The sequence below is a fragment of the Cohnella boryungensis genome, from assembly GCF_042651945.1.
GTDB lineage: Bacteria > Bacillota > Bacilli > Paenibacillales > Paenibacillaceae > Cohnella > Cohnella boryungensis.
In genome coordinates this window covers 1-57,671 of the sequence record NZ_JBHSED010000017.1, presented here as the reverse complement: position 1 = coordinate 57,671, position 57,671 = coordinate 1, and the positions used below count along the sequence as shown (strand labels likewise).

The following is a 57,671-nucleotide window of genomic DNA, read 5'->3' as shown; positions in this document are numbered from 1 at the left end:
GCGCGCCCTTCAGCGACGTCTCCAATTGAGGGTCCTCGATTGCCCGCTGCGGCCATCCTGAAGTGCCTAGTGCGTAAGCTTCGGTCCAGCCTTCGACGAAGAGGATGCTGTTGCCCTCCAGAACGGCTCTTTCAACCATGGTCCATTCGTCTACCGAAGCAATGCGCCCCGAGGACAACGGCAGCTCCCGGCCTTCGCCGGTTCGTTTCGTCTGGAGCGGAAGCAGCACGTCCCGGTTGACGGAATTGTTGTCCGTCAGGCTGTCGAGATAGACCAGCATAGCCGGAGCTTCCGTCTGGCGGATGACGAATTTGCGGATAACCAGATCCGGCGACAAGGAAAACAATTGCCGGATTCTATCTTCGCATCGGCTGAGGTCCGGAGAGATCGGATCGTGCTCGGGACGTTGCGATTCGCGAAGCGGAACGCTCGATTTCCGGTATTTTCGTCCGCCCGACAAGTAACGTCCGAAGAAGTTCATGACGGCTCCTCTTTCCCTAAGCGATGGGTATATTTTTCCTCCGTTTCCGGTTTGTATACCCCTGTTTGCATTAGCAGGCTGATCGGAGAATAGGGGACAAAAATGTATAATTTTACTGAAAAGAGGCATGGGTACTTCAAGATATAGGCGATTCTATGAACTATACTTGAGGGGCTAGCCTCGAACGCGACACGGAAGGGAGATAAGAAATGAAGCTTTCATCTGAAACCTTAATGCATTACGAAGAGCCTGCGAAGGACTGGAACTCCGCGCTGCCTGTCGGGAACGGGCGATTGGGCGGCATGGTCTTCGGAGCGGTCCGGGAGGAGCTGATTCAGTTCAACGAGGATACCGTCTGGTACGGGGGACCGAGAAACCGCAACAACCCGGACGCCTTGACCCATCTTCCCGAAGTGCGAAGATTGGTGTTCGAAGGCAAGCTGAAAGAAGCGCATCGTCTGGCGGAAGCGGCGCTCTCCGCCACTCCGCGAAGCGAGAGGCATTATCTGACCGCCGGCAATCTGCTGATCCGCTTCGATCATCCCGACGGCGATCCGGCGCAATATCGCAGGGAGTTGGATTTAGAGACGGCCATTGCGTCTACGGTCTATGAAATCGGCGAAGTGAAGTATCGGAGGGAAGTATTCTGCAGCTTTCCGGATCAGACGATGGTCATTCGCCTTACGGCGAACCGCCCCGGCGCTATCTCCTTCAATGCGCGCTTCGAACGGAATAAAGGCAGATACATGGATCGTTCCGGCCGACAGGGCGCGGATACGATCATCATGAGCAACGATTGCGGCGGGAGAGATGGACTTGCCTATACGGCCGTCGTCAAAGCCGTCCCCGACGGAGGCTCGGTTAAGGTGATCGGCGAGCATCTGTTCGTGGAGTCCGCAGACGCCGTGACGCTGATCCTGGCCGTCGCCGGCACATTTCGCTGCGCGGAGCCTGAGCGTCAAGTCTTGGAGACAGTGGGACGCGCCGCGGATGAGGCTTACGAACGGTTAAGGGAAAGGCATATCGGGGATTACGCGCCTCTGTTCCGAAGAGTCAAGCTTGAGCTCGGTTCGCGAGCGGGCGCAGGGAACGAACGGTCCGTAGCGGAGCGGCTGGAGAAGGTGATGCAGGGCGAGGAGGATGCCGGGCTGCTTACGCTGTATTTTCACTTCGGGAGATATTTGCTCCTCTCAAGCAGCAGACCGGGATCGCTCCCGGCAAATCTGCAAGGCATCTGGAACGATTCCATGACGCCGCCCTGGGACAGCAAGTATACGATTAATATCAATACGCAAATGAACTACTGGCCTGCGGAGCCGTGCAACCTTGCGGAATGTCATGAGCCCCTCTTCGAGCTGATTGAGCGCATGCGGGCCAACGGAAGGGTGACTGCCCAAGCGATGTACGGCTGCCGCGGCTTTGTCGCGCATCACAATACGGATCTATGGGCGGATACGGCTCCGCAGGATATCTATGCCCCCGCGACGCAATGGGTCATGGGCGCAGCCTGGCTAACCTTGCATATGTGGGAGCATTACCGCTTCAACCCGGATGAACGGTTCCTTAGACGAGCCTACGATACGATGAAGGAAGCCGCGCTCTTTTTTCTGGATTTCCTCGTAGAGAGCCCGGAAGGATATCTGGTCACGAATCCGTCCGTCTCGCCGGAGAATGAATATCGGCTGCCGAACGGCGAGTCCGGCACGCTATGCTACGGACCGGCAATGGACACGCAGATCGTGACCGAGCTGCTGAATGCTTCCATTCAAGCCAGCCTGATTCTGGATACGGATGAAGCGGAGCGCAGAAGGTGGGAGGAAACGATCGCCCGTCTGCCCAAGATGAAGATCGGCAAGCGCGGGCAACTGCAAGAGTGGCTGGAGGATTACGAAGAGAAGGAGCCGGGGCACCGCCATATTTCTCACCTGTTCGGCTTGCACCCGGGGACGACGATCAGCCCGAGCGCGACTCCGGAGCTTGCCGAGGCCGCCCAAGTTACCCTCAAGCTCCGGTTGGCCAACGGAGGAGGACATACGGGGTGGAGCCGAGCCTGGATTATCAACTTCTGGGCGCGCCTGCTTGACGGCGATCAGGCTTACGACCATACAATGGCCCTGCTGAGAAAGTCGACCTTGCCGAATCTGTTCGACAATCATCCGCCCTTCCAGATAGACGGAAATTTCGGGGCTCTGGCCGGCATAGCTGAGATGCTGCTCCAAAGCCATCTTGACCATATCAGCCTGCTCCCGGCTTTGCCGACGGCCTGGCCGAGCGGCCGCATTGCCGGACTTCGCGCGCGCGGAGGCTTCGAATTGGATCTGGAGTGGCATGAAGGCCGTCTGACGAGAGCCCGGGTAACGTCGGGAAGCGGAAGGACGCTTCGCCTGCGTGCGGATGTTCCGGTGCGGGCCTATCGAATTGACGGAAGCCCGATTCCGGCGACTCTGCATAGCGATGGCCTGCTTGAGCTGCCGACGAGCGCGGATGAGGTCGTTGTCATTCAGCCCGTCTAGTCCTGAGAATCGCGAGCCGCGCCTTCCGCAGGCTGGAACGGCGGGGCGCCATCAAGCCAAAAAACGCTCGTTCCGGGGATAGTATCCTCCTGGAGCGAGCGTTTCTTCATGGGAACAGCTTAGGATTTGCTGGCATACCAAGCCGAGAACTGCTTCTGGTATTCGGCGATATATTTGTCGAGCCCGGCTTCCTTCAGCTTGGAGAGGGCTTTAGGGAAGTGCGTCTCATAATCGACGAAGCCGCTGGCGATCGGCGAGACGAATTCCGTGAATACGCCGGACAGCTTCGATTCCTCGTTCTTGACCGCCGTGTTGTCGAAGTTGAAGCCGGCTGTCTTGGACAGAATCGCGTCGTTGTCCCACTGCTTGTACTGCTCGATAAATTCGTCGGGCACGTTTTTCTCGAAGCGCATGAATTTGTCGTTCATCATCATCCAGTCGTCGAAGAACAGGTCCGTGGTCAGCTTCGTCACGCGGCCGTTCTCATCCAGCGTATAGTCCTTGTCCTTGATGCCGTAGGTGAAGAAATCGTAGAGCTCCTGATTTTTTTGCAGCAGGTTAAAGAAAGCGACGTACCGCTCGGGATGCTTGGCGTTGGCCGATACGAAATAAGCGGTGTTATAGGTGCCGCGGCTGATTTTCGGACGTCCGTTCTTGCTCAGGAAGTGGTTTTGCAGCTTGGCGGTCGGAACCGCCTGCGTAATCCCCGCGATGCCTTCGATCGGACGGGTCGCCGTTCCGGGGAAGAACATCGCCTTGCCCGCGTTCCAGTCGGAGAACAGCTGGGGCTGATTGGTAATGGCGTATTTCGGGATGATGCCCTTTTTGTACCATCCGTTCATCAGGTCGGCGTAGGCTTTGAATTCAGGCGTATCGTACCAATTGATCAGCTTGTCGTCGTTGTCGGCTTCGTTCACCGCGATAAAATTGTTGATCCAGTTCAAGTTTTTATCCGTATATTCGTACATTAGCATATACGTGGCGTCCGTAGCCGCGAAGCCGATCATATCCGGGTACTTGGCGTGCACCTTGTCGTAATATTGCTCCAGCTCCGCGAGCGAGTTGATCGATTGCATTCCGACCTCCTCCAGTAGGTCCTGACGAACCATAACGCTGTAGAAAGCGGCCGAGCTTGCCCGGTTGCCGACCGGAATCGCGTATTGCTTGCCGTTTAGCTTGAAGGCGTCGAAGGAAGCGGCCGCGACGTTGATTTTCATATCCGGCGCATAGGCGTCGACATAGGAGGTCAGATCCGCATACAGACCTTTGGAGACCGATTTGGACATATAATTGATGTCCGTATAGGCGGCGAACTCTTCGCCCGAGGAGAGCATCAGGTCCGTCTTGCCGCCGCCGTATTCGGACCAAGGCAGATAGACGAATTCCAGCTCGGCGTTGATTTCTTTCTTGACGAGCTCCTTCAGCTCGTTGCCGGCCAGCTCGGCCATCCGCTTGGATTGTCCGGTATAGAACACGAACTTTAATTTGACGGGCTCGGAGAAATCGGCCTTCGTCGGGTCGCCCCCTGCGGAAGGCGTCTCTCCGGATGGAGTGCCCGCGGGCGAGCTTGAGCTCGCCGAGCCGTTTTCATTCGATTTCGTGCTGCATGCGGACAAGACGAGAATGAGGGCGAGCAACGAGACCCAAGTAATGCGACGTACCATAAAACATGACCTCCTAATATTGTTTTTGCGGTTCCGGTAAGCGATTTCAGAATACGCTTACATTCGGGGCGTCGCTATCTTAAGAATGTTGAAAACGTTAAAAATTGCGCGATTTGAGACCTTAAAAAACATGAAATCGCTTAGGTTTTGCGAATGGCGGCGCTTCTGCCCGGGCGACCCGGCCATGAGGAACGGCCGGTTAGCCTTTGACGGAGCCGACGATGATGCCTCTGACGAAGTAGCGCTGGAGAAATGGATACAGGATCGCAATCGGCAGCACGGTCAGACAGGTCATGGCGAGCTTGGCCGTCTCCAAAGGCGGAGCGATGATCGCGCCGCTGATTCGGGCAGCGTTGCCGGAAGCGAGGAATTGAATGTTGGCCATCATATAGTACATCATGTACTGGATCGTAAACAGCTTTTCGTCCGTAACGAGCATCAGCGGCAGGAAAAAATCGTTCCAGAACTGCAGCGCGTAGAAGAGCGAGATGGTGACCAGACCCACCTGGCCAAGCGGCAGCATAATGCGGAAGAAGATCAGGAAATGTCCTGCGCCGTCCATCTGGGCCGATTCGACAACCTCATGCGGAATGCTCTTGAAATAGTTTGCCTGCAGATACATTAGAAATACGTTGAGCAGATACGGAACGAACAGTCCCGCCAGCGTATCGTCGAGATTGTAATATTTCGTCGTCAGAATGTACCAGGGTAGCGTGCCGCCGCTGAACAGCATCGTAAAGTAGGCGAAGAAGGCAAAGATGTTGCGGTAGCGGAAGCCCTTGGCGGTTATGACGTAAGCATAGGCGGACGTGACGAGCACGGCGGATACGGTGCCTAGAACCGTGACGGTAATCGAGGTCAGATAGCCCCGGAAAATCTCTTCGGATTTGGCGCCGAACATGAATTTATACGTATCCAGCGTAAAGCCCTGCGGCAAGAAGGAGTAGCCGTTGGCCGCGATTTGGGACTCGGTAGAGAGAGAGCCCGATACCGCGAGAACGAACGGGATCAAGCAGATAACGGAGAATAGAGCGATGAAGACGTAGAAAGTGACCAGCAGCGTTTTGTTTTCCCGGATCGCCATGACGCGCCCTCCCTAAAATAATTTGCTGTCTTTGTCGTACCAGCCGGCCAGCTTGTTGGCAAGAAGCACGAGCAGTAATCCGAAGACGGACTGGTAAAGCGTAATCGCCGAAGCGAAGCCGAACTCGCCGGAACGAATCGCCGTCCGGTAGACGAAGACATCGATGATGTCGGTGGTCGGCAGCAGCAGCGGGTTGAGGAAGGTTACGCCCATGATCATGCTGAGATCGCCCTTCAGCATTCCGCCGATGCCGAGCAGCGTCAGCAAAATAATGGACGGAATGAGCATCGGAAGGGTAATCCGGGTAATCAGCTGCCATCTGGAAGCGCCGTCGATTCGGGCCGCCTCATAGTAGGACGTGTCGATGCCCTGAAGCACCGCGTAGTAGATGATGGCGCCATGGCCTGCGCTTTTCCAAATATTCGCCAGCACGAGGACAACGACGAACAGCCAAGGGCGCGCGTACCAGTCGATTGGCTGCATCCCCACGATTTCGAGCATGCGGTTGACGATGCCCTTCTCGAAGTCGAGCAAGGAGAACAGGATGGCGCCGATGACGATCCATGAAATAAAGTAAGGGAAAAACATGACGCTTTGCGTAATTCGGATGAAGCCTCTGCTTCTCAGCTCGTTCAGCGCAATCGCTATGGCGACCGAGAAGAAGGTGCCGGTCAGCATGTACAGCACGTTCAGCATGACCGTGTTGCGCGTCGCCCGAATGGCGCTGTCCATGCTGGAGAAGAAGAAGTCGAAGTTGTCGAAGCCCGCCCAGGGGCTTCCGAAGATACCGCCGTTGTAATTGTAATTCTTGAACACGAGAATGAGACCGCTCATCGGCAAATACGCGAAGAGGATCAGCGCGATCACGCCAGGCAGCGCCAGCAGGAAGAGCGAGCTGTCGTTGCGCAGCGATCTGAGCCATTTCCTGCGGTCGGGCTTGTTGGACAATCGATAGGCTTCTTCCGACATCGAGTTTCACTCCTTTTCCTTCGTTTAGGGATGGCGCTAAAGCAGCTTCGCATCGCAATGCGGGCCGTAAGCGCTTTACTGAGACAAGCTTATTCGCTTCGCTATGAAAGCGCCATCATAAAGAAGTGAAATCGCTTAAAAAAGCAGGTCGAAGCCGACCTTCAAAAAACTGAAATCGCTCAAAAAAGCATCGCATGCCCCGAATCCGCGGACTCGGGGCATGCGATTATTCGTGCTGCTGCACAATATGGTTAAGCCGCCACTTCGTCGGCGTCATCCCGTATCGCTTCTTGAACAAGGTCGTAAAGTAAGTGCTGCTGCCGTAGCCCGATTTCTCCGCGATCGCCCGAATGTCCAATTCCAGCTCTGTCACAAGCAGCGATCGGGCATGCTCCAGCCGGACCAGATTGACGAAGTCGGGAAAGCTGCTTCCGGTCGATTCCGTAATCAACCGGCTCAGATAAGGGGAACTGATCGCAAGCTTGTCCGCCAATGCGTTGAGGGAAAGCGTCGGATCGGAGAAGTGCGCGCGAATGTAGGCAATGGCTTCTCCGGCGATATCCCGGGTCTGCACGGCATTCCGTTCCTTCAGCCGCTCGTAGGCTTTAAAGCAAAGCTGTTCGAGCCATGCTCTCAGCTCCTCGTAGCTGGAGAGGCTCCAGATTCGCTGATAGAGCTCCAGGAAGTCCGCGTGCCTCGCGCCGCCGCCCGCAACGCCGGTCTCCGCGATGCCGGAGAGGTCCGAAGCGAGCCGGGACAGCGCGATCGTAGCCTGCTCCGCCCGGTACACGCCGGCTTCCGCGAGCACGCGCTCCACGGCGCGCGGGATCAGCTCGTGCTTCTGTTCGCGGACCACCTGCAGGACGGACTCCAGCGCGCTGTCCGCCATCGGCGCGTCCGACAGCTGCGCGGCATCCTCCGCGTAGACGACAGGCGTCCGGTATTGAAACTTCATGAACTGCAAGCTGTCGCGAGCTTCCTCGTACAACGTCTTCATCTGGGAAGGATCGGCGGACAGGCGGCTGACGCCGATCGCGCATCGCGTGCCGGGCCAGGCCCGAACATGCTGTTCGAGCCGTTCCCAACGCTCGCGGGAGACGCCTTGATCGCCGAAGCTGCCTTCTCTCGCTTCGCTAACGATGAGAACGGCAGTCCCCGGATGCGGGAAGAAGCCGCGGCAAGCGCATGTCCCTTCGAACAAGGCTTCAATCTCGCGGGGCAGGCTCTTGAGCCGCTCCGCGCCCGATCGCTCTCCGCTATCGGCGTAGCCGGCTTCCAGCTGCAGCGCCGCGACGCAGAAGGCGGCGTTGCCGGAGGAGTCCTTCAGCAGCGGAAGCGCGGACGGCAGCTCCTCGCCGGAACGGTAGGGCGTCGTGAGCCAGGCCAGCAGCGCGCTGTCTTCGTTCTCTCGCTTCAGCTCGCCGAACCGTCCGGCGATCCGCTCCAGCTCCCGGTTCGCCTCCTCGAAGCCGCCCGAGCTTGATACGGCGAGACGTTCGCCGGACAAGCTTCTGATGCTGCCGAACAAGGCGCCGATGGGCTTGTACATGCGATGCGAGACGAACGCCGCCACGGCGGAAGCCGCGATGGAAAGCCCGGCGCACAGCAGGATCAAGAGCAGCAGGGCATTGGAAATATCGCGTATGCTGTCCCGATAGGACGTCTCCGAGAGAAACCAGAGCCCTTGCTTCGGAGCCAGGCGATAGGTGATCAACTGCTTGCGGCCGTCATCCTGCTTCCAGACGAGCGTGCCGGATGGGCTTCTTCCGTCGACGATCCGTCGCAGCAGCGCGTCGTCGTAGGCGGCTCCATGAGGACTGCTCTGCATCAGCACGGCGCCTTCCGAGCTTAGCACGGCGTAACGCGTATCGCCGCCCGCAACGTCCGTGAAGAGGTTCTCCTGCAGCTTGCGCAGATTCGTCATGATCGCGATGGCACCGGTATATTCGCTATTGTCGTACACCTTGTCATTGTAATAAGTCATCATGACGGTTTCTTGGGTGCCGTTATTAAGCTCAGCGGTCCAGACGAACGGCGAATCCTTAATAAGGCCGTTTCGGATCCGCTCGAACAGCTCCTTTTTCGCGGCGTCGCTGAGCGGATTGTTCTCGAACATCATAACGGGCTCGCGCTGGCCCATAATATAAGCGTTTTCAAGATAAGGGTTGACGGTAAGCGTGCCTTTGATTAGGCTCAGCGCGCTGAACAGCTGGTCGCTCCAGCTGCTGTCGCCGCTCTGCATGACCGAATTGATATTCGGATGGCGATAGAAGGACAGCGTATAATTTTGCACCGATTCCATATATTTCGCGAACACCGTTTCCGTATTCAGCAGCACGCTTTCGTTGGCTTTGTTGACATAATCTACGGTTTTGCCGCGAAACCAGAAAAAAAGGGCGGTAGCCAGCACAAGCACCGAACAGATCGAGATTAAAGTCAAGCTCATGAAAAATCGGATTTTCAGCCGTCTTTCCCCATTCATGACCATCGCTCCTTTGTAGCTTAACTATACATGGAGATGCGGAGAAAGTTAACTGGTTATTGCGAGTTTAGGGGCAGTGATAGGACATATAAATATAAAAAAAGTAAAATTGAGCAAGGATGTTCCAGCATTTTAGCGTTTTCATGAACTATACTGAAGCTACTTCTTACACTTCGAGCAAGGGAGGCCGCAGCATGCGCAGGTTTAGCAATCCCATTCTGAACGGATTTTATCCCGACCCGTCGGCCATACGCGTCGGAGAGGATTATTATCTGGTCGCTTCAAGCTTTGAGTACTTCCCCGGCGTGCCGATCTTTCACAGCAAGGATCTGGTCCATTGGCGCCAGATCGGCCATGTGCTGGACCGGGCGTCCCAGCTTGATCTGGACGGCATTCGTCCTTCCAGAGGCATCTGGGCGCCGACGCTGCGTTATCATAACGGAGTGTTCTATATGATTACCACGTTCGTGGACAACGAGACGGAGTGCCGCAATTTCTATGTGACCGCGACCGATCCCGCCGGCAGCTGGTCCGAACCGGTCTGGCTGGACGATGCGCCCGGGATCGATCCGTCGCTGCTCTTCGATGACGACGGCAAGGTCTACTATACGGGCAATCGGGTGCCGCCGGAAGGCCAGCTGTACCTGAAGGAAATGGACATTTGGCTCCAGGAGCTGGATTTGAAGAGCGGGAAGCTGATCGGTCCGAAGACCAGCCTCTGGCGCGGAGCGCTGAAGGTCGCGCATGCCCAGGAAGGGCCGCATCTGTACAAGGTCAACGGCCTATATTATCTGATGATCGCCGAAGGCGGAACGGGCCATACGCATGCGATTACGATCGCGCGCAGCGCTTCGCCCACCGGGCCGTACGAGGGCTACAAAGGCAACCCGATTCTGACTCACCGTCATCTGGGACGCGGCTATCCGATCGTGAACGTCGGTCACGGCGAACTGATCGAAACGCAGAAAGGCGACTGGTGGATGGTGTGCCTGGCTTCCCGGCCTTACGGCGGGTACTATCGCAATCTCGGACGGGAAACCTTTCTCGTGCCGGTTGCTTGGGAGGACGGATGGCCTGTGGTCAATCCGGGCAAAGGCATCGTGGAGCTCGAAGGCGAAGCGCCCGATCTGCCGGAGACGCCTTGGCCGCCTGCGGCTGCGCGAGACGACTTCGACGGACCGGAGCTTGCGGCAGGCTGGAACTTCATTCGTACGCCGCGCGGCGACTTCTGGAGTCTCGCGGACCATCCGGGAGCGCTGCGGCTGCGGCTGAAGCCGGATTCCGTCGCGAAGCACGAGAATCCGGCCTTTGTGGGCCGCAGGCAGCGGCATATGAGCTTCCGGGCCGCAACCGAAATGCGCTTCGCGCCGGAGAAGGACGGAGAGAAGGCGGGTCTCGTGCTGCTGCAAAACGCCGACTTCCACTATCGGCTGGAATACGGCCGCTTCGACGGCGCGTTGGAAATCCGGCTGACGGAACGAAGACGGGGAGAAGAGAAGGTGCTGGCGACGGCCGTGTTCGACGGGAATGCGCTGGAGCTCGGAGTGGAGGCGCATGACCAGCGCTATGCGTTCCTCTGGAGGAAGCAAGGCTCGTCCCGGTGGTCGACCCTCTGCGGGGAAGCCGACGGCACGCTGCTCAGCACCGATACGGCCGGCGGATTTACCGGCGCTTATATCGGCATGTTCGCGGCTTGCGAGGAAGCGGGGAGCAGCGTAAACTACGCGGATTTCGGCTGGTTCGATTACGAGCCGGCCGAAATATAAGGGAGGGGAATGCGAATGACGACCAAGAGCAATGCTTACCCGGTTCCGTCGTTGCCGAACATTCCGCCAAGAACGTTCTCTCTGTCGGATTACATGGAGGAGTCCGATCCGCTGTCGCTTTGCACGGAGGCGCTCCAGCGCGCGATCGATGCCTGCGCGGAAGCCGGCGGGGGGAAGGTAAGCATTCCGCCCGGCATATGGCGCACGGGTCCGCTCCGCCTGCACAGTCGATTGGAGCTGCATGCCGAAGAGGGCGCGATTGTGCGCTTCGAAGCGCAATCCAAGCTGTATCCGCTGATCGCGTCGCACTTCGAAGGCCAATCGGCCGTACGCTGCCAGGCTCCGCTGGACGGAGAAGGGCTTGAGGATATCGCGTTCACGGGAAAAGGAGTGTACGACGGCGGCGGGGAGGGCTGGCGGCCGGTCAAGCGCTTCAAGATGACGGAGGACCAATGGCGCAAGCTAACGCAGTCCGGCGGGGCATTGAGCCGCGAGGGCGATATCTGGTGGCCTTCCGTCGAGGCGATGGAGGGTGAAGCGCTCGTTCACGCTTTACGCGCCGAAGGAGTGATGGAGCCCGAAGCGTACGAGCCGGCGAGAGCGCATCTGCGTCCGGCGCTGCTCAGCCTGCGAGGCTGCAAGCGCGTTCGGCTGGAAGGACCGACGTTCCAGAATTCGCCGGCCTGGTGCCTGCACCTGATGGACTGCGAGCAAGTGACGGTTCGGGACTTGCGCGTGCTGAACCCCTGGCACTCCCAGAACGGCGACGGACTGGATCTGGAATCGTGCCGTCATTCGCTCGTCGAGAGCTGCACGTTCGACGTCGGCGACGATGCGATCTGCCTGAAATCGGGGAAGGACGAAGAAGGAAGGAAGCGCGGCCTGCCCTGCGAGTTCGTCACCATCCGCAACTGCACGGTCTACCACGGGCACGGGGGCGTCGTCGTGGGCAGCGAGATGTCGGGAGGCGTCAGAGCGGTTCGCGTCTCGGACTGCCGGTTTATGAATACGGATATCGGCATACGCTTCAAGAGTGCGCGCGGCCGGGGCGGCGTCGTCGAGGATATTGTGATGGAACGGATTCACATGTCCGGCATTCCGCTTGAAGCGGTATCCTTTCATCTATTCTATGCGGGCAAGGAAGGCTCGGAGGGGTATGACGAGCGGGTGCATGAGGTGTCGGAGGAAACGCCGGTTATTCGGAATGTGACGCTTCGCGACATTACCTGCGTCGGCGCGCAGACCGCGCTGCTGATCAACGGATTGCCGGAGCTGCCGCTTCAAGGCTTGACCGTGGAGGGCTTCACGGCAGAGTCGGTCAACGGCGTTATCGCACGCTACGCCGACAGGCTGACGCTGGGAGGGCTGAGGCTCCGCGTCGCGGCCGAGCCGGAAATCCGGCTTCACGCCTGTACCCTGACAGAGCTTCGCTAGCCTTCGTAAGGACGGTTCGGATCCGCTTTCGCCTGTTTGCGATACTGCATGGGCGTCAAGCCGCAAGCCTGCTTGAACGCTTTGTTGAAGTGGGACAGATGCTCGAAGCCGACATCCAGCGAGACGTCCGATATTCTTTTGCGGGAATGGGCGAGCAGGCGCTGTGCCTCCCGGATGCGCAGATGGAGTATGTACTCGCGAAAATGAAAGCCGGTCAGCCGATGGAAGATTCGGCTCAGGTAAGAGCTGCTTAAGTAAAAATGCTTGGCCGTGTCGGCCAGCGTCAACGATTCGCGATAATGCCGCTGCAGGTAGTCGGCGATCTCCGATACTTTGGCATGCAGGGAATCGCGGGAAGCGCTTGCCGATGCCGCGCGCTCGGAGCGTCCGAGCAGAATGGCAAGCTCCGCGAGCAGCGATACGCAGCAGGCCTCGTAATAGGGCTTTGCCTGAGCGCATTCCTCCAGCATTCGCCGCATCAGCCGCTCGGCCTCCTCGCGTTCGCGCAGGTTGAGCGCGAATACGCGAAACGGCTCGCCCGCTTCGAACAGCTTCAAGCCGCCGAGCGATCCGGGCAGCGCGGACATGTCGCAGTGGATCAGAACGCGTTCGAATTCGGCGATCTCGGAGCTTGCCGTCGAATGAATGATATGCTCGGCGATGGCGATGAGTTCGCCCTTGCGCAGAGCGATTACCTTGCCGTCCACGAAGTACACGCGTTCGCCGTCCAGCAGATAATACAGTTCGACGGCTTCGTGGCTGTGCGGCCGAGGCATCGCCGTCGCCCCGTGGCGCTTGATGCGCTGAAGGCTGACCCTTCCGCCATCTAGATAATATTTGGGCGTTGCGTCCATCGAAGAGGACATTGTCGCGCCTCCCTATCCGCTCAACTGGTCTTGATCCTAGATTATAATGAATACTGTTCGTATTGGAAAGGAGAGCAGCCGTGTTGATAACCGTTTCTGTTCGAGGAGATGCCGATTATACCCGCCTGCAGGACGCCGTCGATTCGCTCGCGAAGGAGGGCGGCGGGCCGGTCACGATCCGAATCAAGCCCGGCGTGTACGAAGAGAAAATCACGATTCCGGAGACGGCGCCGCCGATTTTACTGCTGGGAGAAGACCGGGACCGGACGATCGTGACCTGGTCCGACAATGCTCATACGCTCGGCGAGGACGGCCAGCCGCTCGGAACGTTCCGGTCGGGCACGCTTAATGTGTTGGCCGAATCGTTCACCGCGGAGAACGTGACGATCCGCAATGCGTCGGGAGCGGGTACGGGTCAAGCCGTAGCGGCCTTCGTCGACGCCGGAAGGGCAGTGTTCCGCCGCGTCGCACTGCTGGGCGATCAGGATACGCTCTATACGGGCAAAGGCTTGCAATACTACAACGATTGCTACATCGAAGGAGACGTTGATTATATTTTCGGCGCCGCGACGGCCGTGTTCGACCGGTGCACGCTGCATAACAAACGCTCCCGCGGTTATATTACCGCCGCCTCTACCCTGGAAGGGACGCCGTACGGCTATGTATTCCTCGACTGCGAGATTACAAGCGGCGAAGGCGTGAGGGACGTCTATCTGGGCAGGCCGTGGCGCCCCTATGCCCGCGTGGCGTTTATTCGGACGATTATGGACGGCTCCGTCGCGCCCGAAGGCTGGCACAACTGGGGGCAGCCGGACCGCGAGCGGACAAGCCGCTACGAGGAGCATGCAAGCTCCGGTCCGGGAGGCGACACGGAGAAGCGCGTCGACTGGTCGCGCGAGCTGACCTCGGAGGAAGCGGCGGCCTATCGGATTATTGAAATTTTTGGCGGCTGGCACCCGGAGGGCTATTGAATGCCTCGACGGCATAGGGAGGATCGGAATTCATGACGAAGCTGGAGCATTATTTGGACGAGATCAAGCGGCAGGCGGCGGAAGCCCGGCAAGCTCGGGGGCTGCCCGTATCGGCTGAGGCGAGAAGCGAGCTGGCCGCTGCGTTCGGCCGACTGCTCGGAAGATTCCCGGAGCCCGCGATTCATCCTGAACCGCAGCTGCTGGAACGGAAAGTTTGCGACGGTTATACGCGCGAGCTCGTGGAGATCGATACGGTGGAAGGGCTTCGGATGCGCGTATACGTACTCGTTCCGGACCGCGCGGCCGAGGAGCCTGCGCCGGCCGTCATCGCTCTGCATGGGCACGGCTATGGCGCTCGCGAGATCGTCGGCCTGGAGCCGGACGGCACGGAGCGGTCGGGCCCCGCCGGGCTGCACAAGGATTTTGCCGTTTCGCTGGCGCGCGAAGGTTTCGTCGCCATTGCGCCGGAGTTGATCGGCTTCGGGGACCGCAGGCTGGAGGAGGATATCCTCCAAGGGCCGGGCCAATCCTCGTGCTTCCGGTTGGCGGTTCATCTGCTGTTGTCCGGCAGAACGCTCGCCGGCTTGCGGGTACGCGAAACGTCGATCGCCATCGATTATGCGCAGAGCCGAACCGAGGTGAACCCGGACCGGATCGGCATCATGGGCATTTCCGGCGGCGGGCTCGTGGCGGGATTCACGGCGGCGCTCGATCCGAGAATCGGCTGCGCCGTCGTCAGCGGGTATGCCAGCTTGTTCGAGGAGAGCATTCTGGACCGCAACCACTGTCTCGACAACTACATTCCCGGTATTCTGCCGGAGGCGGAGATGCCGGAGCTGTTAGGACTGATCGCGCCCAGAGGCTTGTTTCTGGAGTCGGGCGATACGGACCGCGTCTTTCCGCGCGAGCCCGCAGTCAAGGCGTACGAGCAGTTGCGACGGTTATATGCCGAAGCGGGAGCGCCGAACTCGGTGCAAGCGGATTTCTTCGAGGGCGGGCACGAAATCAACGGGGGGCCGGCTTACGCTTGGCTGCGCGAGCGTCTGGCGGCGTCCTCGGCAACGACGAGAGGAGAATGAACGATGGCGGCTGAACAAATGCCGAATCTGGCGGCAAAATTATCGACGAGGGTAGCGGAAACGATCATGCGGCAGTGCCGGGAAGACGGCTTTCACCCGTATCCGCTAGAAAGATGGGCATATGTTCCGGGCATGCTGCTGATGTCGATGGCGCGGGCGGGCCTGCAGTTGAATGAGGGGCGTTATTTCGATTTTATGCGTCAGCACATGGACTACTATATTGCCGAGGATGGCACGATCGGCACCTATACGCTGGAGGAATACAATCTCGACCAGATCAATCAAGGAAAAAACCTGTTCATGCTCTTGGCCCGGAACGGGGATGCGCGCTACGCCAAAGCGGCCGATACGCTCGCCGCCCAATTGATCGGCCAGCCGCGCACCTCGGAGGGCGGCTTCTGGCACAAGAAAATATACCCGTTCCAGATGTGGCTGGACGGGCTCTACATGGCTTCTCCGTTCCTCGCGGAGTATGCGAAAACATTCGACCGTCCGGAGCTTATGGACGAGGTGGCCCATCAATTGCTGCTGGTCGAACGCAGAACGCGCGACAAGCGAACGGGCCTTCTCTATCACGGCTGGGACGAATCGCGCGAGCAGGACTGGGCGGATTCGCTCACAGGGCTGTCCGCGAATTTCTGGAGCCGGGCGATGGGGTGGTACGCGATGGCGGTCGTCGATTGCTTGGAGCATTTTCCGGTCGCCCATCCGAAGCGCGGCACGATTGTCGGCATTTTCGAACGGATGTGCCACGCGCTCATCCGCGTGCAGGATTCGGACAGCGGCTTATGGTGCCAGGTGCTCGATCAAGGGAACCGGAAAGGCAATTACTTGGAGGCGTCCGGCTCCATTATGTTCGTCTACGCGATGGCCAAAGGGCTGCGTCTCGGCTACTTGAGCGGCGGTTTCCGCGACGGCATGCTGAAGGGCTGGCAAGGCATTCGGGAGCGGCTGGTCACGGAGGACGCCGACGGCGTGCACCTCCATCGCATTTGCAACGGAGCGGGGCTTAGCAAGGACCGGAACGGCACGTTCGATTACTACATCTCGGAAGCGGTCGTCTCCGACCATTATATGGGCATCGGGCCGCTGCTGCTGTGCTCGCTTGAAGTGGAGCGTTATCTGGAACAGTCCCCTTCGTAAAAAACGGAGCCGGAAAATCGACGAGGAGGTTTCGTATGTCGCAAAGGGAGGAGAAGCGCCGGATGGGTACGCGGAACGGAGGGCTCCATTCTGATCAAGCTTCCGACCAGATGGCAAGCTTGAGCGGGCGCGAGGCTCAGTCAGGCGGGCAGTCTGCTCTTCGCGAGCACCCGTGGATCTCCGATCAGGGAGACGGCACGTATATCAATCCGGTCTTGCACGCGGATTATTCGGACCCGGACGTCATCCGGGCCGGGTCGGACTTCTACATGACGGCTTCCAGCTTCGGACATCTGCCTGGCCTGCCAATTCTGCACTCGCGGGATCTGGTCAATTGGAGGCTGATTCATCACGCCGTTCCCCGCATGCCGCTGGATGGATATGACGTGCCGCAGCACGGGAACGGAGTCTGGGCTCCAAGCCTGCGTTATCATGACGGGAGGTACTGGATATTCTACGGCGATCCCGATGTCGGTATCCTGATGACAACGGCCGTCGATCCTGCCGGCGAATGGACGCCCTTGCATGTCGTGAAGTTCGGGAAAGGATTGATCGACGTATGTCCGTTCTGGGACGAGGATGGCCGTGCTTATCTCATACACGCGTATGCGCACAGCCGGAGCGGCATCAAGCACAAGCTGGCCGTCTGCAGCATGTCCGCCGACGGAAAGCGGCTACTGGACGAAGGGCGGATTGTATACGACGGTACGGAGACTCATCCGACGCTCGAAGGCCCCAAGCTGTACAAGCGCAACGGCTTTTACTATATTTTCGCGCCTGCCGGCGGCGTATCGACGGGCTGGCAGACGGTGTTTCGTTCGACGAGCATTTGGGGGCCATACGAGGACAAAATCGTGCTTCATCAAGGTCAAACCCCGGTGAACGGTCCGCATCAAGGCGGTTGGGTCGAGCTGGAGTCGGGAGAGTCGTGGTTCGTTCATTTTCAAGATAAAGGCCCTTACGGGCGGGTCGTTCATCTTCAGCCGATGAGCTGGGAGAAGGACTGGCCGGTTATGGGGGAAAGGCGGGAAGGCGATCCGATCGGGGAGCCCGTGCTGCGCTATCGCAAGCCGGATGCGGGCTGCGCCTGTCCGGTCGAGGTTCCCGCCGCCTCCGACGAGTTCGACGCTCCGAAGCTCGGGCTGCAATGGCAGTGGCAGGCCAATCCGCAGGAGAACTGGTACAGTCTAGGGGCGCGAGCGGGCAGCATCCGGCTGTATGCCGTCGGGCAGAACAACGGAGGCCTGTATGCGGCGCCTAACCTGCTGCTTCAGAAGTTTCCGGCACCCGAATTTCAGGCGGCGTGCGAGCTCGATCCATCCGGTCTGGGTGCCGGCGACAGCGGCGGATTGATCGTATTCGGCTATCGCTATGGCTGCCTGGCCGTTCGAAGATCGGACGAGGATGCCGCGAACGGGTCGTTGACGTTGTTCCTCGCCGCGGGAGACAAGGCGGGGGAGGAGGAGGCATGGTCTCTGAGCCTGGCCGAGACGGATCGAATCCTCCTGAGGGTCGAGGTGCGGATCGACGCGAGCTGCCATTTCAGCTACAGCCTGGACAGAGTGTCCTATAAGGCAATTCCGGCAGGCGCGTTCCAAGCCTCCGAAGGTCACTGGGTCGGCGCCAAGCTTGGCCTGTTCGCTTCCGGCTCCGGCGGAGGCTGCATGGATGCCGACTGGTTTCGCGTATCGAAACGGGACGGCTCACACGAATAAGGAGGCGTTGCGAGCATGACGGAGCTTGTCCGCAAATTCAATTTTACCGATCGGCCCAAGCCCGGTTACCGATCCGTCGTCCATGACGAGAACAATGGCGCGCCGCTGTACGATCCGGCCGTCGGATACGGATTCGTGGACGAGACGTGCGCGCTTCCGCCCAGAAGCGTTCATGCCGGGGGCATTACGTCGGACGGAACGGGCTTCTATCTCACGGATACGGCGTTCGAGGCCGAACAGGGCTTCGAGGGCGACCACTACAACCGTTACGGCATGGCGTTTCGGATCGACGCGCCGCCCGGCGCGTACCGGATTCGCGTCAATACCGCATCGGAAGCCGAGCATACGACAGTATCGGTATCCGGCATGCATGCCGACCGTTTGGTACAAGACGGCTATTGGGACGCGGCGAAACGGCTGCCTATCCGATTCAAGGCCGACAGGGCAGGCAGGGAGTGGACGTATACGTATGTGAACGGCCTGAATACGATCGATATTGAGATCGAGCCTAGCACAGTCGGCGTTCCCGTCGGGCTGGAGGAAATTGCGCTTGAGCCGGTGCCTCCGCAGGAACGGGCTGCCGGAAGCATTCCGACGATTTTCCTCCTGGGCGATTCGACGGTCAAAACCTACACCTTCGACGAGGCGCCGATGAGCGGCTGGGGACAGATTATCGGAGCTCTGTTCGATCCGGGTCATGTGAACGTCGTGAACTATTCGATGGGCGGTCGCTCGTTCAAAAACTCGTATTGGGAAGGCCGCCTGAACGAGATTCTGCTCGCGGGCCGCGTCGGCGACTACATCCTCATTCAGTTCGGACATAACGATGAAAGCTATGACGAGCATAGACGTTTCGGCAGAGGGTCCAGCGAAGCCATGTACGAGACCTATATGACGGAGATTTATCTTCCGGCCATCCGCTCCAGAGGAATGATTCCGGTCATGGTCACGCCGATGTCGAGAGTCGACGGGGATGCGCCTGCTCAGGTCTTTACGAATTCTTTCGTCGTTCGTAAGTTTCCCGCGCTGATGAAGAGATTGGCCGAGGCGGCCGGGATTACGCTCATCGACTTGAATACCGAAAGCTTGAAGTATTACAACGAAATCGGGACAGACGCGACGACGGCCGTCTTCATGTCGATCGAAGCGGGGGAAACGCCCGGGAAGACGAACGACGGGAGCTATGCCAACGGCCATCCGGCGAACAAGATCGACGGGACGCATTACAAGGAAGCGCTGGCCAAGCAATTCGCCCGCATCGTCGCGACCGGGATAATCGGAGAGGGCCAGGCCGGGGACCGCACGGCGGCAGCCATCGCTTCGTATCTGCATAGCGGCGTAAGACGGGCGGCTTCAACGGGCGATTGGTCGGCGATCTTTCCCGAAATGACGGGGGATACGACAGTCGGCGAAGACGCCTACTACCGCAATCAGATCGAGAAGCTGATTCAATTGGGCGTCATGGGCAAGGATCGAAACGGAAATTTCCGTCCGCGCGAGACAATGACCGCGAAGGCGTTTATCCATGCGTTGTCCCGGCTGTTGGATGTGAGCATGACGATTTTCTCCGGTTATCCGGAGGGGGAGCTGAAGCGGGAGACGATGGGCGCCATTCTGGCCGACGCGTATCGGGCCTCATTCGCCGAGAAGCCGAAATTCATGACGGATTACAACGGAACGGCCGTCGTACCCGGCGATCCCGGCTATGATTCCAATCTGGATTCGGATACGAAGAACGCGATGTATTATCCGCTCGTATCCTTTCGGCAGCTGTCCGACACGGCGGCGATTGACCCCGGGTTGATGGCCAAAGTGAAAGAGGCCTACGAGCTTGGGCTGATCCGTTCGGAGGAAGGGATCGCGAGAGGCAGGATGAAGAACGGTACGGAATTGGAGCCCAAAGCGGTCGTTACCCGGGCCAAGGCGGCCAAAGCGCTTTACTTTATGTGGGTGCTGGCGCAAAATGTCCAGGAAGAGAATCATGCGTCCTCATTGAAATAGCATGGAAGCCCCAACGCCGTTCTAGCGCTCTTGAGCGCCAGGGCGGCGTTTATTCGCATAGCGAATCCCCAAATGAGGGAGGCGGAAAATCGATCGGGATTCGTGACTAATGAACGCCCGGCAAACAAATAGGTGGAACGCCTTTTTTCATATTGACAAATAAATATTTTTGTGTTATAATAATTATTTTATGTATTTACTGAATGATTTTTATCTGTTACGATTCCCTCTATGACAAATAGGGAGGGAATGCAATGAAACCCGATACCGAGATCATCATGTTAACGGTAACTGCGGAATTGATGGGAAAGCAAGAAGGTGTGCACCCCGTATTGATCAGACTTGAAGGGAAATATATGCTGGTCGACACGGCCTATCCCGGCCAATGGCCGCTCTTGAGACAAGCGATGGCCGAAGCATCCGTCACGCCGCAGGAGATCAACCGCGTGCTGATCACGCATCAGGATTTGGACCATATCGGCTGTCTTCCCGCCTTGCTGGAGGAGTTGGCCGTCACGGGGCGTCCGCTTGTCGTCGCTCCCGCACTGGAAAAGCCCTATATCGAGGGGAGTCGGCGACTATTGAAGCTGACGCCGGAGGCGGTCGAGCAGGCCGTAAGTCAGCTGCCCCCCAGCATCCCTTCGGCGTGGCGCGATGCTTTCCGGCGGACGCTGGAGCATCCGCCGACGGCGAACGTAGACTGCAGCATTGACGGCACCGAGGAGCGGCCCTATGAGGGCGGACTTGTGATCGTTCCGACGCCGGGACATACCCCGGGACATATCAGCCTGTACCATTCGGCTAGCCGGACGCTTATTGCGGCAGACGCCTTGCGCATCGAGAATGGAGTGCTGCTGCCGCCGGCTCCCGAGCTTTGCTCCGATTACGAGGAGGCGCTGCGCTCGATTGAGCGATTGCAGTTAATCGACATCGCCCGTATCATCTGCTTCCATGGCGGACTGTACGAGAAGGGTGATATCCGCGAGCGTCTTGAGGAGCTTCCGGCATTGGTTTAGCATGACAAGGCCCCGCCGAGGTCAGGATGCAGCATGATTTCGGCGGCGGTCGCACGCTCTTGATGCGGACTGGGTGCACATCCTATTTTGCCCTCTCATGGGTCTTCTGCCATTCCAGAACATCGTATAGCGCAAGCTTCGGTCCGAGCGTTTTGTTCGTTTTAACAAGATCTATGATATATTATTTTTACTAAAGCAAGCTTTGACAGGCCAGTGCTGTCCCAGTTGAACCAGAGGCGGGTGACTGTAGCAATGACAAATAATAACGAGTTGCTGGATATTTGGCTGTCCGTGTCTCATATTCAATCCCATATCGACGATGAGCTGGAGCAGGCGCTGCAGCAGCAATATAAGCTGTCCTTGAAGGAATTTTATGCTCTCAGCTTCCTATCCCAAACCGAGGAGAAGCAGTTGCGATTGCAGCAGCTTCAGGAGATGGTGGGATTAAGCCAAAGCGCCATTTCCAGGCTCGTGGACCGAATGGAGGCCAAAAGCTGCGGAGCTTTGCAAAGACATGTCTGTGCGGACGATCGCAGAGGCATCTATACGCGTATTACCGAAATAGGCGAGGATAAGCTGCGGAGAGCGCGCGAAACCTTTAATCAAGTGCTGCAGTCGGCTCTTCGCAAGGACGATATGAAATCCGGGCTTCAGGCGCTTGTGGAGAAGCTCTGATTAGGACGGATCACCTCCTACAAGGAATCGAGTTTGACAAAGTCCATAAACATGTTAATATATATGCGTGCGCATGCATTTTAAATTATTCGAATGCACTGAAGAGAGGAGTTTGACTCATGAAAGATATATTCAGCCCTTATCGGATTAAGGGGATGGAATTAAAGAACCGTATTGTGATGTCTCCTATGTGCCAGTATTCGGTCGACAAGAAGGACGGCGTTGCGACCGACTGGCATTATTTGCACTATGTAAGCCGTGCGATTGGCGGCACGGGCTTTATTATAATTGAAATGACGGATGTAGAGCCGGATGGGCGTATTTCCGATTATGATCTTGGCTTGTGGTCGGATGATCAGATTCCGGCTTTGAAGAGAATTGTGGACGCCTGCCATAGCTACGGCGCCAAAGTGGGAATTCAGATTGCGCACGCGGGTCGTAAAGCGGAGGATGCGGAGGTTCCGGTAGCGCCGTCAGCGATTGCCTTCAATGAAAGCTCCAAGCAGCCCAGAGCGCTCTCTACGGAAGAGGTGAAAGGTCTGGTGGAGAAATTCCGCTCGGCCGCAGCCCGTGCGGTCAAGGCCGGCTTCGACGCCATTGAAATTCACGGCGCTCACGGATATCTCATCCATCAATTTCATTCTCCCCTCACCAACAAGAGGGAGGATGAATATGGCCAAGACCTCACCCGATTTGGACGGGAGGTTATCGAGGCGGTCAAGGCAGAGATGCCGGAGCATATGCCGCTCCTGATGCGCATCTCCGCCAAGGAATACGTAGAAGGCGGGTACGGTCTTCAAGAAAGCATCGCCTTCGCTCAGAAGTACCGGAAAGCGGGAGTCGATATGTTTGATGTCTCGTCGGGCGGCGAAGGGCCGATTACGGCATGGGGCAGACCGGGCAGCCATGCGGCGTATCAAGTTCCGTTGGCCCGGGAAATCAAGCAGGCTCTTGATCTTCCGGTCATCGCCGTAGGAAGGCTCGACGATCCGATTCTGGCGAACGCAGTCATCGGCAATGAAGATGCCGATCTGGTCGCAGTGGGCAGAGGGATGCTAAGAAATCCTTACTGGGCGCTGGAAGCAGCAGCAAGCTTAAAAATGGAAACGTCGGTACCCAGACAGTATGCGACAGGCTTTTAAGATCGGAAAATTCGAGTGCTAGCAGAGGCTGACTCAAAGGTAGTTAAGATCACTTACGAATCACCTCACCTTGATTAAAAATAATGCTTAAACAACAAAAATGTTGGTACAGGGATTATTCCTGTACCAACATTTTTTTGTTTTTGGTCAACTGCTGCTTTCTTGAGGAGGTTGTGCGCAAGTGAAAGCCACCCGACCTCTAAGTTTACTTCTTTTTGCATTTCTGTGGGCTTTTTCTTCCCTCAATCGATGAAAAAAGAGGGCATGTATCTCCTGAAGGAGCGGAGCGTTGGCCTTTGCAGTCGTGAAATTTCCTCGTTACGAGTTTACAAATTCAAAATTTCACGAATGCAACAGCCACCGGAAGGGGATACATGCCCGCAAAACCATAATCGATATAAAAAAACCAGTAAGACGCGCTACCCTTCGGATAATCAGGCTCCGTATGGCGAGAGGATTTCCTCCTCATTCCTCCCGGACGGATTTCTCGAAATTGTAGGTATCGCTGAACAGATTGTCGTCATGGAACGCGATGAGGAGGAGATCGAAGCGTTCGCTCGTCAACACCTGCCGCAGGCTGAATTCCGAATAATATCGGCTGTCCATCACGGTGAGCTTATTGAAATGCCGAGCCAAGTACGGCGTAAGGGGGTTCATGAAGGAATCCTTCAGCAGAAGCACATTCAAGGAATTGCCCGCATTTGAATTTTCGTATGTGATCATCCGCCTGTCGCCGCCGTATATTTTGCCGTAGGAGTAGGTGCTTCGGCCCCTTTTGAAGCCGTAAAAATCGTTAAAGCCGGTAAGGAGCCGTTGCCCGTCTTTGTCAATGACTTCAAAACGGTCAAACTCAAACGGCGCTTTGGGCTCGTAAATGACCGTTCTATCGGCTTTCCGGGGATTGACGGCATAATTGATTTGAGAGTTGTAGCTGCCTTCGAAGCTGCCGGTGGACAGCCGGGACACCCGAATATCGCTCAAAGAAAGAGGCTGGCCTTCGAATTTGCTCGACTTTGCGGAGAGCTGAGAGATCATCTCCTGGTAGGCGGCAAAGGCGCCTTTTATATTCCAATGATGATCGGTTTCGAAGTACAGCTCTTCAAGCTGCGCCCTTGTATAGGCATCGAATCGGTCCCCGATATTCACGACGTTCATCTCCTTGTGGAGCTTGGACAGGAAATAAGCTTTGGATCGGGCATACGCATCGGTTTGCATAGAAGTAGGATACAAGTGCATCAGCGCCTTCGTTCTCGACGGGTTAAAGATGAAAAACGTTTCGGTATGCCGCTCGTTGGCAAAGAGGACCGCGTCGTTTAATTTGGCCGCGGCTTCGTCGATTCGATCGGTGTGGACGACCGGGTCGGTTGCCGGCAGAATCCATTTGCGATTGGTGACCACGAGGTTGGATATGAGGCGCGAATCTTTGATCCGGGTGCCGTCCTCGGGCGCATGCGGCTCCTTGGCGCGAAGCAGATTCTCGAACAGCATGGAGTTAAACAGAGCGGAGTTTTGCTGAAGCTGATAGAGCCGCACCATTTGATCGCGTATGACGAGTTGGTCGTTAACATACTGGTTCATGTCCTCGAAGAAGGTGCGATTCGCGATCGCTTCCATGCTGAGGGCGGGCGGCTTGCTCAAGGCTCTGTTTTCGGCGGTGGAGAACTCCTGGTCCGGCGTAAGGACGCTGGCAACGGCAAAGCCGAAAATAATCGCCAGGAAGGCGGCCATGTAGGCGATGGAGGTCGATTTGTTCACTTCGTTAGCAGCTCCTGATGTCGATAGATTAGAACCTGAAATACAAGAACGGGTTATAGGTAGAACTGACCAGATATAAAATCACCTCTGCAAAAAGAAAGAAGGTGAGCAGGAAGGTGGCGGCTGTTCGCGCGAAGTCGTGCGCCTTGCCGAGCCGCAGCTTCTGAAGCTTAGGGTATACCGGCGCGGCAACCACGATAGCTGCGGCAAAGTGGAGCCAGTTCATGGAGAGCAGCGAGAGCGCCTGCGAATCGAAAATTTCGTTGCCGCGGGAGTAGAACATTGCCGCAAGGAAATCCGTTGCATAGCTGAAGCTGTCGGCGCGGAAGAACACCCAGCCAACCATGACAAGCACCAGAACGTAAGCATGGTTTAGCGGGTATATCCTCGCGAGCCTCTTTTCGAGCCCCGCTTTTTCTGCGGCGATCAACGCGCCGTAGTAGATGCCCCAGCAAATAAAGGTCCAGCTGGCCCCATGCCAGAATCCCGTCAGCGTCCATACGATGAGCAAGTTGCGGTACATTTTCCAGGGAGCGGTTCTGTTGCCGCCCAGCGGAATATACACATAATCCCGGAACCAGCTGCCAAGGGAAATATGCCAGCGCCTCCAGAACTCGGTGACGCTCTTGGCGACGTAAGGATAATTAAAGTTTTCCGCGAATTCGAAGCCGAACATTTTCCCCAGACCGATCGCCATATCGCTGTAGCCCGAGAAGTCGAAATAGATTTGCAGAGTATACGCGATAATGCCGATCCACGCGCTGCCGGTCGACAAATCCGCTGCGGAGGCGGCAAACACGGTATCGGCAACGGAGCCGAGCGGGTTGGCCAGAATCACTTTTTTGGACAGGCCCAGAATGAACCGCCGAATGCCTTCGGCGAATTGGACGGAGGAAAATACCCGTTTGCTAAGCTGAGCGGCGACAGCATTGTAGCGAATAATCGGACCGGCGACGAGCTGCGGAAAAAACGTAATGTACAGCGACAGGCTGAACAAATTGCGCTGCGCTTGCTCCTTCCTCCGATAGACGTCGATCAGATAGCTGAGCGCATGAAACGTATAGAAGGAAATTCCGATAGGCAGCGGCACCGGCTTGAGGTACAGATCGGTATGCAGAGCGGAATTCAGGAAGTCTACCAGGAAGTTGGCGTATTTATAGAAACCTAGCAGTCCGAGATTGGCGATTATGGCGAACGTTAAGATTGCGCTGCGTTTTTTTTCGCGATTTTTCGCTTGGTCGATCCAGATCCCGTAGCCATAGTTCATGAGAATAGACACGATCATAAGCGCGACATAACGGGGCTCGCCCCATGCGTAGAAGATCAGGCTGAAAATCAATAGAATCGCATTTTTGCATTTAAACGGGACGGCGAAATAGAGTGCGAGAACAAGCGGCAGAAAGCAAAACAAAAATAGCACCGAGCTGAAAACCAAAACGTGTTTCCTCCTAGAAGAAGATCAGCGAGATTTCTTGTAAACGGTCAGTCTATTATAACGGGATAAGAAACGCAAGTCGGCTTGCACTTTCTTCCAGGAGCTTTCCCGATTCTCTCTTGCCTCTGAAGTTTATTCCAAAAAGAGAAGGGTTTCCCTCAAAGGCTGTCGAAAAAAAACATTACGATTATTTTCGACAGAGGAGAGAGTCAGCTTTGTTCTTACGTAAAACAGCCCTGAGCTCAACCGTGTGCGCCCTGCTGCTGTTGGCCGCATACGCTCCAGCCTATGGGGCTCCTCAAACCGATTCGCTTCAAGAACCCATCAGCATAGAAGAGCAGGCAGCGCCGAGAAGCAAGGCGGTCGAAGGGGCCGCCGTAGTCAATATCGTGGATGTGACCAATCTGCGAAGCGGTCCTGGACTTGAATATGAGATCGTGGCGAAGGCGATGCCGGGGGAGTCGTATCCCGTCGTCGGTCTGGAGGGGGAGTGGCATCAAGTCGCGCTTCCAAGCGGGGATACCGCATATGTCGCCGGCTGGGTCGTGGAATACGACGTACTGGTGTACTACGCGCATATTGTCGAGGTTACGAATCTGCGAAGCGGTCCCGGGCTCGACTATAAGATTGTCGGGAAAGGCAAGGCAGGGGATTCGTTTCAAATTCTAGGGTCCGAGGGGGAATGGTATCAAGTCGCGCTGTCGAACGGCGCTATCGCTTATGTCGCCGCCTGGGTCGTTCAGACCGATACCGATCCGCAGCAGTCGCCCCAAAAAGTGTATATCTACCATACTCATAATCGCGAATCCTGGAAAAACGTCGCACGCAACACGAACGGCACGTCCTTCGACGACCCGGTTACGAACATTACGAAGGTTGGCGAGCATTTGGGAGCGATGCTGCAAAAGAAAGGAATTCCGTCGCTTGTCAGCAAGGACGACATTACCGAGAAGCTGAAGGCGCAGAAGCTCAGTTTCTCTTACTCGTACTCGGAATCTCGTAAAAGCGTCAAGAAGGCGATGGAGGCCCATCCGTCCTTGAGCTATTTCTTCGACATCCATCGCGATTCCGACGTTCCTCGCAAAAATACGACGGTGACCATCAAGGATAAATCCTATGCGCGAATTCTGTTCGTGATCGGGACGGCTCATCCTAACTATGCTGCGAACAAAAAGCTGGCCGAAGAGCTGAACAAGCGGTTGAACAAAATATATCCGGGACTGTCCCGCGGCGTCATTGCCAAAAGCGCGCATCAAGGCAACGGGGAATACAATCAGTCCGTTTCTCCCGGCAGTCTGCTGATGGAAATCGGCGGCGTAAACAATACGCTGGAGGAGAGCCTGCTGACAGCGGAGGCGTTCGCGGATGTATTCGCGGACTATTATAAATCGGTTAAATAATTAAGAGGCTCGCGCCTGATGGACGGCGGCCCCCGTACAGCGAGCTTCAGCTTCGGGATCAGCGGCTTGCCTCTGGACACGTACCTTGTGAAATATTCCTACGGCGGCCCGTTGATGGATCTTACGATTACGAGCGTCGGCTTCTAAGCCGCTCTCATTAGAACTGCGAACCGGGAGAGGGATACTTTGAAAAAAGTGCCCTTTCCCGGTTTTTTTGCGCTTATAATCGGATTTATCAGAGTACGGAGACTGTGCATGCGCGAGCGTAGCGCAATTCCAGCCCTTAACGAAACAGCCCTCAGGCAACCCTGACAACCTTGTTGTCAGGATTCGTGAAGTAGGCTTGATCTAGGATCATCCGCACAAGATTGTCGGCAGAGGAGGCGGCGGCAATAAGACTGGATCGATTGCTTGGAATTACGCTGGAGCTGATGGCTCAACAAAGGGTAAGCGCACCGGAGCTGGCCGCCAAATTCGAAGTATCCGTTCGGACTATCTATCGCGATGTCGACCTGATCAATCAGGCGGGCATTCCGGTTGCTTCGTTCGCCGGAGCGGACGGCGGCTTTGAGCTGATGAACGGATATTTGCTGACGCGGCAATATTTCTCTGTCGAAGACTTGTCGGTGATCTATACGCTGTTGAAGGCGCTGGAGGGAGCGATGGGCAACGCTGCCGCAGCTGCTATGCGGAAGCTGATCAGTCTGCACCCGGCGTTGGCGGGCGAGGGAGCTCGCGAAGCCGTCATTCTCAGCATGGGTACGGCGGAGCGCGAGCGGGACATCGTTCAGCATTTGTTTCAGGCTGTGCGGCAATCCCGCGTGGTCGAGCTGGCGTATGCCAGCTTGTCCGGCACACTAACGGAGCGGAGCGTGGAGCCGGTAAATCTGCTATGGGAGAGAGGCGTCTGGTACCTGGAGGGATATTGTCGCTTGCGCCGGGCGAGACGGTATTTCCGCATATCGCGCATCATTCGTCTCGAATTGACGGAGTCGAGGTTTGCGGATCGACCGGTTCTAAGGGAGACGGAGCAGGAGGAAGCGCAAGGTATACGGGCTCATCTTCGCTTCGCTTTGTCGGCGCGGACGCGCGTGCTTGAGCAATTTCCGGGGGAGTGCGCGTATCTGGGGGATTGGCTCGACGTGCATACGACCTTCTATAAGAAGGAGTATGCGCTGTCGGTCATTGCCAGCTACGGAACGGATGTCCGGATCGTCTCACCGGCCGAGCTGCGGGATGAGGTCATCGCCCATATCGAAGCCATTCGCCAACATTATGCGAACAAAGAAGAAGGAGATTAAAGATGACGATTTTGGTGACAGGAGCAACAGGGACGGTAGGGCGGCATGTAACCGAACTGTTGGTGAAGCGGGGCGCGAATGTGCGAGCGTTAACGCGCAATCCCGAGCGAGCGGAAAGATTGCTTCCGCAAGGCGTATCGATCGCCTCGGGCGATCTGATGAAGCCCGAAACGCTGGAGGCCGCCGTGCAGGGCGCAGAGGCTATGTTCCTGATCGTCTCCAGCGACGAGCCTAACGCCGATCTCAATACGGACCCGGAGGTTGTGCGGCTTGCGGAAGCGGCAGGCGTGAAACGAGTGGTTGTGTTGGTCGGTTACGAGGAGGGCCCGGTGGAGGAAACGCTGCAAGCCGGCCGCATGCAGTGGACGCTGGTGAAGCCGGCCGAATTCATGGCCAATGTGCTGGCGGATTGGGGAGAGATGATCCGTGCGGACGGCGCGGTGCAGGAATTTAACGGAGACGCGCTCAGCGCCCGCGTACACGAAGGAGACATCGCCGCTGTCGCCGTCGAGGCGCTGCTGGAGGACGGGCACCATGGTCGAACGTATGCGCTGACCGGGCCGGAGGCGTTGACGCGCAAGGAGGCGGTGCGCTTGATCGCGGCCGCAATGGACAGGGGCATTCCGTTCGTCGAGCTGTCTGAGGAGGAGGCGCGGCGGAACTGGCGGGATCAAGGCTACGACGAGGAGAGCGTGGATTTTTTCGTTCAGATGGCCGTCAATACGCCTGAGGCGGGCTACACCGTTCTACCGACGGTCGAACAGGTGCTCGGCCGACCGGCTCGCACGTTCGCGCAATGGGCGAAGGAGCATCGTCGCGAATTTGGATGAACGGGGCGGGGAGCGGACATGAGGTATGCAATTGAGACGCACGATTTGAGGAAATCGTTTGGAACCTACGAGGCGGTGCAAGGAGTGGATCTGACCGTCCGGCAAGGAGAAATATTCGCGCTGCTCGGCCCGAATGGCGCCGGCAAGACGACCGTTATCCGCATGCTGACGACACTGCTGAGGCCGGATGGCGGATCGGCGCGCGTCCTCGGCTGCGATGTCGCGACGGACGCCGGACAGGTTAGGAGGCGGATTGGTATCACGGGCCAATCCGCAGCGTTGGACGAGGGGCTGACCGGGCGTCAGAACTTGCTCCTGTTCGCCGGACTTTCCGGGCATTCTCTCAAGGAGGCCCGCGCGATGGCGGCCGAACTGCTCGATTCGTTCGGCTTGGCGGAAGCAGGAGACCGTACGGTCTCAGCTTACTCCGGCGGCATGCGAAGACGATTGGACCTTGCTGCTGGTCTTCTCTCGCAGCCGGAGGTCCTGTTCCTGGACGAGCCGACAACCGGTCTGGATCCACAAAGCCGATATGAGCTATGGGAGACGGTTCGCCGTCTGGCGAAGCAAGGGACGACGGTGCTGCTGACGACGCAATATTTGGAAGAAGCCGATCGATTAGCCGACCGGATCGCTTTTATCTCGCAAGGGAGAATCATCGCCTCTGGCACGCCAGAGCAGCTCAAAGCCTCCACTGGCGGAAAGACGCTGACGATCCGCCTGGGGGCGGGAAGCGATCCGGCCAGCGTCTGCCGCCTGCTCGCGAACGAGCACGGACTGATTGGACAACCGAGCGAGGACGGGACGAGCGTGAAAGCGGCGGTTCAGCATGCTGCGTCGGCGCACGCCGCAATTGGCGCGCTGCTGGTTAGCCCGGCTACGATCGACGATTTTATGCTGAGCGATCCAAGTCTTGACGATGTGTTCTTCGCGTTGACCGCAGCGCGGGGGAAGGGGGAGACTTCACCATGAAGCTCACTTCGTCTTCAGGAGAGAGGGGATTGCGGCGCGGCGCGGGCAGTCTGACTGCGTCTGCGTGGTTCATGCGGAGAACGTTGTATCAGATGACCAACAACGGCTTTGGCCTCGTCGTTGAAGCAGTGCTGTCGCCGATCGTTATGCTGCTCATCTTCGCCTTCTTGCTTGGCGGGGCGATGGCCGGATCCGTCGCAGCCTACGTTCAATACCTGCTGCCGGGTATTCTGGTGCTGACAGTGGTGCCGATGACCGTATACACCGGCACGACGCTGTGCACGGACATCTCGAAGGGCGTCTACCATCGATTTCGCACAATGCCTTTCTGGCAGCCGGCGGCCGTACTTGGCTCGATTGCGGCCGAAAGCTTGCGTTATCTGGTTTCGCTGCTTGTCATTCTGACGATGGGATTTGCGCTCGGCTTTCGGCCCGACGGCGGTGCTGCGGGTACCGCCGCAGCCGCGCTGTACGTGCTTTACTTCGCCTGCGCCGTCAGCTGGGTGTTTGCATGGATCGGCAATACGGTGAAACGGCCGGAGACGGTATCGGGTACAAGCATGATGCTTGTTTATCCTCTTCTTTTCGCCAGCAGCGTCCTCGTCGACACTTCGACCATGCCCGGGTGGCTGAAGACGGCAACCGATCTGAATCCGATCAGCATCGCCGTCAATCTGACCAGGGAGCTGCTGCACGGGACGGCGGACGCAGCCGACCTTGCAGCGGGCATCGGCGTCGGTCTGCTTCTGATCGCGATCTTCGCCCCGTTGACGGTTTACGCTTACTTGAGAAGGCAACTGCGGTAAGCGCGCCTGCACAGATAGAAACAGCGGCAGTCCAGGACTTGGTATTCGGTCCGAGACTGCCGCTGTTTCCATGACCGGGCATAGCTAAGCGTGGAGAACGGCAATTCGGATCGGCGACGGCTTCATGTCAAGGAACGCTGCTCGTCTTGACCGAGCAATCTAAGCTCCTTGGCCTGCTCAATCGCTTTGAAGCGCCGATTGACCTTGAGCTTGGCGAAAATATTTTTGACATGAACCTTCACCGTTCCGACCGCAATGATCAATCGATCGGAAATTTCCTTATTGGTCAAGCCGGCTGCCAGCAGGGAGAGCACCTCCAGCTCGCGTTCCGTAAGCGGCTCCTCCATGCGGCCGGGAGAGGGGGAGGTTTCGTCCTCTAGGCCGGGTCCGGAATAAGTCGTCTCGTTTGCGCTCTGAAGCACGCACATAAGCATGCCCTGAGAAGCTATGGCAAGGAGTACGGCCATTCGATCGGAGACGAACACGCCGTCGGCCAGCCTGTTCTCTAGATAAAGCACGCCAAGCATGGTGCCATGCACCGTTATAGGAACGCACAGGGCCGATTGCGGCCGATGCTTCGCCATATAAGGGTTATGATTCAGCCAGCTCGCTTCTCCTCCATTATAGTGCACATTCTCCTGCGTACGGAACACGTATCGGATAATGCCTTCGGGCAGGAGAGTACTGTCCTGAAGCTCGGAGGGAAACGGAACGGCGCGAGTCTCCACGTCCGCGTAGGCTTGAATGCGCAGCGTGTCCTGGCTCTCCGTCAGCATAGCTCCCTTGCTTGCTCCGGCATGCTGGAGCAGGGTGCTCATGATTTCGGCAAGTACGATGTCCATATCCATCTGCTTCGATATGGCTTGAGTGGTTCTCAGCAGCGCCGTCAGATCGAAGCTGTCCGCAGTTGCCGCCTCGGCCGGGGAGCTTGCCGTATCGACCATTGAAGCGGCAGGCTCCCGGCCTGTCGGCAGCTGCTCCTTCCCGGGTACAGGGACGGCGGACTTCTCCTTCTCCCAGCTCGACAGAAGGGCTTTAAGCTGCTTGGACTTCAATAGAACTCCCCACTGCGCGTAGCCTTCAAGAGCCAGCTCCAAGTAGGCGATCGCGGATTTATACAGTCCGCGTCTTCTGTAGTGGCTGGCCGCCAGTTCCCCGGCCAGGCTGATCACCTGCGGATGGCCCTGCTCGCGCGCTTCGCGGATCGCCCCGTCGTATCGTGCTTCCGCCAATTCGGCCTGACCGGAGGCGCGCGCAAGCTCGGCCTGCAGAAGAAGCATTCTTGACCGATAATTGACGGGACTTATGGAAGCCCAATGCTTAAATCGCCGAAGGTCGCGAGACAGGCTTCTTCGCCCGGCCGCGCTTAACGGCGTCTGGACGCTCAGGGACAACGCGGCAAGCGACTTATAGAACAGGCACTCCGGAAGGTGGGGCAGATGCGTGGCGTAGGTCTCGTAGGCCGCCGCCTGCTGCGCCCAGCGGAAAGCCTCCTCCCACCGTCCCAGAAGGTAGCACAGCTGAGCCTTATAGGTATGGTACTGAAACAAGGTTGTGGAGGAAGTCTCCTCCTGGCTGATTCTAGCCAGAAAGGTCTCTTCCTCGAAGCCCTGTCCGCTGAACGAATCGGGCGCTGCCGTCCGCCCCTCCAGGGCGAGCATCCATTGCTGATACAGATACAGATTTTGCCGCACGAACTCGTCGTGGGTCGTATCGAGAACCGCCATGTAATCGGCTATCGCCCGAGCCAGTTCGCCGAGCGAGGCTCGGGTGTACAGGGAATTGACATGCGCTCCGATCGCATAGCTTGCATACACGTAGTCTCCCGAATCCATGCCGCAACGCAGCGCCTTGGCGAGATAACTCTCTCCCTCGCGGGCGTTGCCGGCGAATTGACACAGAACTCCTCCGTACATGGTATAGGTTTTGCTCTTGATAGAGTCGATATTGTAGCGCTCTGACAGCTCGACGCCTACCTTGCCGATGGCATAGCCATTCTCGAACTTGCCCGAGGAATTCCCCAGAACCATGCCGTATGCGGAATAGATAGCGGCGGACACCGGGGTGTTGCCGTATTTCAGCGACAGCTGAATCGCTCTGCACAGAATCAGGAAATAAACCTTCTTGTCGGTGAAGAAGCTGGAGGCGACGATTGCGAAGATCAGATTCATCGCGGCGATTTTCTCCGGGTCAGACATCTCCTTCAGCTCCGAGAGCCGATCGTATCGTTGCCGCAGCAGAGCCTCAATTCGCAGCCCTTCCAGAAAAAGAACCGCTTTGCCCGGGGTTGGCGCGATAAAGATATGCAGCTCACGAAGGCTGTCCAGGCCCAGGGCGGTGCCTTCCAGGTATCTGCCTTGATTGATGCACTGCATGATCCGAATCAACTGGACTTTACTTCTCTCGACCGGGTTGCGCGCGCGGTCAAGCAGAAGCTCGACGAGCTGCTCGGACGATTTCGAGTGCCCGCACAGATACTCGCATTCCGCTTGCTGGGCATGGAGCTCGAAGATGAGCTCGAAGGCCTCGTTCCAATCATTGGCCGATAAGAGCCGGGTGCCCATCCTGTAATAGCCCAGCGCCACATCGTAAGCCGAGGAGGCCTTCGCCCGATTCCCGGCATCGAGATTCATCGAGGCAAGCTGCCGCCGCTCGCGAGCGTCCATAATTGACCGGGAGCCCCGATTCAACTGGTTCACCGTCTCGAAGGCGGGCTCGCCGAGACGCTCCTCCAGTTCGCTCATCCCTCTGCCTATGCGAAGATGGAAGTCCTCCCGCACGGCCTCTTCCATGCCGCTGTAAATCAGCTTCTGAATCTGGTCATGGGCAAAGCGGTACTCGCCCGCGTCCAGCGGGACAATCATCCCATCCGCTTCGATTGCGGCCCAATCGGCCAGGGTGGCTTCCGTCTCCCGCTTGACGACGGCCGCCATTAAGCGAACGGAGAAGCTGCTGCCCACGCATGCAGCCGCCTGAAGCAGCTCCTGCGCTTCGGCCGACAGACGCTGCAGCCTGTGCGCCATCAGATCGGATATGGCGTAGCTGGATTCCCTCTCGATCATCCGTCCCAAATCCCATTGCCAGCCTCGCTTCTGGTGATTGTACAGCAGCACGCGGTCGTCCTGAAGACGATGCAGGATTTGCTTGAAGTGAAAAGGATTTCCTCCCGAGTTGTGATAGAGCAATTCCGTGAAAGACAGAGACGAATCGGCATGGTTGCTCAGCGTTTCCGCAGCCAGGCGATTCATTTGCTCCAGACTGAACGGGGCCAGATGGATATGGCGGACAACCGCTTGATTCGAGACCGTCCCATCCGCATCGTAGCCCGGCAGCCTGGTACGGTCGATTTCCGTGTGGCGATAGGCGCAGACAAGCAGCAAATATTGGACTTCCGCATCGCATAGCAACGCATGGATCAATTCCAAGGAGGAGGAATTAGCCCATTGAACATCATCGATAAAAAGAACGATCGGGCGCTCCTTCGTGGCGAGCGCCTTCACGAATTTTCGAAAGACATACAGGAAGCGCTTTTTCGATTCGTCGGCGGGAAGCTCTTCAGGGGTCGGAACATCGCCGATCAGCAATCCGATCTCGGGAATCATGCTCGCCATAAGGGGAACGTTCGCGCCCAGCGCCTCGTGGAGCTTCGTCCGCCAAAGCCCGGAGGGAGCGTGCCGCTCTCCCAGTAGGTGGCGGATTAGTCCGCGAAAGGCTTGAATAATAGGATGATAGGGACTTTCATTGGCGAATTGCTCGAATTTGCCGGTAATGTAATAGAAGTCGCGCGAGTGGAGCTGCTTGCGGAACAGCTCGTCGATCAGGCTGGTTTTGCCGATCCCCGCTTCTCCCGATACGTATACCATTTCCGTTGAGCCCAGGCATATCGAATAGAAGGCTTGCGTAAGAGTAGAAAGCTCGGCCTCTCTTCCGTGGAACGCGGCTTCTGCGGCGAACGTATCCGGGGGGCGGCCGATTTTGTCCAGCTCCGCAATCAGAAATGCGGCGCTCGGGTAACGGTTGTCCGGATTTTTCTCCAACAGCTTCATCACGATCGCGGCCAGACCATCGGGCCACGGCATTCCTTGATTCGTCAAGGGAGGGGGGCTCTGGGCGAGGTGCAGGTACACCCATTCGAGGGGATTATCGGCGGCAAAAGGCGGATGCCCGGTCAGCATTTCATAGAAAATAACGCCAAGAGAGTAGAGATCGCTTCGCTCGTCTATCGCTCGCTGCATTCTGCCCGTATTCTCGGGCGAGCAATAGGGCAGCCCCGCCTCGGGCAGGCCCAGCCCTGCCGGACGAACATACCCCTCTGCTCCGCGCTGCACGGCGTAGCCCGAATCCGACAAGCATGCGCCTTCTCCCGCAGCGGGGATCAGAATTCGCTCCGGCCTTAGATCCAGATGCAGAATGCGCCCTCGATGGAGGGCTTCCACGCTGGCGGCGATCGCCCTGGCCAGATCGAGAAACAATTCCGGACTTGGCGACGGATGGCGCTTCATAAATTCTCTAAGGGTTCTGCCGGACTCATAGAGCTGCGCTTGGCTATCGCCTGGTTTGCTTGCTGTCATTTCCAGACCCCTCTGCCGTCAAATTCCTGTGTCGTTATCTCTTTATTGTAATGAAATTAATCAAAGCTAACCAGTACTCCCGTGCATACGAGCAGGATAGCCAGAGGGATGGAATTCACGAAATAAGTAAGCTTGTACAAGCCCAAGCGATAGAAAATCCAGCCTAGCACGATTGCTGCGACGGCAACATACGGAAAGCTGTTCAAACCATAATATAAAGCCCATGAAGGCCAATGCTTCTCGGAGCCGGGGGCGTCGAAGAGCATAACGGAGAACAAGGAAAGGAACAAAGCGACGGGCAGCGCCAGAATATAGAGACTGTGACTGATTATGTTGATCAGGAATGCCCTCCGCTTGCTGGGCGAAGGAATACCGCTTGACCTCTCCGACATGACGGTTCCTCTTTTCTATCTGAAGGAATCTATTAACGCGCTGAAGCTATCGCTATCATAAATTCGGTTCGGGGAAAACGCCATACCTCTATAGAGGTAGATATGCCTTGCGGCCTTGATCCGTGTGCGGGAGAGCTAAAATATTCCTTAAGGGGTATGGAGATTCCACGACGGCTTGCACTAGGATAGGAAAGAAATGAATTAAGGATACCGGAGAGGCTGGGTGTGTGAGGGTGACTAATGCGGCTATTGTTTTTGTCTGCGTCCTGCTGATAGGCATTGGGATTTACATTCGGATATGGTGGGATGGCCATGGCGTGAGCTTCAAGTTTACAAAATGGTATTTTGCTATCTTTCTAGCTGCATCTCTGATTCTCGGATTGTTGACGTACGTCAAGGTTATTGATCTGGATGCCTGGATTTCATAGCAGATTCATTAACGAACGAGAATTGCCGATATAAGGATAAACGACAACCTAATCAGACGGCGAGGCGCATAATTTTGACTAAATTACGATTGCGAATGCGAATGACCCTGATGCTGGCCCTGTTCGCTTTGGCGTTCAGCCTGGTCAGCGGAGTATCGAGTCCTTCCGCGGAAGCGGCCTCGGGCAAACCGATAGCCGCATACACCTCTCCGGAGCGAATTCAGTTTGTCAGCTACAGCAAGCATTGGAATCAGGCGAAGCTGAAGGCTTTGTACGCGGAGCTGCTGAAGAATATGCACGGCGAGGAGCTTGACTACCTAAGCAAGGTTGTTCTGTCCGCTGAGGATAGCGAGAACGAGCTGGGCGTTGCGAATATGAGCTATTCCTGGACGGAGGACGATCAGTCCGACATCATGATGGACGAGCCGACGGAAATTATTCTTTATGGCGCGAATGAAAATAGAACCGTCGAGAGCATGTCCACAACGCTAAGCCACGAATACGGGCATCATTTTACTTATTACTGGATGATCCATAAAGAGCATAAGCTGCCGACCGACCCGACGACAAGATGGGCGGCCATCCGGGGAATCAAAGGCTATCCGGTATTGTTCACGGACGACGGTTCCGATCCCGATTATACCCACTACTGGGACCCGGGGGAGATTATGGCCGATGATTACATGGCTTTGTTCGGTTCTCCGACCGCCAAGCTGAGCATGGTGAATTCCCTTCAAACGAAAGACGGCATAGGCTTCTATGGAGAAATCGAGAACGAGGAAATTCCTTCGGTCATGACGCTGGGGGCGGTACGACGCTACTGGTTGAACCTTAGCGGTCTTAAGGATCCGAAGCCGCTGGTCTTTAAGGAGCCTAAGCTGACGAAAATTCAGGCTTTGGAGTCTGAAGACGGAGAGATCGACCACAGGCTGACTTTCGAAGCGGGCTCCGCCACTCGGGAGGTGGCCGCAAGGCTGAAGTACAGCGTCTATTGGACGACGGAAGAGGATGAGGAAGAAATATTCGATTTCACGGATATGACGACGGGCAAGCTGTCCATTGTCATACCGGGCGGATTGCCCGAGGCCGAGCTAAGCTTCAAGGTGTATGCCTACGATCCCGTAACCAAGCAATACGTGTATGCCAGACCGATAACCTATGATCTGACCGACCCTGAGCTCCCTGTAAGAGTCGGCCGATAGATTCAACCCGGTTGGCAAGATACGAAGCATATATGGTCCGATCCCGCGAAAGCAACAAGCCGCGCTCCGATCCCCTGAAGTCAGGGCGAACGGAGCGCGGCTTTGTCGTATCGGGCGCGAAGCTGGGCTTATAGCGTAAACTTCGAAATCTGGTTGCGCAGACGTTCGGACCTGTTGGCCAGCTCCACGGAAGAGGAGGCGATCTCCTCCAGAGAAGCCATCTGCTCTTGTGCGGCAGCCGAGACGTTCTCCGACTCTGCCGACGTCTCCGTGGCGGAATCGGCTATTAGACGTATCGATTCAACCAGCTTGTTCGTTCCAGTCGCAATCTCGTCCGCAGCAGCGGATACGCCCGTGATGCTTTGGGCGACCTGTTGAATCGAGGAGCGAATGCGGGCGAACATTTCTTTCGCTTCCTCGCCCGCCTGCTTGCCGCCGGCAGCCTGATCTACGGTTTTCTCCGAGGCTTTCCGCGTTCGTTCAATCTCATATTGAACGTTCTCTATAAATCCCGTAATCTGCTCGGTGGATTCCATGGACTGCATGGCCAGCTTGCGAATCTCCGCAGCTACGACGGCAAAGCCTCGGCCCGATTCTCCGGAACGAGAAGCCTCTATCGAGGCGTTCAACGACAAGATGTTGGTTTGTCTCGCAATTTCGCTAATCCCGGTGACGATGTCGCCGATTCTCACCGATAAGCCGCTGAGCGTGTGAATGGTATTGGACAATTCTCCAATGCCTTGCTCCATCTCGCCCATTTTCCCGGACAGCTGCTCCATCGAAGCGGCACCCTCGTCAGACAAGCGGGAAGCCTCCGAAGCAATCAACGCCGCATCGGCGCTGTGAGCGGCTACGCCGTCCACCTGTGCGGCGATGCTCTCGGCCGCGCCGTTGCCGTCCTGGACGCTGGACGTTTGACGCTCCGTGCTCTCGGCGACTACTTGAATCGCCCCGGAGATGTTTTGCGCCGCTTGCGCGCCTTGCTCGGCTCCGTCCGCCAAATGCTTGGCCGATTCCGTCAGCTCCTCCGACAAGCTCCGAACATCCTTCATCATCAGATGCATTTGCTCTCCGGCGGCGTTATAGGAGCGCAAGGCTTTGCTGATATCGCTGTTGCCCTTGACGGGAATGCGATAGGTGAGATCTCCCTTCGCAAGCAGATCGATGCCTTCGTTAAGCTGGCGAATCGGTTTGACGATCCGCTGGACAATCAGCAGGTTCAAGACAATAGAGAAGACGAAAATACATGCGCCCACAGTGAGAATCAAGCTGAGCAGCTCGTTCACCGACTGCAGAATCTCGCTTTCGTCCGCGTACAGCGTGATGAACCACCCGGAATCGGCCGCGCTCATATAACCGATTTTGTCCGAGCCGTCTTCCGTGAAGGTAAAGGCTTGGAGATTGCCTTGCTTCGCGCTTGCCAGCGCTTCATCCAGCTTGGGGTTTCCCAGGTCTGATATTTTTTTGGCCAATATATAAGACTCGTCCTTGTAAGAGAGGAAGGTTCCGTCGCCAAGGGTCATGAAGGCTCCCCCGGTTTCGCCGAACCGGGCCGTGCTGACGCTTTCGACAGCGGGGCCGATCGGATAGGAAGCGCCGTAGAAGCCGTGTGTCTTGCCATTTTTCTTCAGCGGCGCGCCGATAATGACCACCATGGTGTTATTGGTTTTGGAGATGACGGGGTCCGACACGAAAGTCTTGCCTTCCTGGGCCAAGCGGATGTAATCCCGGTCCGACAAGTCTACGTCGATACCCTTGATGTTGACCGCGTGAGCCCCCGTCAGATCGAGGGAGAAGAAGATGGATTCGAATTCGGGATGCTGCTTCTGGGCGCCGACAATGAAGTCGAGCTGCTGCTGTCGATTCGCCGCAATCTCCGATCCGTGCTCGGCGATGAGCTGCATCGCGACTTTTTTCTCATTCAGATTGGCATCCATATCTGAGGCGATCAGTTGGGCGGTTAGCTGCATCTGCTGCTCGGACTTGCTCCGAACCTCCGAGGCGGCGGGGGTGTAGAACGTGTAGGAGAGAACGGCGACACAGACAACGACAATCAGCAATGTGGATAGAACGATTCGGCCGGCGGTTTGACGTAGGGAGCCGTACGCGAGCCAAGAACGAAAACCATTGGGACTTTTTGAGGGCATATTTACTTCTCCTTATGACTGAAGTAGGTGTATGATTTTAATATCGGACGGGCAGCCCCCCTTTCTGAATGCCTGGTTTGTAAATTTTCAAGATTGTTTTCATTATGGGCAAGGGGGATGGCGATCGGCTGTTTGTGCTGGATTTCGCTTACTGCGATAATGAGAACAAGACGGTGTGGGCGATTGTGGCGGGTGACCGTCAAAGCGTCTTGACGACGAGCTGATCCCCCGAATTGTGTGAAAATGTTAATCCTGCAAGCGCTCCCGGTTGTGGTATATTTTTACTTAACGATTATCGGGAGGTTGCTATGCGAGTTCAAGCCAGGTGGATTAGAGGTAAAATGCTCGGACCGATTGTTGCGTTTATTCTTCTGTGCGGGCTGCTCCCGGCGGCGACCGTCTCCGCAGAGCAAGCGGACGGCGAAGCGGCAGAGGTTACCCTTAAGATCGACGGAGCGAAGGTGAAGCTGGCCGATCCGCTGCGGATTTCCAACGGAAGACTGTTTCTGCCCGTCGCCAGTCTGGCCAATCGCCTGGGCGCGAAGACCGTCTGGGATTCGGACAATGAGGCTGTAACGATCCATACCGCACATGGGGACGAAATCGTGCTGAGCAACGGAGTTCCCGTCGTATACTTCAACGACGATCGCTATCGGATGGATGTCGCTCCTTTTGTGGCCGAGGGCCGCATCTATATTCCGCTTCGCAATGTCGCCGAGCTGCTGCATGCCGACGTCAAATGGGATGCGGAGGCCCAATTGGCCGAGCTCGACTCGGTGAAGCCGGCCGTCGTAACGGAGGAATACGGCTTGACGGAGATCAGCGAGCAGTACGGCGTAAGCAAGTCTGCGCTTCTGGAGCGCAACAAGCTGAAGAGCTCCGCCGAGTTGAAGCCGGGAGCGAAGTTACAGGTCGTTATTCCTTCAATCTTCGATAACAAGGCAGAGCCGTATACGGAGAAGGACTATCTGCTGTTGGCAAAGCTGACGCAAGTCGAATCGGGCTATGAGAGCTATGAGGGACAGCTTGCCGTAGCGAACGTCGTGCTGAATAGGGTGAAGGACTCCCGGTTCCCGAATACAATCAGGGACGTCATCTATTCGGGCAAGCAATTCCCGGTCGCCCACAATGGGCTGCTGGACAAGAGCGTGCCCAATGCAAGCGTGCTTCGGGCCGCCAAGGATGCCTTGAACGGAAAGAACAACATCAAGGATGCCGTCTATTTCTATAATCCGAGAGTGACCAAGGGAGCGTTCTGGTCCGGCCTGGATACGGTAGCGACCTTCGGGACGCATCGGTTTGCGAAGTAGATCTTCGCGACCAAGCGGTTGAACTAAATAGAGCGGAAACAGTCAGCCCGCCCGTTCGCCATCAGGCATGAACGGGCGGGCTTGAATTTTGCCGAGGGCGTATTTGGGCGCTAGAGATCGAGGCTGTCCAGGTCCAGGACGATTACGCCGTAGGGCTCCAGCGAATAATCTCCTTCGAGCACGGCGCCGCTGAGCCAATCCTTGACTGGGCTCTTGAAGCGAAGCTCGGCTGCGCTGCTTCCGTAATTCAGCAGAAAAGCCGCCGCTTGCCGTTCGTCTTCCCGGATGGCGAGCTCTACCTGCTCGGGCAGCTCGCACAGGGGAGCCAGCGGCGATTGCAAGCCGCTGCGCCGGATAATCTCCGCGGCCACCGGCTCGGAGAAGGCCGCGCCGAAGTACCAGGCGGCTCCTTCTCCGTAAGCGTTGCGGGTCAATGCCGGCTCGCCCTCGTAGTAGTCGGACGCGTAGGCGGCGACAACCTCTACGGAGGAGGACTGCACGGTGAGAATGTCGTTGAACAGCTCCGCATGAATGTCGCCAAGGTCCGTTCCTCCTTCCGTCCAGCGAAGGGAAGGAGCGGGGATAATGCCGCTGATCTTGGTGAAATCCTCGACGGTAATGCCGACGAGATCCGCCACAGGCCCCGGCAGAGGCTGACCGAGACGGCAATGGCCGTTCGAGTCTTTGTATCCCGTGCGGCATCCGAATACGACTGTGCCGCCTGCGTGCGTATACCGCTTCAGCAGCTCGGCGTGCTCGTCGGTCAGAACGGCCGGGTGGGGGTACACGAGTAGCTTATACCTTTGCAGCTCCGCGAGCGTTGTATAACCCGACAGGTTCAGCATGTCGACCGGGATATGCCGGTATTGAAAAGCCTTGAACCACTCGATAACGCTTCGGCCCGTGAGAGGCCCGTGCCAGATGTCCAGCTCTCCGTCCCAGGCGTTGTCATAGCTTTGCAGAATGGCCGCTTCCGCCCGGTTTTTTTTACCGACCAGAGAGGAGCCGATGCGAGCCAGCTCCTCGCCGATGCGAGCCGCTTCCCGGGTTCTGCGGTTGGGTCTGTTGGAATAATCGTTTAGGCCATGCCAGTAAATCTCCGTGCCGACCGTTGCCGTGCGCCAACGGAAGTAGACGACGCTGTCGGCGCCATGCGCAATGGATTGATAGGTCCATAAGCGCATCTGTCCGGGGCGCGGCATCGCAAGCTCCATGCGGTTGACCCAGCCGCCGGCGCCAGACTGCTGCTCCATAATGCAGAAGTTCCGGGAGATCGATCTGACGTTGCTCAGATTCAGGCTCCACTTGCGGTCGAGAAGAGGCCGCGTCCCGCCGTCGGGATAGATTGTGCCGAATGTCGGATAGGAATCGTACGAGATAAAGTCGAGCAATTGTTCTGTCATGCGGTGGTTGTCGATATGTCCGAACAAGCCGTTGGTCGTAATCCATTGGCGAGGGGCGGCTTCGCGCAAAATGTCGGCCTGCACCTTGGCGAACGAGATCGTGATGTCGGAAATGAATCGCTTCTCGTCCAGCGCCTGATGCGGATTGGGAGTATCGTCCGCCGGGTTCGGGCGCGGCAGATAGACCTGCTCCCAATCGGTATAGGTTTGGCTCCAGAAGACGGTGCCCCAGGCATGGTTGAGCCGCTCCAGCGTACCATACTTCCGTTGGGCCCATTCCCGGAAGGCCGTATGATCGGCATCGGAATAGAACACATTGCTTTCGCAGTTCAGCTCGTTATCGATCTGCCAGCCGACAACGGCCGGGTGAGCATGGTAGTGCTCGGCCATTCGGCGCGTAATCCGGGCGCACAGTTCGCGATAGACCGGGCTGCTGTAGTTGTTATGACGGCGCAGGCCGTGCCGGTAGACGACGCCGTGCTTGGATACGTTAAGCACCTCCGGGTAGCGATGCGTGAGCCAAGCCGGCGGGGTAGCCGTCGGTGTGCCCAGAATGACCTGCAGCCCGTGTCGATGGGCGGCGTCAACCGCGCGGTCGAACAGCTCGAAGGAAAAGCGCCCCTCCTCCGGCTCGAAGATCGACCAGGCGAATTCTCCCATGCGGACAATCGAGAAGCCCATTTCCTTCATCCGGCGATAATCGTCGTCCCACAGCTCTTCCGGCCAGTGCTCCGGGTAGTAGCATACGCCTAACGTAATCTGCTTGTCCGATATTTGTTTCTTCACAGGCTCACATCCCGAATGCAGTATTTTGCTTCCTGCTATTGTAGTTTAACCTTATTTTAATCGTGTAAAATAAATCCCGATAGGCTTCTATCTTGCGAATCGTTTCATAATCTTGCGCTTCTGAGCGAGGGGGATAACCCGTTGAAAATTCATCTGTGGATTCCGACGCCGAGCTTTGGGCACCACGCCTATTATCCGGAGTCCGTAGGCCGTTATCGCGAGTTTCCCAGCCATGCCGAATCCCGGGCTGCCGGACATTTCGCCTATTATAATCTTCATCTCGTGTGCGCAGGCAGAGGTCAGGTCAAGATCGGTTCGGAATGGCTGGAGCTGCAGCGAGGCGCGGGATTTCTGTTTCCGCCCCACAGCGAGCAGCATTATCGCGCCGATCCCGAAGATCCGTGGGATGTGCGTTGGGTTCATTTCAGTGCGGGGCAGGGCGGCGAGTGGATCAAGCAGCGCGCGGGCAGATCGGGGTGGGTGTTCGCGATAGGGGAGCTGAGCTCGGCGGAGGCGCTGACCGAGGAAATGTATCGTATCGGCGAGGCCTTCGCCACCAAGGAAGAGTCGCGCATATCGGCGCTGCTGTACGAGCTGCTCGTTCGGGTGGGGGCGGAGGCGCGCAATCTGCGGGAGAGCTCTTCATCGGTTCGTCGAGAGGCGATCAGGGACTCGGCGGACCTCATCCGGGAACGGTGCGCAGAGAACTGGAGGCTGACGGAGATGGCCGAGCTGGCGGGGTATAGTCCGTATCATTATAATCGGTTATTTCACGAGACGATGGGCCGGACGCCCATGGCGTATTTGAACGAGGCGCGAATTATGCAAGCCAAGCGATTGCTCGTCTCTACGCGAAGCTCTGTGAAGGAAATCGCCTTCGCTTGCGGATTTAAGCAATCTGGCTATTTCGTGACACGCTTTCGCAAGCAGGAGGGCATGACGCCTACCCGCTATAGGGAAGCGTTCGGGTCGGCCCATGCCGACAACTGACAAGCGAGAGCGTCGGCGAAGCCAATCGATGAAGGAGCGGAGGCCGGATCGGGGAAGCTTTCCCTGCGATCCAGCCGCTGCTCCTTATTCAGGTTAGCTATCGTTCTTGACCAGCAAGCTCTTCAAGCTCTCGGCCGTTATCTCCAGCCTCTCACCCGGAGCGAGCGCCCGTCCGAGCTGATTCTGCGCTTCGAGACGACGCACGAAGGCTTCGGAGTCCTGGCGGATGGCCGGGAACGAATTGTAGTGAACCGGAATGACAAGCTTGGCGCCGAACCACTGAGCCGCTTGCAGCGCGTCGTCCGGTCCCATGGTGTAGTGGTCGCCGATCGGCAGGAAAGCGATATCGATCGGATGACGTTCTCCAATCATCCGCATATCCGAGAACAGCGCCGTATCTCCGGCATGAAGCAGCGTTAATCCTTCCGTCTGCACAATGAAGCCGGCCGGCATTCCGCCATAGATGATCTCGCCTTCCTCCAGAAAAATGCCCGAGCTATGGAAGGCTTGAATCATCTTGGCTCTGGCAAAGCCGAGATCGACCGTGCCGCCGATGTTCATGTCAATCGTTCTAAGCTGCTTGCGCGTCGACAGGTACATAGCCAGCTCGAAGGTGGCGACGACCGTTGCATCGTTGGCCCGCGCGATCGGCTCCGCATCCAGAATATGATCGGTGTGGGCGTGGGTGAGCAGGATATAGTCCGCGCGAATGTCCTCCGGCTTCGCGGTTGCCAGAGGATTGCCCCGCAAGAAAGGATCGAAGAGCAGCGATTTGCCTTCTGTAATCAGTTGCACGCAAGAATGTCCGTGGTAGACGATTTCCATCAGCGATACCTCCTTTTTTTTTCATTTTAGCCGATTCGCGTTCCGAATGCTTGCCAGCTTCGCAACGGCGGATAAAAAACGACCCCTCGCAGAGCGGGGGTCGTTGACGCTAGAAGCTTGATATGTGACGTTTCAGGGCCAACTGATTGAGCTGAAGATCCTCGATATACGATTCCACGCTTTGGTGCAGATGCTCCAGAATCGCTTGCCGCAAGTCCTCGATGCGATCCTCCGTACAGAAGGCCGAGCAGGAAAGCGTGCCGTTGCAATATTGCTTGGTTTCAATCACGGTCGTGTTCAGCTTTTCCTTGTAGATTCTTTTTACGGATCCGTTCTCCGGCTTAATTTCGTAGTAGCGTTGCGTTTCATGAAGTAATCTCCAGGGGACCGCCTTGAAATCATACTTATCCTTGCAGAGCTCTCCAGTAACTTTGAAGAATCGTAAGGGGTTACCTATCGTATTCATGATGCAGTACCTCTCCATTTGTCGTTATCCTGCCCGGGCATGACAACTTCACCAACAAGAACCCATTGCATTTTAACATAATATGACTAGTGATCCAACGACAATAACCGATTTTGGACAAGTTGCTACGGAATCTTCACATTTTCCCTTGTTTCCGCCGATGCGCTCCGCTTCTTAATGTAATGAAGAGTGCCATTAACGCAAAGCCGGTAATCGCGCCGCCGATATGGGCCCAGATATTCACTCTCGGCATAAGCAGCGAATAAATCAGGCCGAATCCCAATGTGATGTAGATCGTCTTGAGCGTAGCTTCATCCAGAACGCTTCGACGGAACAAGGCCACGTACAGATAAGCGCCGAATAAGCCGTAGATCGCGCCTGAGGCGCCCACGGAAGCGTGCTCCGATCCCGCGTACACGAAGGCGCTTAAGAAATTGCCGCCAATGCCAGCCATGACGTAGTAGCTGAAGTAGCGGAAATGGCCCAGCGCCCGTTCCAGCGGCGGAGCGAACACCAGGATAGAGAAGCAGTTGAAGAGCAGATGCTCCCAACCGGCGTGCAGCGCAATGGAGGTTACGTATCTCCAGGGCTCCATGAAGCCGTAGCGGTCGAATACCGGCTCTTGATAGAACATGCCTTCATAGGTCCATCTCTGGTCCAGGAACACATAGTCGATCAGAAAAACGATCAGGTTGATCGCCAGAATAGCGGTCGTGACCGGATATAGCCGCACGTAGTCCCGGAACGTCTCCTTGCGCTGAAAGATCATCAAGTTTCCCCCCATTCCTTCTTTTATTTCCCTTACTATATCATTTAGACACTTGAAACTTCAAAAAAGAAACAGTTGTCTCCCAATTAGGCTGCTAGGCGCAGGGAACCGCAGGCTCTGGCATCCCGGGGGCGCCCCTGTTAAGATCATGTAGAGATGTTTTATACGCGAACGGATGCCGGAGGTGCGCAGCATGAATGTAATTTCCCCGTTTCTTAGCCTTGTTCTGATCTTGAATATCGTACTTGCAACGGTCGTTATTTTTCGGGAGCGAAGGGACGCAGGCTCCACATGGGCGTGGCTGCTCGTGCTTTATTTTATTCCTTTGCTAGGCTTTATCCTCTACTTGCTATTCGCCCAGAATTACCGGGGAACCCGTCTCTTTCAGTGGGAGGATATCGACCGGATCGGGACTATGGAAGCGGCGCGGGATCAATTGGCCCGGTTAAGATCGGATTCGGAGCAGATAGGCAATCCGGCGGCTGCGGCGCACAGGGAGCTGCTCGTGATGCATCTGAACGCGAAGCAGGCTGTCTATACGGAGAATAACGAGGTCGAGCTGCTGATGGACGGGGAGCGGAAGTTTGAACGTCTCTTTCGGGACATCGAGCAGGCGCGAGACCATATTCACATCCAGTATTACATTATTCAGAACGACGATTTGGGCGGCAGACTGCTCCGGGCTCTGGCGGAGAAGGCGCGCAGCGGAGTCAGCGTGCGCTTGCTGTATGACGAGCTGGGCTCCAGAAGGCTGAGCAAGCGAGCCTTGAAGGAGCTGCGCGAAGCGGGCGGCGAGGCTGCGGCGTTCTTCCCCTCGCGGTTCCGGCTGGTGAATCTGCGGTTGAATTACCGGAATCACCGCAAGCTGGTCATCATCGACGGCGAGGTCGGATATGTGGGCGGATTTAATGTCGGAGACGAGTATCTGGGTCTGGACCCCAAATTCGGCTACTGGCGAGACACTCATATGAGGGTGAGAGGGGACGCCGTCCGGGCGATGCAGACGCGCTTCATTCTGGACTGGAATCAAGCCTCGCGGCTGCATATTCGCTATCATCCCAGCCTCTTTCCGGCATCCGATGCGGCAGGAGGAGCCGGAATCCAGATCGTGGCCAGCGGTCCTGAATCCAAGCTGGAATATATTAAGAACGGATATGTGAAAATGATCTCGTCGGCCAAGAGATCCATCGTTATTCAAACCCCTTATTTCGTGCCGGATGTCGGATTCATGGACGCGCTGAGAATTGCCGCTTTGTCTGGCGTGCAGGTGAACCTGATGATTCCGGACAAGCCCGATCATCCGTTTATTTACTGGGCGACGCTGTCCCATATCGGGGAGCTGCTCAAGTCGGGAGTGACGGTCTATCTCTACCGAAACGGCTTCATTCATGCCAAGACGATCGTTATAGACGACGAGATCGCCTCCATCGGCACGGCTAATATGGATGTGAGAAGCTTTAAGCTGAATTTCGAGGTCAATGCGTTCGTCTATGATTCGGACATTGCGCGGCAACTGACGGAGGCCTTCGAAGAGGATGTCAGGGTGTCGGACCTCCTGACGCTGGAGCGTTACCGACAGCGTTCCCGATGGATCCGGATCAAGGAGTCGGTATCCCGGCTCATGTCTCCGATTTTGTAAGGGGTCAGGCTGGCTTTCGGCTGACATGCAAGAATATCCGCGAGCAACTTTGTATTCCCGATTGTCGTTTAATCGATTAGCACGTTTTGCTAAATTGTGAAATCCGTGTAAAGACGTTCGATAGGGGCGATCCGAGGAAATGAGAAAAACGATTCTAAGCGCTGCTCTTGCTATTCTCTTGTGTACTGGCGTATCCTCCTTGGCGGCAGCCCAATCAGAGAAAATCGCCGAGAGCACCACGATTAAATCATTCGACACCGGCTCTCTGGTGAAAAAGGACGGAACCTATTGGATATGGGGCGGCGCGCATGCGGTCCCTACGCAGCTTCCGGCGCTGTCGGAGGTGGAGCGAACGTTCCCCGGCGGCCTCTTCATGAAAAAGGACCTCTCCGTCTGGAGATGGGAGAGAGCCTCCCTCTCTACCGTGAACGTCCAGGTGCATCCGGTTCGGGAATTGCGCGATATCGTCGACGTATACCCGACCTGGCAGGATACGCTTGTTCTGCTCGGTAACGGCACGGTATACCGCATCCCTTCCAACGAAGGCTTGCTCGATTTCAACGAAATCGCTCTGTTGAACGGAATAGACGGCGTGATCGATATCCGTCCATATTACGAGAATTATGAAAATATCCAGAAGCGCGGGGATTGGACGTGGACATTCCTCAGGAGCGACGGAACGGTGTGGAAGAACGTCCGGACGCTGTCTTCCTTCCAGCCCATTCAAGGTCTGGAGGATGTCGTGTCGTTGGGGAGCAGTCTAGCCTTGAAGAAGGACGGCACGGTGTGGACCTGGCCAACGCTGCTTACGGACGAGCAAGAGGCGGGCGGAGCCTTGACGGCGACCCGAGTGGTGGGCTTGAAGGACATTCGCAAGAGCAAAGCCGGTCTCGCCATCGATGCCCAAGCCAGGCTATGGTTCTACGGACCGACGATTACGGGTTTTTCCGACGGTACGATGTCGTATTGGCCAGATGCCCCGATCTTGCTGACGACCATCGGCAACGTGAAGGACGCCTATCTCGTCGAACGCTCCCTGATTGTATGGACGGAAGAAGGCAAAGTATACGAGGCTTCGGTCGAACGGGAGCGCATGCCTGCCGACCCGGTATTCAAGCTGCTGGATTCCGAGGTAGCGGAGATTAAAGCCGAGAACCGATATGTGATTTGGCAGAAGAAGGACGGAGCCCTGTGGGGCTGGGGAGTCAACAAAAATCATCAGCTCGGCTACGGCGACAAGGAGTTTATGCATCAAACCCCGGTTCCCGTGCAGAAGCCGATCTCCATCCAGCTTAATGGAGAGCCTGTCGCTCTGGCGAACGGCGTTGTCGTTCGCCGGAATCAAGCCTTCGTTCCGCTGCGTTCCATCTTCGAGCGACTGGGCGCAACCATCTCCTGGAACAATGCAGACAAGATAGCGACCATTACCCGGACGGCCGAGGACGACAAGCCGGCCCTGACGATTATCGTGAACTATCGCACGGGGACAACGGAAATCAACGGCGTTCAGACGGCGAATAGCACGTTCAGCAGCGTAGGCGGAGCTTCCTACCTGCCTCTGCGGCTGATCAGCGAGTCTCTTGGCGCGAAGGTGGATTGGGTACGGAAGGAAGATAAAATTACGATTCTTATGCAGTAGTTCAAAGAGAATCGCTATATCTGCGAGAGAACCGCCCCGTCGGCAGGCTTATTGGCAGGCTGGACAGGGCCGTTCTCTATGGGCGTGATGGGGAAAAATTAGGGTGGCGGCCGACAGGCATTGTGGTACGATGTGGGAAGACGTCAAGGCAATTGATGTGATCCCAGTCATCGAAAGGAATGTTCGTTAATGCCGTTAGTTGATATGCCGCTGGAGCAGTTAAGAGAGTATCAGGGAATCAATCCGCGTCCGGCCGATTTCGACGCGTACTGGAAGCGGGCGCTCGAAGAGATGCGCGCCGTCGATCCGCAGGTGGAGCTCGTTCCGAGCGAGTTCCAGACTCCGGCGGCCGAATGCTTCGATCTTTATTTTACAGGCGTGCGCGGGGCGCGCATTCATGCCAAATACGTACGCCCACGCCAGGCTGCCGAACCGCATCCCGCGGTGGTGCTGTTTCACGGCTATACCGGAAATGCGGGAGATTGGGCCGACAAGCTGGCATATGCTTCGCTCGGCTTCTCCGTGCTGGCGATGGATTGCCGCGGCCAAGGCGGCTCCTCCGAGGATACGGGCGGCGTGAAAGGCAATACGCACCAAGGGCATATTATTCGGGGGCTGAACGATCACGAGGATAATCTGCTGTTCCGCCACATCTTCCTGGATACGGCCCAGCTGGCCGGCATTGCGATGGGCTTGCCCGAGGTAGACGAGAAGCGGGTGTATGCGGCCGGAGGCTCCCAGGGAGGCGCGCTCGCGATTGCTTGCGCGGCGTTGGAGCCGAGAATCCGGAAGGTAGCTCCGGTATTCCCTTTCCTGAGCGACTATAAGCGCACCTGGCAGATGGACTTGGCGAAGGACGCGTATCAGGAGCTGCGAACGTATTTCCGCCATTTCGATCCGCTGCATGAGCGCGAGGACGATATTTTTACGAAGCTCGGCTACATCGACTTGCAGCATCTGTCCCATCGAATTCGCGGCGATGTATTAATGTTCGTCGGCCTCATGGATACCATCTGCCCGCCGTCGACCCAGTTTGCGGCCTACAACAAGATGACGGCGAACAAGCGGTTGGTCATCTATCCCGATTTCGGGCATGAGCATCTGCCGGGCTCTACGGATAAGACGATCCGGTTTTTCCTGGAGGCTTGACGGCATTTGCCGATAAGACGCCGGACCTTGACGGAGGTCCGGCTTTTTAATTGCGATATGCGGATTGGGATACTCGAATCGGCAGGTCGTTATTATATCTCCTTTGGCGCGTGTTCGTAGAGAAGGAAGAGCCGCTGCGCTTGTGGAAACTCTATCGGACAGACGATATGATAGAGTCGTTCCTTTCTCGTAAATCGAGGCATGGGGCTTGGGGAACGGAAGAGGGATTACAGGGTGCAGACGAACACGAAAATGATAACGAAGAGGAGACTCGGAATCGCGGGTATTGCGGCTGCGGCGCTGCTCGTGCTTATTCTGGGAATTGTATTCCTCGCTCGCGGGTTCGGGGGAGGCTCCGATGAGGAAGCGGATATGCCGCGCGATTACGCTTACGGCACGGTTGTGGCGGATAATGGCATGGAGCTGCATTACCTGCGCGCGCATCCGTCTAACATCGGACTGGCGATCGTGCACAATAATGTAGCCGCCGCGCCCTATTACGGCATCAACGGCGGCTTTTTCTACCAAGCGGCGCTGCTCAGCATTGCTGTCGTCAACGACGTCCCCGTGAATGGGCAGCCCGGGCAATACGGCAGCGGCGCGGCCAATGCCAAATATGCCCGGGGAACGCTTGTATGGGACGGCGCGTTGGGGCGATTCAGCGTACAGGTCGTGCGTCGGGCGACCGAAATCGAGGTGACCGATCGTTCGCGCTTCTGGGCGCAGGGGGGTATCAGCATGAGCCTGGATCGGGGAGAGACGTGGGCGGAGCAGGCTGCGGCGGAGGCGGCTCCGCTTGCCGATCAGGATTGTCTGCGATCTGCGGCCGTGTACGACGGCGAAGGCAACCTGTATCTGGTCGTCAGCGCGACGAAAGGGACGCTGGCGGCATTTCGGGAAGCCATCGTCGGCAACATCGGAGACGGCAAGCTGGTTAATGGTGTATTCCTGGACGGGGACGGCTCCTCGCAGCTTCGAAGCCGGGAGGCCAAGCTGAGCGGGGACGGCCGGCAGGTCGTGCAGATGATTACCTTGTTGAAATAGCCGATTCGCGCGCGAGACTATCGTGAAGCTCCTCGTATGGATTGCACTTCCGCAGTGTCCCGGAAGGACAACGGGGATTTGCCTATCCGGCAGCGATCCTCCTTCGGCATGCAACCTTTCCGCTGAATTCTCCGTTTAAGTAGGCAAATATGGAGGATCACGGAGGGCTTATGAGAATTTGGGTGCTTGCGCTTCTGGCGGCGGTGCTGAGCGGCTGCGCCGCCTCCTCGGATGAACGCCGGGCAGGAGAGGGCGGGGGTTCGGCGACTTCGCCGTCCCCGGCTGCTGTCGCGTCTATAAAGCCTTCGGAAGCTTCAGGGGCTTCGCCCTCTGCGGTCGAAGGGCTGCACGCGATACAGGATATCATTAGCGGCCGCTGGGAGGAACTGCGAGAGAAGCATTCCCTTGAGCTGCTGCTGAGTGCGGTTCACGAGAATGAAATACAGATCGAAGTTCGCAGCTTCGGAGAGGTCGAACGCATTCCGACGAAGGAGGAGCTTCGCGCGTTCGAGGACAACCTATACGAGCTGGCCGGCGGGTCGTTCCCGGTGAGGATCGGCGTAAGGGAGTGCTGCTCCGGGAGTCCGCAAGTGACGGGGAAAATCGAAGGGGTGGACAGGGAGACGAACCGGATTCTGATCGTAAGCGAAAAGAAGAAGAACGGGAATACGGACAATCCTCTGGCTCACTGGGTAGGGCTGAGCCCGGATGGCCGGCTGTATGCCGCCGGGGAAGAGCCTACGGACGTGCTTGAAGACGACCTCGTGGGCAAGCAGGCGGAGGCTTGGACTTCCGGTATGACGCTGCAATCCTATCCGGAGCAGACGGTCGCTTTTAAAATCGTGGTTAAGTAGCAACGAAAGCCCGTGCCCGGCAATTGCCGGGCACGGGCTTTCGTTTATTCTATGGAAGGCTGGACGAGCCGTTTTACCCGTTCAAGTCCTTCCCACATGTCGCCGGGACCGTCATAGATAAGAACGTAGGCTCCGTTGTAACCGGTCGAGCGGACGGCTTCTAGGCAGCGCTTGAATTCCGTCTCGTCCGGCCAGCCGTGTTCGTCGTAAGAGGGTTTGGCATGGATGGAGACGCTGTAGGGCGTCGTGGCTGCGATCTCGCTGTATTTGGCTTCACCGCGAAAATTGCCGAAGTCGGTGATCATCCTGATGCTTCCCGCAGCGTAGTCCAGCAGCTTGAGGCAGCCTTCCCCTGTCGCGGTCAACGTCTTGAAGTTCTCGGTCACGACGGCGACGCCAAGCGAAGCGGCATACGCGGAAAGCTCGACCAACGCCTCGGCGGAATCGCGAAGCGCCCGATCGTCGTCCGGCGAGGCCTCTCCTGCGATCAGGCGGATTTGCCGGGCGCCGCTCAGGGCCGCTATACCGATCCATTCGCGGAGCAATCGGATATCGGCTTGTCTGCGATGCTCGTCGCCCGCGGTCAGATCGCCGTAATCCAGCAGCAGAGTATCGAAGGCAACTCCGGCGGCCTCGAAGGATCGCCCCAGCTCTCTCAAGTAATCTTCATCCGTAGCCGGAAAATGAAAATGACATACCTCAATGGCCCGATATCCCCGGCGCGCGGCTTCGGCGGGAAGCTCCAGCAGCGTATGAACCAGAGGCTGCTCCTCTTCGCGCGTGAGATGTTGTCTGCGCTCGGCGTCCCAGATTGTCCATCGGAGGGGCCCGAGCAAACGGTGCAAGCTCCAGGTGCTTAAGGAAAGATAAGACATATGCGCATAACCTGCCTTGGTAGAGGATGGTCAAGCCGTGCAGGAGGCTCAAGCGGACTGAACGGCTTCCTCCCTTTATCGTAGAGCATTCCCCAAGGACTTTCTAATCCGAAATATGGCGTGATTGTCTCTTTTTTTGTTGTCTTGGAAGGTTTCATAGTACAATGGCGAGACTTGGGCGAACGGGGGAAGGAATATCGTTGAACGATTACGTCTATGCGACAGCTTCCAGCGAGGAGGAACGCGGCTTGCGCATGCTGGAGCTGCGTGCGCTGCTGGGGAAGGATTGCTCCTATAATTTGGTTAGAAGCGGCGCCAGGGTTCATCCGGGGCGCAGCCCGTTCATGAAGCTGCGACTCGACGTACTGCTCGAAGGAAAGCGCTTGGAGGACATTGCGGAGCAGGTCGGGGAGATTCGTCTGGACGGCGCGACCTTTAAGGTGCAGGCGCTGGATAACGACGATCCGGCGGAGGCCGGCAAGTTCGATTATGAACGGAAGCGGGAGATGGAACGCGAGATCGGCGGCCGTTTTCGCGGGAGAGCGGAGATGCGGATTCCTCAAAGGGAATTCGGCTTTGTGAGAATGTCGGGGCGCTGGCTGCTTGGCGAGCTTGTCCGCAGCGAGGCTGCCTGGCTTAAGCATAAGGACAAGCCGAGAAATTATTCAACGGCATTAAGTGTCCGGGTGGCCCGGGCGGTGGTCAATATCGCGGCTCCGAGCATTCCCGGAATGCGGGTCATCGATCCGTGCTGCGGGATCGGGACCGTGCTGCTGGAGGCGGCGTCGATGGGCATCGGGATCGAAGGGAGAGAGCTGAACCCGCTGGCGGCAATCGGAGCGAGGGAAAATCTAGCCCACTTCGGCTATGGCTCTGCCGCAGCAGTGACGCTTGGAGACATGAGGGATATACGGGAAACCTACGATGCCGCGATTCTGGATATGCCTTACAACCTTTGCTCCGTGCTCCCGGAGGAGGAAAAGCTGGAGATGCTTCGAAGCGCTCGCCGGTTCGCGCGGAAGGTCGTCATTGTAACGCTGGAGGAGCTGGGAGAGGTTGTCCGGGAAGCCGGATTCGTCATTACGGATCGCTGCACGGTGAACAAAGGGAAATTCGTCCGGAGCGTGCTTGTCTGCGAATAAACGGCAAGCGGTTATTGAAATTATGGTCGCTTTCGTCCACAATGGATGAAGAGGTTGACCAGAATATTTTGCGCCAAGGAGAGAAACGCGATTATGAAATATATAAGCACAAGAGGGAAAGTCGCCCCGATTGGCTTTATCGATATGTTCCTGATGGGGCTGGCGGAGGACGGCGGCCTGATCGTTCCCGAACGGATTCCGACCATCGGAGAACAGGAGCTGCGCGCCTGGTCCGGCTTGTCGTTCCAGGAGATCATGATGAAGGTATTTTCCTACTATACGAACGATGAGATTCCGGAGGCCGACCTTCGCAAGCTGATCGAGGACAGCTATGCCGGATTTGCAAGCTCCGACGTGCTGCCGCTTAAGCGGATCAACGGCTCGCTGAGCGTGATGGAGCTGTTCCACGGCCCGACGTTCGCGTTCAAGGACGTAGCTCTTCAGCTTATGGGCAATCTGTATGCCTATGTCGCCAAGAAACGGAACGAGGTCATCAACATTCTGGGCGCAACCTCCGGGGATACGGGCGCATCGGCCATCAGCAGCGTTCGCGGCAAGGAAGGCATCCAGATTTGCATTTTGCATCCTAACGGCAAGGTCAGTCGGGTGCAGGAGCTGCAAATGACAACGGTGCAGGACGACAATGTGCTCAACCTGTCGGTGAACGGCAATTTCGACGACTGCCAGCAGATTATCAAAGAGCTGTTCGCCGATCTTCCGTTCAAATCGAAGTATCATCTGCGTGCGATTAACTCCATTAACTTCGCGCGCATATTGGCCCAGTCGGTCTATTATTTCTACGCCTACACACAGCTTTCGGAAGAAGAGCGTGCAGGCGGCATTAATGTCAGCGTGCCGACAGGGAACTTCGGCAATATTTTCTCGGGCTATCTGGCCAAGAAAATGGGCGTTCCGATCAAGCAGCTGCTGCTCGCGACGAACGAGAACAATATTTTGGAACGCTTTATTCGCGAAGGCGTGTACAAGCCGGAAGGCTTCCGTACTACGCACAGTCCATCCATGGACATTCAGATCGCCAGCAACTTCGAGCGTTACTTATACTATTTCTGCGGAGAGGATGCGGCGGAGGTGTCCGCCCGCATGGAACGCTTCAAGGCGGAGGGACAGCTTACGTTCACGGCGGAAGAGACTGCCCGTATTCAAGCGGATCTGTCGGCATACAGCGTGAGCAATGAAGAATGCTTGGAGACTATTCGCAAGTACGAGGCAGAGCACGGGTATTTGCTTGATCCTCACTCGGCTTGCGGCGTGGCGGCCTATGACCGGGCGGGCGCGCGCGATGGCGGCGCGTTCGTGTCGCTGGCGACGGCTCATCCGGCGAAATTCGACGAGGCCATTCGGCTCATCGGCATCGAGCAGAAGTTCCCGGAGAGGATTTCCGAGCTGTTCGATAAGCCGCAGCGGCAGGTTGTCGTAGACAATGCCAAAGAGGAAGTTGCGGCGCGGCTCGTAGACTTCTATAACATAAGCGACTCACACTAACGGGACGGAAGCGGGGGATCGGCGTGCTTATCGGAGCAGTCGAGGCAGGCGGCACGAAGTTCGTATGCGGTATAGGCAATGAAGAAGGCGAAGCGCTGGATCGGATTAGCTTTCCGACGGAATATCCGGAGAAGACGCTCGCGCAGGTGGTGGACTACTTCAAGGACAAAGGGATCGATGCCTTGGGAATCGGTTCCTTCGGTCCAATCAATCTGAACCCCTCAAGCGCGCAATACGGATACGTCACCACGACGCCGAAGCCGGGATGGTCGAACTATCCGGTGCTGCCTGAACTGAAAAAGGCGTTGAACATTCCCATCGGCTGGGATACGGACGTGAACGCGGCGGCTCTCGGAGAGGCGACATGGGGCGCGGCAAAGGGACTCGACAGCTGCCTCTATTATACGATCGGCACGGGCGTAGGCGTAGGCGTCTATGCTGAAGGCCGCATGGTTCACGGGCTCGTTCATCCCGAGGGCGGGCATGTGCTGACTCGCCGTCATCCCGAGGACACATACGAGGGCAAATGTCCGTATCACGGCGACTGCCTCGAAGGCATGGCTGCCGGGCCTGCGATCGAGGCCAGATGGAAGGTCAAGGGCAGCGAGCTGCCGGTCGATCATCCGGCATGGGAGATGGAGGCGTACTACATCGGGCAGGCGCTTGCGAGTGCCATACTGCTGCTGTCGCCCAAGAAAATTATTCTGGGCGGAGGCGTGATGCATCAGCGGCAATTGTTCCCGCTTGTTCGGGAGCAGGTGATGTCCGGATTGAAAGGCTACGTCGCTTCTGCCGCGCTTGAAGCCGGCGGCATCGACGATTACATTGTGCCGCCGGGCCTTGGCGACAATGCCGGCCTGTGCGGCTCGATCGCGCTGGGCTTGCGAGCGTATCAATCGCGCGCCTGACAGAACAAAGAAGAAGACCCTGCTTTCGAGGAGGCCACTGAAGAACTTACGATTTTCTAGTAAGACTTAGCTATGAGTATAAAAAATGCGACATCTATTCCAGTTATGGGAATAGAGTCGCATTTTTTA

Annotated in this window: 44 protein-coding genes (1 of these 44 running past the window's edge); 28 read left to right on the top strand and 16 right to left on the bottom strand. The window is 57.0% G+C overall.

What is annotated here, in order from left to right:
• On the bottom strand, nucleotides 1-481 hold the 5' end (the start) of the coding sequence (locus tag ACFO1S_RS11250) for a spore germination protein (RefSeq protein WP_204605763.1). It extends 1,073 nt beyond the left edge of the window; 481 of the gene's 1,554 nt are visible here — the first part of the coding sequence; the start codon lies at nucleotides 479-481; its stop codon lies beyond the left edge, outside the window.
• 209 nt (nucleotides 482-690) lie between these two features.
• On the opposite strand from ACFO1S_RS11250, the gene ACFO1S_RS11245 reads away from it, so the two are divergent.
• Nucleotides 691-2,994, top strand: coding sequence for a glycoside hydrolase family 95 protein (locus ACFO1S_RS11245; protein ID WP_204605764.1), 2,304 nt, complete (start codon nucleotides 691-693; stop codon nucleotides 2,992-2,994).
• A gap of 119 nt (nucleotides 2,995-3,113) precedes the next feature.
• On the opposite strand, the gene ACFO1S_RS11240 is transcribed toward ACFO1S_RS11245, so the two are convergent.
• The 4 genes from ACFO1S_RS11240 to ACFO1S_RS11225 all read right to left on the bottom strand — a co-directional run bounded on the left by ACFO1S_RS11240 (nucleotide 3,114) and on the right by ACFO1S_RS11225 (nucleotide 9,193).
• Complete coding sequence (locus tag ACFO1S_RS11240; RefSeq protein WP_204605765.1) at nucleotides 3,114-4,658, bottom strand: DUF3502 domain-containing protein; 1,545 nt, start codon at nucleotides 4,656-4,658, stop codon at nucleotides 3,114-3,116.
• 199 nt (nucleotides 4,659-4,857) lie between these two features.
• Entirely contained in the window at nucleotides 4,858-5,742 is an 885-nt protein-coding gene (locus ACFO1S_RS11235; RefSeq protein ID WP_204605766.1) for a carbohydrate ABC transporter permease, read from the bottom strand.
• A gap of 12 nt (nucleotides 5,743-5,754) precedes the next feature.
• On the bottom strand, nucleotides 5,755-6,711 hold the full coding sequence (locus tag ACFO1S_RS11230; protein ID WP_204605767.1) for an ABC transporter permease subunit: 957 nt from the start codon (nucleotides 6,709-6,711) through the stop codon (nucleotides 5,755-5,757).
• 226 nt (nucleotides 6,712-6,937) lie between these two features.
• Nucleotides 6,938-9,193, bottom strand: coding sequence for a helix-turn-helix domain-containing protein (locus tag ACFO1S_RS11225; RefSeq protein ID WP_204605768.1), 2,256 nt, complete (start codon nucleotides 9,191-9,193; stop codon nucleotides 6,938-6,940).
• A 194-nt stretch (nucleotides 9,194-9,387) separates the two neighbouring features.
• Here ACFO1S_RS11225 and ACFO1S_RS11220 point away from each other — a divergent pair, with 194 nt between their 5' ends.
• Both ACFO1S_RS11220 and ACFO1S_RS11215 read left to right on the top strand, forming a co-directional pair.
• Entirely contained in the window at nucleotides 9,388-10,959 is a 1,572-nt protein-coding gene (locus tag ACFO1S_RS11220) for a glycoside hydrolase family 43 protein (RefSeq protein ID WP_204605769.1), read from the top strand.
• A 15-nt stretch (nucleotides 10,960-10,974) separates the two neighbouring features.
• Nucleotides 10,975-12,393, top strand: coding sequence for a glycoside hydrolase family 28 protein (locus ACFO1S_RS11215; protein ID WP_378126788.1), 1,419 nt, complete (start codon nucleotides 10,975-10,977; stop codon nucleotides 12,391-12,393).
• On the opposite strand, the gene ACFO1S_RS11210 is transcribed toward ACFO1S_RS11215, so the two are convergent.
• Nucleotides 12,390-13,259, bottom strand: coding sequence for a helix-turn-helix transcriptional regulator (locus tag ACFO1S_RS11210; RefSeq protein ID WP_204605771.1), 870 nt, complete (start codon nucleotides 13,257-13,259; stop codon nucleotides 12,390-12,392). The genes ACFO1S_RS11215 and ACFO1S_RS11210 overlap by 4 nt on opposite strands.
• Nucleotides 13,260-13,339: 80 nt before the next feature.
• On the opposite strand from ACFO1S_RS11210, the gene ACFO1S_RS11205 reads away from it, so the two are divergent.
• The 8 genes from ACFO1S_RS11205 to ACFO1S_RS11170 all read left to right on the top strand — a co-directional run bounded on the left by ACFO1S_RS11205 (nucleotide 13,340) and on the right by ACFO1S_RS11170 (nucleotide 23,001).
• On the top strand, nucleotides 13,340-14,230 hold the full coding sequence (locus tag ACFO1S_RS11205) for a pectinesterase family protein (RefSeq protein ID WP_204605772.1): 891 nt from the start codon (nucleotides 13,340-13,342) through the stop codon (nucleotides 14,228-14,230).
• 32 nt (nucleotides 14,231-14,262) lie between these two features.
• A complete protein-coding gene (locus ACFO1S_RS11200) occupies nucleotides 14,263-15,309 on the top strand; it encodes a dienelactone hydrolase family protein (RefSeq protein WP_204605773.1) in 1,047 nt (348 codons plus the stop codon).
• Nucleotides 15,310-15,312: 3 nt separating this feature from the next.
• Nucleotides 15,313-16,452: a glycoside hydrolase family 88/105 protein gene (locus ACFO1S_RS11195; RefSeq protein ID WP_378126785.1), complete on the top strand. Its 1,140-nt coding sequence runs from the start codon at nucleotides 15,313-15,315 to the stop codon at nucleotides 16,450-16,452.
• A gap of 110 nt (nucleotides 16,453-16,562) precedes the next feature.
• A complete protein-coding gene (locus ACFO1S_RS11190; protein WP_204605801.1) occupies nucleotides 16,563-18,167 on the top strand; it encodes a glycoside hydrolase family 43 protein in 1,605 nt (534 codons plus the stop codon).
• 15 nt (nucleotides 18,168-18,182) lie between these two features.
• A complete protein-coding gene (locus tag ACFO1S_RS11185; protein ID WP_204605774.1) occupies nucleotides 18,183-20,168 on the top strand; it encodes a GDSL-type esterase/lipase family protein in 1,986 nt (661 codons plus the stop codon).
• Nucleotides 20,169-20,422: 254 nt separating this feature from the next.
• The gene (locus tag ACFO1S_RS11180; protein WP_378126783.1) at nucleotides 20,423-21,184 is read left to right on the top strand and encodes an MBL fold metallo-hydrolase; all 762 of its coding nucleotides are present in this window, start codon (nucleotides 20,423-20,425) and stop codon (nucleotides 21,182-21,184) included.
• Between the two features lie 252 nt (nucleotides 21,185-21,436).
• Nucleotides 21,437-21,859: a MarR family winged helix-turn-helix transcriptional regulator gene (locus tag ACFO1S_RS11175; protein WP_204605775.1), complete on the top strand. Its 423-nt coding sequence runs from the start codon at nucleotides 21,437-21,439 to the stop codon at nucleotides 21,857-21,859.
• Nucleotides 21,860-21,978: 119 nt separating this feature from the next.
• Nucleotides 21,979-23,001: an NADH:flavin oxidoreductase/NADH oxidase gene (locus tag ACFO1S_RS11170; RefSeq protein WP_204605776.1), complete on the top strand. Its 1,023-nt coding sequence runs from the start codon at nucleotides 21,979-21,981 to the stop codon at nucleotides 22,999-23,001.
• Nucleotides 23,002-23,466: 465 nt separating this feature from the next.
• On the opposite strand, the gene ACFO1S_RS11165 is transcribed toward ACFO1S_RS11170, so the two are convergent.
• Nucleotides 23,467-24,756, bottom strand: a complete 1,290-nt coding sequence (locus tag ACFO1S_RS11165) for a DHHW family protein (protein ID WP_204605777.1) — start codon at nucleotides 24,754-24,756, stop codon at nucleotides 23,467-23,469.
• Between the two features lie 28 nt (nucleotides 24,757-24,784).
• A complete protein-coding gene (locus tag ACFO1S_RS11160) occupies nucleotides 24,785-26,191 on the bottom strand; it encodes an MBOAT family O-acyltransferase (protein WP_204605778.1) in 1,407 nt (468 codons plus the stop codon).
• A gap of 215 nt (nucleotides 26,192-26,406) precedes the next feature.
• On the opposite strand from ACFO1S_RS11160, the gene spoIIP reads away from it, so the two are divergent.
• The 6 genes from spoIIP (at nucleotide 26,407) to ACFO1S_RS11130 (ending at nucleotide 31,500) form a co-directional block, all read left to right on the top strand.
• Complete coding sequence (spoIIP, locus tag ACFO1S_RS11155) at nucleotides 26,407-27,591, top strand: stage II sporulation protein P (RefSeq protein WP_204605779.1); 1,185 nt, start codon at nucleotides 26,407-26,409, stop codon at nucleotides 27,589-27,591.
• 18 nt (nucleotides 27,592-27,609) lie between these two features.
• Entirely contained in the window at nucleotides 27,610-27,738 is a 129-nt protein-coding gene (locus tag ACFO1S_RS11150) for a hypothetical protein (protein ID WP_378126780.1), read from the top strand.
• Between the two features lie 245 nt (nucleotides 27,739-27,983).
• Nucleotides 27,984-28,892 carry a helix-turn-helix transcriptional regulator gene (locus ACFO1S_RS11145; RefSeq protein ID WP_204605803.1) on the top strand — a complete coding sequence of 303 codons (909 nt, stop codon included), beginning with the start codon at nucleotides 27,984-27,986 and terminating at the stop codon, nucleotides 28,890-28,892.
• Between the two features lie 2 nt (nucleotides 28,893-28,894).
• On the top strand, nucleotides 28,895-29,722 hold the full coding sequence (locus ACFO1S_RS11140; protein WP_204605780.1) for an SDR family NAD(P)-dependent oxidoreductase: 828 nt from the start codon (nucleotides 28,895-28,897) through the stop codon (nucleotides 29,720-29,722).
• A gap of 18 nt (nucleotides 29,723-29,740) precedes the next feature.
• Nucleotides 29,741-30,694 (top strand): ABC transporter ATP-binding protein, encoded by a 954-nt coding sequence (locus ACFO1S_RS11135; protein ID WP_204605781.1) that lies wholly within the window; start codon nucleotides 29,741-29,743, stop codon nucleotides 30,692-30,694.
• On the top strand, nucleotides 30,691-31,500 hold the full coding sequence (locus tag ACFO1S_RS11130; protein ID WP_204605782.1) for an ABC transporter permease: 810 nt from the start codon (nucleotides 30,691-30,693) through the stop codon (nucleotides 31,498-31,500). Before ACFO1S_RS11135 ends, ACFO1S_RS11130 begins: the two co-directional genes overlap by 4 nt.
• Nucleotides 31,501-31,622: 122 nt before the next feature.
• On the opposite strand, the gene ACFO1S_RS11125 is transcribed toward ACFO1S_RS11130, so the two are convergent.
• Both ACFO1S_RS11125 and ACFO1S_RS11120 read right to left on the bottom strand, forming a co-directional pair.
• A complete protein-coding gene (locus ACFO1S_RS11125; RefSeq protein WP_204605783.1) occupies nucleotides 31,623-36,071 on the bottom strand; it encodes an AAA family ATPase in 4,449 nt (1,482 codons plus the stop codon).
• 56 nt (nucleotides 36,072-36,127) lie between these two features.
• On the bottom strand, nucleotides 36,128-36,463 hold the full coding sequence (locus ACFO1S_RS11120; protein ID WP_204605784.1) for a hypothetical protein: 336 nt from the start codon (nucleotides 36,461-36,463) through the stop codon (nucleotides 36,128-36,130).
• 502 nt (nucleotides 36,464-36,965) lie between these two features.
• Here ACFO1S_RS11120 and ACFO1S_RS11115 point away from each other — a divergent pair.
• On the top strand, nucleotides 36,966-38,093 hold the full coding sequence (locus ACFO1S_RS11115) for a hypothetical protein (protein ID WP_204605785.1): 1,128 nt from the start codon (nucleotides 36,966-36,968) through the stop codon (nucleotides 38,091-38,093).
• Between the two features lie 128 nt (nucleotides 38,094-38,221).
• Here ACFO1S_RS11115 and ACFO1S_RS11110 read toward each other — a convergent pair whose 3' ends face one another.
• Nucleotides 38,222-40,240: a methyl-accepting chemotaxis protein gene (locus ACFO1S_RS11110; RefSeq protein WP_204605786.1), complete on the bottom strand. Its 2,019-nt coding sequence runs from the start codon at nucleotides 40,238-40,240 to the stop codon at nucleotides 38,222-38,224.
• 308 nt (nucleotides 40,241-40,548) lie between these two features.
• Here ACFO1S_RS11110 and ACFO1S_RS11105 point away from each other — a divergent pair, with 308 nt between their 5' ends.
• Nucleotides 40,549-41,550 carry a cell wall hydrolase gene (locus ACFO1S_RS11105; protein ID WP_378126776.1) on the top strand — a complete coding sequence of 334 codons (1,002 nt, stop codon included), beginning with the start codon at nucleotides 40,549-40,551 and terminating at the stop codon, nucleotides 41,548-41,550.
• Between the two features lie 110 nt (nucleotides 41,551-41,660).
• Here the strand turns inward: ACFO1S_RS11105 and ACFO1S_RS11100 are convergent, their stop codons facing one another.
• Nucleotides 41,661-43,739: a beta-galactosidase gene (locus ACFO1S_RS11100; RefSeq protein WP_204605787.1), complete on the bottom strand. Its 2,079-nt coding sequence runs from the start codon at nucleotides 43,737-43,739 to the stop codon at nucleotides 41,661-41,663.
• A gap of 141 nt (nucleotides 43,740-43,880) precedes the next feature.
• Between ACFO1S_RS11100 and ACFO1S_RS11095 the strand changes: the two genes are divergently transcribed.
• On the top strand, nucleotides 43,881-44,729 hold the full coding sequence (locus ACFO1S_RS11095; RefSeq protein ID WP_204605788.1) for a helix-turn-helix transcriptional regulator: 849 nt from the start codon (nucleotides 43,881-43,883) through the stop codon (nucleotides 44,727-44,729).
• 93 nt (nucleotides 44,730-44,822) lie between these two features.
• Here ACFO1S_RS11095 and ACFO1S_RS11090 read toward each other — a convergent pair whose 3' ends face one another.
• From ACFO1S_RS11090 to ACFO1S_RS11080, 3 genes are all read right to left on the bottom strand, one after another.
• Entirely contained in the window at nucleotides 44,823-45,554 is a 732-nt protein-coding gene (locus ACFO1S_RS11090) for a metal-dependent hydrolase (RefSeq protein WP_204605789.1), read from the bottom strand.
• 109 nt (nucleotides 45,555-45,663) lie between these two features.
• A complete protein-coding gene (locus ACFO1S_RS11085; protein WP_204605790.1) occupies nucleotides 45,664-46,020 on the bottom strand; it encodes a hypothetical protein in 357 nt (118 codons plus the stop codon).
• Nucleotides 46,021-46,156: 136 nt separating this feature from the next.
• Entirely contained in the window at nucleotides 46,157-46,789 is a 633-nt protein-coding gene (locus tag ACFO1S_RS11080; RefSeq protein WP_204605791.1) for a rhomboid family intramembrane serine protease, read from the bottom strand.
• A gap of 193 nt (nucleotides 46,790-46,982) precedes the next feature.
• Here ACFO1S_RS11080 and cls point away from each other — a divergent pair, with 193 nt between their 5' ends.
• From cls to ACFO1S_RS11055, 5 genes are all read left to right on the top strand, one after another.
• Nucleotides 46,983-48,428 (top strand): cardiolipin synthase, encoded by a 1,446-nt coding sequence (cls, locus tag ACFO1S_RS11075; protein WP_204605792.1) that lies wholly within the window; start codon nucleotides 46,983-46,985, stop codon nucleotides 48,426-48,428.
• Nucleotides 48,429-48,567: 139 nt separating this feature from the next.
• Complete coding sequence (locus tag ACFO1S_RS11070; RefSeq protein WP_204605793.1) at nucleotides 48,568-50,067, top strand: stalk domain-containing protein; 1,500 nt, start codon at nucleotides 48,568-48,570, stop codon at nucleotides 50,065-50,067.
• 189 nt (nucleotides 50,068-50,256) lie between these two features.
• Complete coding sequence (locus tag ACFO1S_RS11065) at nucleotides 50,257-51,216, top strand: alpha/beta fold hydrolase (protein WP_204605794.1); 960 nt, start codon at nucleotides 50,257-50,259, stop codon at nucleotides 51,214-51,216.
• 234 nt (nucleotides 51,217-51,450) lie between these two features.
• The gene (locus ACFO1S_RS11060) at nucleotides 51,451-52,260 is read left to right on the top strand and encodes a hypothetical protein (RefSeq protein WP_378126771.1); all 810 of its coding nucleotides are present in this window, start codon (nucleotides 51,451-51,453) and stop codon (nucleotides 52,258-52,260) included.
• A 170-nt stretch (nucleotides 52,261-52,430) separates the two neighbouring features.
• The gene (locus tag ACFO1S_RS11055; RefSeq protein WP_204605795.1) at nucleotides 52,431-53,114 is read left to right on the top strand and encodes a hypothetical protein; all 684 of its coding nucleotides are present in this window, start codon (nucleotides 52,431-52,433) and stop codon (nucleotides 53,112-53,114) included.
• A gap of 44 nt (nucleotides 53,115-53,158) precedes the next feature.
• Here the strand turns inward: ACFO1S_RS11055 and ACFO1S_RS11050 are convergent, their stop codons facing one another.
• Nucleotides 53,159-53,989, bottom strand: coding sequence for a sugar phosphate isomerase/epimerase family protein (locus ACFO1S_RS11050; RefSeq protein ID WP_204605796.1), 831 nt, complete (start codon nucleotides 53,987-53,989; stop codon nucleotides 53,159-53,161).
• A 164-nt stretch (nucleotides 53,990-54,153) separates the two neighbouring features.
• Here ACFO1S_RS11050 and ACFO1S_RS11045 point away from each other — a divergent pair, with 164 nt between their 5' ends.
• The 3 genes from ACFO1S_RS11045 to ACFO1S_RS11035 all read left to right on the top strand — a co-directional run bounded on the left by ACFO1S_RS11045 (nucleotide 54,154) and on the right by ACFO1S_RS11035 (nucleotide 57,542).
• Nucleotides 54,154-55,131 carry a TRM11 family SAM-dependent methyltransferase gene (locus ACFO1S_RS11045; protein WP_204605797.1) on the top strand — a complete coding sequence of 326 codons (978 nt, stop codon included), beginning with the start codon at nucleotides 54,154-54,156 and terminating at the stop codon, nucleotides 55,129-55,131.
• Between the two features lie 93 nt (nucleotides 55,132-55,224).
• A complete protein-coding gene (gene thrC, locus ACFO1S_RS11040; protein ID WP_204605798.1) occupies nucleotides 55,225-56,634 on the top strand; it encodes a threonine synthase in 1,410 nt (469 codons plus the stop codon).
• 23 nt (nucleotides 56,635-56,657) lie between these two features.
• On the top strand, nucleotides 56,658-57,542 hold the full coding sequence (locus ACFO1S_RS11035; RefSeq protein ID WP_204605799.1) for an ROK family protein: 885 nt from the start codon (nucleotides 56,658-56,660) through the stop codon (nucleotides 57,540-57,542).
• Nucleotides 57,543-57,671 lie beyond the last annotated feature (129 nt).

What these genes read in the sequence shown, in the direction of transcription:
- ACFO1S_RS11245 (WP_204605764.1), top strand. Translation starts at nt 691, where the DNA reads ATGAAGCTTTCATCTGAAACCTTAATGCATTACGAAGAGCCTGCGAAG.
- ACFO1S_RS11240 (WP_204605765.1), bottom strand. Translation starts at nt 4,658, where the DNA reads ATGGTACGTCGCATTACTTGGGTCTCGTTGCTCGCCCTCATTCTCGTC.
- ACFO1S_RS11235 (WP_204605766.1), bottom strand. Translation starts at nt 5,742, where the DNA reads ATGGCGATCCGGGAAAACAAAACGCTGCTGGTCACTTTCTACGTCTTC.
- ACFO1S_RS11230 (WP_204605767.1), bottom strand. Translation starts at nt 6,711, where the DNA reads ATGTCGGAAGAAGCCTATCGATTGTCCAACAAGCCCGACCGCAGGAAA.
- ACFO1S_RS11225 (WP_204605768.1), bottom strand. Translation starts at nt 9,193, where the DNA reads ATGAATGGGGAAAGACGGCTGAAAATCCGATTTTTCATGAGCTTGACT.
- ACFO1S_RS11220 (WP_204605769.1), top strand. Translation starts at nt 9,388, where the DNA reads ATGCGCAGGTTTAGCAATCCCATTCTGAACGGATTTTATCCCGACCCG.
- ACFO1S_RS11215 (WP_378126788.1), top strand. Translation starts at nt 10,975, where the DNA reads ATGACGACCAAGAGCAATGCTTACCCGGTTCCGTCGTTGCCGAACATT.
- ACFO1S_RS11210 (WP_204605771.1), bottom strand. Translation starts at nt 13,259, where the DNA reads ATGTCCTCTTCGATGGACGCAACGCCCAAATATTATCTAGATGGCGGA.
- ACFO1S_RS11200 (WP_204605773.1), top strand. Translation starts at nt 14,263, where the DNA reads ATGACGAAGCTGGAGCATTATTTGGACGAGATCAAGCGGCAGGCGGCG.
- ACFO1S_RS11195 (WP_378126785.1), top strand. Translation starts at nt 15,313, where the DNA reads ATGGCGGCTGAACAAATGCCGAATCTGGCGGCAAAATTATCGACGAGG.
- ACFO1S_RS11190 (WP_204605801.1), top strand. Translation starts at nt 16,563, where the DNA reads ATGGCAAGCTTGAGCGGGCGCGAGGCTCAGTCAGGCGGGCAGTCTGCT.
- ACFO1S_RS11185 (WP_204605774.1), top strand. Translation starts at nt 18,183, where the DNA reads ATGACGGAGCTTGTCCGCAAATTCAATTTTACCGATCGGCCCAAGCCC.
- ACFO1S_RS11180 (WP_378126783.1), top strand. Translation starts at nt 20,423, where the DNA reads ATGAAACCCGATACCGAGATCATCATGTTAACGGTAACTGCGGAATTG.
- ACFO1S_RS11175 (WP_204605775.1), top strand. Translation starts at nt 21,437, where the DNA reads ATGACAAATAATAACGAGTTGCTGGATATTTGGCTGTCCGTGTCTCAT.
- ACFO1S_RS11170 (WP_204605776.1), top strand. Translation starts at nt 21,979, where the DNA reads ATGAAAGATATATTCAGCCCTTATCGGATTAAGGGGATGGAATTAAAG.
- ACFO1S_RS11150 (WP_378126780.1), top strand. Translation starts at nt 27,610, where the DNA reads ATGGACGGCGGCCCCCGTACAGCGAGCTTCAGCTTCGGGATCAGCGGC.
- ACFO1S_RS11140 (WP_204605780.1), top strand. Translation starts at nt 28,895, where the DNA reads ATGACGATTTTGGTGACAGGAGCAACAGGGACGGTAGGGCGGCATGTA.
- ACFO1S_RS11135 (WP_204605781.1), top strand. Translation starts at nt 29,741, where the DNA reads ATGAGGTATGCAATTGAGACGCACGATTTGAGGAAATCGTTTGGAACC.
- ACFO1S_RS11130 (WP_204605782.1), top strand. Translation starts at nt 30,691, where the DNA reads ATGAAGCTCACTTCGTCTTCAGGAGAGAGGGGATTGCGGCGCGGCGCG.
- ACFO1S_RS11125 (WP_204605783.1), bottom strand. Translation starts at nt 36,071, where the DNA reads ATGACAGCAAGCAAACCAGGCGATAGCCAAGCGCAGCTCTATGAGTCC.
- ACFO1S_RS11120 (WP_204605784.1), bottom strand. Translation starts at nt 36,463, where the DNA reads ATGTCGGAGAGGTCAAGCGGTATTCCTTCGCCCAGCAAGCGGAGGGCA.
- ACFO1S_RS11110 (WP_204605786.1), bottom strand. Translation starts at nt 40,240, where the DNA reads ATGCCCTCAAAAAGTCCCAATGGTTTTCGTTCTTGGCTCGCGTACGGC.
- ACFO1S_RS11105 (WP_378126776.1), top strand. Translation starts at nt 40,549, where the DNA reads ATGCGAGTTCAAGCCAGGTGGATTAGAGGTAAAATGCTCGGACCGATT.
- ACFO1S_RS11090 (WP_204605789.1), bottom strand. Translation starts at nt 45,554, where the DNA reads ATGGAAATCGTCTACCACGGACATTCTTGCGTGCAACTGATTACAGAA.
- ACFO1S_RS11085 (WP_204605790.1), bottom strand. Translation starts at nt 46,020, where the DNA reads ATGAATACGATAGGTAACCCCTTACGATTCTTCAAAGTTACTGGAGAG.
- ACFO1S_RS11080 (WP_204605791.1), bottom strand. Translation starts at nt 46,789, where the DNA reads ATGATCTTTCAGCGCAAGGAGACGTTCCGGGACTACGTGCGGCTATAT.
- cls (WP_204605792.1), top strand. Translation starts at nt 46,983, where the DNA reads ATGAATGTAATTTCCCCGTTTCTTAGCCTTGTTCTGATCTTGAATATC.
- ACFO1S_RS11070 (WP_204605793.1), top strand. Translation starts at nt 48,568, where the DNA reads ATGAGAAAAACGATTCTAAGCGCTGCTCTTGCTATTCTCTTGTGTACT.
- ACFO1S_RS11065 (WP_204605794.1), top strand. Translation starts at nt 50,257, where the DNA reads ATGCCGTTAGTTGATATGCCGCTGGAGCAGTTAAGAGAGTATCAGGGA.
- ACFO1S_RS11055 (WP_204605795.1), top strand. Translation starts at nt 52,431, where the DNA reads ATGAGAATTTGGGTGCTTGCGCTTCTGGCGGCGGTGCTGAGCGGCTGC.
- ACFO1S_RS11050 (WP_204605796.1), bottom strand. Translation starts at nt 53,989, where the DNA reads ATGTCTTATCTTTCCTTAAGCACCTGGAGCTTGCACCGTTTGCTCGGG.
- ACFO1S_RS11045 (WP_204605797.1), top strand. Translation starts at nt 54,154, where the DNA reads ATGGCGAGACTTGGGCGAACGGGGGAAGGAATATCGTTGAACGATTAC.
- thrC (WP_204605798.1), top strand. Translation starts at nt 55,225, where the DNA reads ATGAAATATATAAGCACAAGAGGGAAAGTCGCCCCGATTGGCTTTATC.